The organism is Pseudogemmobacter bohemicus (genome assembly GCF_003290025.1).
Lineage (GTDB): Bacteria > Pseudomonadota > Alphaproteobacteria > Rhodobacterales > Rhodobacteraceae > Pseudogemmobacter > Pseudogemmobacter bohemicus.
The window spans coordinates 966,067-1,021,784 of the sequence record NZ_QNHG01000001.1; the positions used below are offsets into that span (position 1 = coordinate 966,067).

The following is a 55,718-nucleotide window of genomic DNA, read 5'->3' on the forward strand; positions in this document are numbered from 1 at the left end:
AGGCTGATCATCGCCTACGATCATAGCCGGTGGGGACGCTTCCAGCGCCCTTATGAGTCCGCATACTACGCCTTCAAATGCCTGAATGCCGGCGTGGAGATTCACTTCTGTGCCGGTGGTTTCTCCAACGATATGGGGCCGCTGGCCGAGCTTGCCTGGACCTTTAGCAGCATGGAAGCCGGGAACTACAGCCGCATCCTGTCCGTGAAAGTCTGGGCGGGGCAGTGTCGGCTCATCCGCCTTGGCTATCGCCAGGGAGGGCCGCCGGGCTACGGCTTGCGGCGCGTCTTGCTGGATGAAAGCGGGGCGATGAAGTTCGTGCTGAAACGGGGCGAGCGCAAAAGCCTGCAAACGGATCGGGTCATCCTCAGGCCTGGTCCCGCAGCGGAAGTGCGACGGGTCAGGTGGATATACGATCAGTTCACCACGCGCGGCCAATCCGAGGCGGCAATCGCCCGAGATCTTAACGCAAAGGGCATACTGACCGATCTGGAGCGGCCCTGGACACGTGGCACTGTCCATCAGATTCTGACGAACGAAAAATATATCGGGATCATATTTTAGCCGGATCCCGCCGCGGGATCCGGCCAAAGCGCGTTGGAGATTGATAATGGCCGCGCGGACTGGAGTGGACCGGCGCCATCATCGAAATCTGTCGCCTTCCGCCTCGCAGCTCAGCCGCACCTGATCTATCCATCGGTCGAACCAGACCCAGTTGCCGTAATCACCGACACATCCGAAGCCCTTGCCCGGATTTTTCGCGTCGAGCCGCTTCCATAGCTGCGTATGGTCATGCGTGCGGAATTTCGGGAAGTCTGCGGCCTGGATTTTCTCTACGACCTTTTTGGGCGGATACCGATCCTTGTTAACCTCTTTGAGGATGATCTTGCTGATCTCGCCGGCCTCATCGCTGCCACTGGAAACGATATGAACCGCGGTGTCGGCCGCGCCGGGTTTCTTCGCCACCATTGGCACGAAGCCATAGGAGATGCGGTAAGCTGGGTCCTTCATCTCCTCCTCAGTCAGGCCATGCTCGAACGCGTCGATTGCCGCCTCGACATGCTTTGGAAGGCCGAATGCTTTCTTCAGGGCGGCCCGCTGTTCTGCACCGAAGGAGACGAACTGCAGTGCGAGCGGCAGGCGTTTCTCCAGCCCATACTGCGCCCCGAACTCTTTCTTCAGCATGTCGTTGAAATTCAGAGCGCAGGACTGCAGCTTCGCACCAAGCGCATCGTCAATCCGATTGGTCGAGCGGTGTTCGATCTCATGGCGGATCTCGATCAGAAACTCGAGGTTCTTGGCCGCCCCGCCCTTCACGGGGCACTTCGGCTGCTTGAGGCAGTGGCCAAGCTCCCAGAATTTTTCGGCACCCTCCTTGGTCGTCTGCCCCGTATACCGGTAGTCAATCCCCTCCCGACGGAACCAGGCGTGGAGAAGATATGTCCAGGCGATAACGGCGGTGACGATGAACAACTCGGCCCGGAAAGTCAGACCGGCGGAATTGAAGGTCTGGACCCCGGCGATCATCGCTTCCCGCGCCTTGATAAGCAGTTCATCGCCGCGAATGCTCAGGCCGGTCGTATGATCGATGTCCGGCCATGTAGACAGAAATGCGTCCAGGTCGTCGTCGGTCGCGGGCTTTGTGGCTTTGTGCTTCGCCTCGGTCCGGATTTCTCCGATCAGCCGATGGTTCACGGTGCGGGTCGGTCGCGTGAAATAGGCCAGGATGTCCTGGTCGTTCGTGAATGCCCCGCCCCGAGCGATCATCGCCTTGATCAGCGCGACCTCCCAGTGTTCCAGGGTGTTACCCCGTCGGCGCCTGACCTTCTTCGCGCCGTTTTCCTGATCCGCCATCCCTAGAACCCCCCGAGTGTGAACGGCAGGCAAATCAACTGCATGCCTAGAGCACTATCCAGGGAGCCCGGCGAGCAGGCAAGCCGGGACATCGCCACGGTTTTCAAGGGATAAGAATCAAAGCCCGGCGCTTTGCGTGCCAGAGCCTAGTTTTCTCAGACCGAACGCTAGAAATAATTCTGCACGGTATCACCCTATAGGGCCGATACACAGCTTACCGTGTTTCCACGATCTATGATCTGGCTGGTCGCTTGAACCTCGATCGCAGCTTTGCCGAGGATCTGGTCAAGCGCGGCGTCAGCGTCGACGAATCCCGTCGCCTGATCCTCGACCAGGTCGCCGCCAAATCGGATGAGACCCGGACCTTCCCGCATGTCTCGATCCCTCTCGGCGGTCGGGACGAGCGCATCACCCGCCGCGATGCCGTGGCCAATGCCCTGCTGCACCGCTACAGCCCGACACTGTTCCAGCTGGACGACTCTGCGCGCCAATACCGCGGCATGTCGCTCCTGGAACTGGCCCGCGAAAGCCTGACCAATGCCGGGGTCAACACGCGCGGCCTGTCGCGCGATGAGGTGGCGACGCGCTCGCTGCATTCCACCTCCGACTTCCCTGAAATCCTGTCGGCCGTCACCAACAAGACCCTGCGCCAAGCTTACGAGACCTATCCCCGCACCTACATGCTGTTCTGCCGCCAGGTGCTGGCCACCGACTTCAAGGCCATGCACCGGGTCCAGCTCGGCGAAGCGCCGCAGCTGCTCGAGGTCGGCGAGAGCGGCGAGTTCAAGCGTGGCACGCTCGGCGAGTCGAAGGAGAGCTACCGCGTGAAGACCTATGGTCGGGTGGTCGCGATCACCCGCCAGACCTTGATCAACGACGATCTCGACGCCTTCACCCGGATCCCGGCGATGTACGGCAACTCGATTGCGCAGCTGGAAAGCGACGTGGTCTGGGGCGTGATCACTTCGAACCCCGCCATGGCCGACGGCAACGCGCTGTTCCACACCAATCACAAGAATCTCGCGGGCACCGGCGCGGCGCTGGCGGTCGAGGCGGTTGGCGCGGCCCGCGCCGCGATGGCCAAGCAGACCGGTCTCGACAAGAAGACGGTGCAGAACGTCCGCCCCGCCTTCCTGATCGTGCCCGCCTCGCTGGAACTGAAGGCCGAGCAGCTGGTGGCACAGAACCTGATCCCCGCCGCAACCGCCAACGTCGTGCCGCAGTCGATCCGCACCCTCGCGCCGATCAGCGAGCCCCGCCTTGATGCCGCCAGCGAGACCGCCTGGTATCTGGCGGCGAGCCCCAACCAGATTGACACCATCGAGTACGCCTATCTCGAGGGCCAGCAGGGCGCCTACATCGAGACGCGCAACGGTTTCGACGTCGACGGCGTCGAGATCAAGTGTCGCCTCGACTTCGGCGCCAAGGCCATCGACTGGCGCGGCCTCTACAAGAACCCGGGCGCGTAAGGTCAGAACAACCCGTAGAGGTCGCGCCGTCCGTGCACGGCGCGGACGATCTTGATGCCGTCATCCGTGATCCGATAGAGCAGCAGGTAGGAGCCGCTGACCAGATAGCTCAGCCCGGGGCGGATATCGTCCCGCGCCGGGCCCATCTGCGGGTTTTGGGCCAGATGGCTGGCGGCCTCGTCCAGACGGTCGAGCACGCGGTCGGCGGCGGCAGGGTCGTCGGCTGCGATATGCGTCCAGATCGCAATCAGATCCTCGCGGGCGGCCCGCGCGAAGAACACCCGCGGCATAGGCGTCAGGAAACGCTTCTACGGCGACGCGCCTCGCGCTTGATGTCCGCCATCGTCGTGCCGGGGTCGCAGCGCCCGCTGGCCAGCCCCTCGTCCCACAACTGCCCGACGACGCGCCGCGCCCGCCATTCGCGCAACGCCTCGCGAACCACCTCGCTCGAGGAGGCGTAGGCCCCGCTGCCCACGGCTTCCTGAAGCACTGCGGCATGCTCGTCGGTAATGGAAATGCTGATCTTGCCGGCCATGTCCGATCCTCCTGCCGCAAAGGTAGGAAAAATTCGCACTCCTTGCAACAGGCACCAGAAGGAACACCCCCATGAAAAACTACGTCCAGCCCGGCAACACCATCACCCTGACGGCGCCCTATGCCGTCGCCTCGGGCGATGGCCTGCTCGTCGGCTCCATCTTCGGCGTGGCCGCTGGCACCGCCGCCCTTGGCGAAGCGGTCGAGGCCGCGCTCGTCGGCGTCTGCGACCTGAAGAAGGTCGCCTCGCAGGCATGGGCCGCCGGCGACAAGATCTACTGGGACAACACGGCGAAGAATACGACCAAGACCCTGACCTCGAACACGCTGATCGGTGAGGCGACCTAGGCAGTCGCGGGCGGCGCCACCGACCTGATCGGCCGGGTGCGGCTGAACGGCGCGTTCTGATGGGCGCCTTTGCCGCCGCCGTCGGCGCGCTCTTCGCCGATCCGAACATGGGGCGGGATGCGATCTACACCGCCGGCGGCGCGCCCGTTCTGGTGCGTGTCGTCGCCCGGCGTGCCGATGCCGTTACCGACTTCGCCGATGCGCGACTGTGGTCTGAAACCACCCGCGTCGATTTGCGCGTGGCCGAGGTGCCAAACCCGCGTCCCGGCGACCGGATCGAGATCGACGGCGACGCTTTCCTCACCCCCGGCGAATGGGAACGCCGCACGGGGTTGCGCCTGCGGTTCATCTATCGCCGAAGGGGGCCGAGCCTGCTGGTGGCCGAAGGGCGGCTGAACACAAAGGGCCGGGCGGTGGCGTCAAAGTCGAAAACCGGAAGGGGCGTCGTCACCGCGCCGATCTTCCTGCTGGTGCCGCAGGTCAAGCTGCCGAAGCGGCTGGATCTCGCGCGGGATGCCGAGCGGGCGCACGACGCTGTGCCGGGGCTGATCGTGGCGAAGTGGGCTAAGGGCAGGTTCTGAACGATCATGGTCGACATGGAAGGGGTATTGGCATATATTGCCAATGATCTGCATGGAGACACACATGGCCACGCGAAACGTTGTTTTGACCGATACGCAATCCGACTTGGTCGACCGGCTGGTTGCCTCGGGCCGCTATCAGAATGCGTCCGAAGCGCTGCGGGCGGGGTTGCGTCTGCTGGAACGCGAGGAAAGTGAACTGGGTGACCTGCGCGCGCGGCTGAGCGCAGGCCTGGAACAGGCGCGTCGTGGCGATCTGGCAGAGGGAAGTGGCGAGGATGCGGTTCGCCGCGCATTCGCCGCCGCGCGCACCGGGTCCTGATGCCAAAACCCTGGCGCCTGACGCGCGCGGCCGAAGCCGCGCTGATCGACATTGCAAACTGGACGCTGGAAACCTTCGGACCACGGCAGGCGGCGGCCTATGAAGAAGACCTGATTGCCCGCTGTCAGGAAATCGCGTCGGGCACCGCCTTGTCACAGGAATGCCGCCGCCTGATAGACCCCGATCTGCCGGAAAACCTGCGTTTCGTGCGCGCCGGGCAGCATTTCGTGATCTTCATCGAGGATGCGGCGCAGGTGATCATCATCGATTTCCTGCATGGCCGGTCCGACCTGCCGCGCCGTCTGGCGAACTTGCCAACCGAGAGACGTGACAAGGATCACTGAAGCCGGGCCGGGCCCGGAGAACCGGGACAACAATGACCACTCCTCGCGAAACCATCCTCGCCGCGCTGCACGCGCGGCTCTCGACGCTGTATGTGGAGACGGATTACTAAGTCCGCGTGGAGCACCTAGGCGCATCCGCCAGGGTAAACATGGCGAGTGTGACATTGCTCTAACCAGCGTGAGGGGAGAGGCTTCTGATTCAATATCTACATACTGTGTCAAAGCCCAAGAAGTACCCGAAGCCTTCGTTCTATGCTTGCGGAATCAATGCCGTTCTCTTCAGTGGTGGTCACAAGTATTCCTTCGTCGCCTTTGCCATCTTCTTCAAGCAACACCCCTTGGGCGCGATACCAGTCCACCTTCGCCAACCATCGGCGTCGATAGGCCGGTTCAGATAGCATCCCAAGGTGTTCCAAAATGATGCGCATAACCGAACGGAGCCATGAATGCTCCGCGTTCTGCTGCGCACGCCGGAAGCCGCGCACCATCAGCATCCCAATCAATTCCAGCTAGACTTGACTCGAAATCGTCGTCCTTAGTTTCCGACACTCTCGGCAAGACCAAACAGGACGTGTTTCCCCGCGGATTCCAGCCGCCTGCGGCGGTATTCCGCTTCCAGCAGGGCAACGGCTTCTTCGTCAGACAGTTCGGCATAATCGGGAACGGGTTGAGATTCCCGTTGCAGGATCAGTTCACGCGGGACCAGCGCCGCGACCATACGCAGATAATTCGCCGGATCGTCTGCACGAAGCCGAGCTATGGCATCGGCCCCATGCGTGGCAAAGTCATCGGCAATCGCCGTCATCAACAGTTCGGTCAGCCGGTTTCGCGATCCCTTCGGCCTGCCGCCGCCGGTATTGCCCGTTAGGAAACGGCCATCGGAACCGCGAACGACAGCCGGGCGGTCGGGCATGTTGTCGAAAGTGCCGGGGGGTGGAACAGATCGCTGCATGTCATCACTCGCAGATTGGCGCATGGCGGTGGCAGGTCGAAGCCGCACTACCAGCCCCGCCTTCTTCCAGATCGGCGACGTGGACCCACCGCTGCCACATTCTCGAGACCGGGAACGACAGCGTCCGATTCAAGGCCAGCTCAGCCATGGCAACCCGAAAAAGAAAGGAGATCGCCCAGCCCTTGACCCAAGCCTGAACTCCGGAACATAATCCTCAGGTAGCTCAGCTCGCGACGGAAAACCCGGGTCAGTTCTGCGTGGAAATCAACAGATGAAGCTTTAATTTGGCGACGATAGTTCGCGTATGTCGCTGATCCAATGCGGTGAAGCGGGCGAAGCCTTCGGCATCGGCAAGCGTCCTGAAGATCGCGATTGTTCCGATACTTCCGAAAATGGTAAAGCGGCCTATGGCGGCGTTGGGGCATGGACGTTCAGATCGATGCCGGCATACGTGTTCAGGGGAAGCTCAAGGAGGCGCTGACACCATTGGACACTGAGGCGATCTTACTATCGGCGGCTTTCCTGGTGATTGCGCTGGTCTATGCAGCGGTCGGACAGGCTGGAGCGTCAGGCTATATCGCCGCGATGGCGCTGTTCGGATTCGCGCCTATGGCGATGAAAACGACCGCTCTCACCCTGAACCTTCTTGTCGCAGCCATCGGCACAGTCCACTTCCTAAAGGCCGGGCGGTTATCGTGGCGCAACGTCTATCCCTTCGCATTGCTCGGCTTCCCGTTCTCCATTCTTGGCGGGGCAATCCATCTTCCTGAAGACATATACTATCCGGTCGTCGGGATCGTGCTCGTGCTTTCGGCCCTCCAGATGGGCCGCTCAGCCCTCCGAAAAGGAACGACCGTTTATGCCGAGCCGGTTGCGCCGCCGTTCCTCGCGGCGCTGGCAACAGGCGCTGTCATCGGATTCGTTTCGGGAACCACGGGCACCGGAGGCGGTGTGTTCCTCGCGCCGGTTATCCTCGCGATGAACTGGGCAACGGCACACCAGACAGCGGCCACAACGGCCCTATACAACCTGATGAACTCTGCCGCCGCGCTTCTCGGTGCCTACGCTTTCTGGGATCAGCTTCCGACGACGACCTTACCGTGGTGGCTGATAGCGGTTGCGGTGGGCGGATCGCTGGGGGCATTTGTCGGAAGCAGATACCTCTCCGACCGCTGGCTGCGTGGCATCCTCGCAGTTCTTCTGCTGGTGTCGGGGGTCAAGCTCCTTTGGTAGTGGTTGGAAATTCAGCAAATCACTCTTTCCCCTCCCTGCGTCCTCGTCATGCGCCAAGCCTTGGCGAGCCCCCGATCTGTCGCCATGAACCGATCCCGCATTGGCATGATCAGCGTCATGGGATCGGCGGCGGGCCGGCCGCTTTCGCGGGCCAGCATCTCGGCACAGGCGATCAGATCGCGGTTGAGGGTTGCGGGCAGCTCCAGCGTGATCTTCACGGGCTTAGCGCCGGAAGGCGGGCCGGGGTTCAGTTTCGTCATGCTCAACCTCCTGTACCTTGATCGGTCAACCAAGATTTGAGAGGAGCAGGTGTCAGGCGACGAAATCGAAACACCTTATTAATGTACCTCGCCATGCCCGATCTGTTCCTTTAAAAACGAGAGGACCGGGGGTGCCTTCGACGGGATGGCCCCTTCATCAGAATCACGAATGCCTGGATCACTTCCCAGCACCTCTCCTGCGGGGTTACTGATTCGATACGCACGGGCTTCCTTCCATCATGCCTCGGTGGGGAGCGGGTCAGTGCCTTCGCTCAGGATTGCGAGATTACCCCGGTAACTGAAAACGCGGCCCCGTCTGCGGCCGGTAACTTCTTCGACGATACCGAACCGCTCCAGATCGGCGAGCACCGCATTGACCGTGGGGCCGACAGGCCCGTTTGGTGAACGAGTTGGTTCGCCGTCAGATACCGGCAGGCGCCCGTAGTGGTCACCGATGAGGGAGAGCATTGGCCAGGATACCAGCCGGGGAAGATCGCAGCTCTCAGGTGAGGTTGTGATCACCCCATCAGCGTGGCATCCTGTGCTACGGTGATGATCGCGGCGCCTTCCTTGTATCGGATGCCGAACCGGCGCTTCGGATAGGGCGCGATCATTCCCATGCTCTCTGAGGTCGCTGACACGCCAAGCGCCAGAAGCACCTCGATCACCTCCAGATGGAACTCCGGTGTGCCGCCGAGGAAGCGCACTCGCGCCTGCTTTATCCGATCACGTCGAAAGGACTGTGAAAATACGAAACTATGCCTCCGAGGCGCGGATATCTCGTTTAAATGCGCTCGTGGTTGAGGCGAAACGGCGCGAAGTCGTTGCGTTGCCGAAATCTTCGGTCGAAAGCTGGCTTGGCCTCCTGGCAACGACCGAACCGGTCATGGCCAAGCGAGTTCTCGCTTTCGTCGGAGATCTTTTGTCGTCGGGATCCCGCTACCAGATACATAGTGTCCCGCAAGCCCGCCTGATCCCGACGACGGCTGGCTGGCATTGTTTGCTACGCCCACAACGCTGAACGACAAGAGCCGCGATGCTCTCATAAGCTGTTGTCGATCGCCCGACCTCGCGGCTAGTCTGTTCTTCGTGGAGAGGGCGTTCTGGGACAGCTAACGCGGATGTTTCCATTTGATTTTTTGAGGCGTGCATGGATGTTCGCAACCACGAAACCGAACTGAAGCAGCTCGCCGAGTTCGTTCACGACGAGTGCCAGAAGCGCCTCAAGGCCTACGAGGCGCAGCCGCGAGACGCGTCCGAGCATTTCGAAACCGAGAACGAAGTGCTGTCTGGCGGATACGCGTACCGTCAGTTGTACGAATTGGTGCAGAATGCAGCCGACGCGATCCTCGAGGCCGCGGAGCCGCAAGGACGAATTCATGTATTCCTCTCCCCTCGTCGGCTTGAGGCAGCCAACACCGGGGCCGCCTTGGACGAACCAGGGATTGTGGCGCTTCGGGGCCCAGCCAATGGCGGCACCACGCACTGTGAAATCATGACAGTGGAAGACAACATACTCAATTTCCGAGATCGTCTTGCATACCACTTCTGCAGGCGCTTTTTTGATACTTAAGGCAGTGCGCGCTGCCCTGCAGGAAGGAATGCCAATGATCGCCGGAGCAAGACGATTGCCCACCATGCACGTTTCTGTCCGTGTTCCATGGCACGACAGTCGCTGGGCAGGGAAAACTTGCGCCAATCCGCGGGGGAACACGTCCTGCCTGATCCTGCCGAGGGTGGCGGAAAGCAAGGACGACGATTTCGAGACGAGCATCGCTGGTGCCGCCTGGGATCCCGACGGCGCTCGGCTACCGGCATGCGCCGCAGAACGTGGAGCATTCATGGCACCCTTCGGATATGCCCGGAGGGTTCGTCACCCCTACAGTCACGACCCCAGATACAAGCATTTCCAAGAAGGCTACTTCCATCATCCGGCTTATTCGGCTGCGGCTGTTCCTTTCGCCTGGATGATGAAGAATTCGGATGACGGGATCCCTGATCGTGCCAAGGCCTACAAGATCGACTTCCGACCCGAACTCGAGCCCGACCTCGAATTCGATAAGCTCTGGGTTCAGGAACGCCGGAACCAGCTTGCGATGCTCGACACGTTCTTCGGCGCAATCACACCCGAGGAATCTCTTGTATTCTTCTATGCCAAGAGAACGCCGCTGACGGATGACGGGCGGCGAGTCATTGTCGGCATAGGTCGCGTTCTCAAGGTCGACCCTTCTGTCGAGTACATCTACGAGAAGGGCGCGCCATCGGACGCGATGCGCTGTGTCCTGTGGGAGCGCAATCTGCATCATTCGATACGGCCAGACATCAAGGACGGCTTTCTTCTTCCCTATCACGAACTGATTGATCTGGCTGAAAAAGACCCCAGCATCGATCTGTCGAGCCTTGTGCTTCATGCGCCCGAGGAACAATGGGACGCATTCTCAATGGGCACCGAGCATGTGACGCATGATCAAGCGATCACGGTTCTGCTCGCCTGCGCGTCGCTGCTTGAGCGGCTTGAAAGGGTAGTTCCTGGCAATTGGTCCGCCGCTCGGGGCTGGGTCGACACTCAGCTGAACAGAATCTGGCGGCTTCGGGGTGCCTTTCCCGGCCTTGGCTCAGCACTGACAGCTTTCGGATTGACTCACGGTACTCTTGTCGCACACGCCGTTGGTCAGCAGCTGCACGCCGACGGATCTCAGGAGGTGCGCGATCCTTGGCCGCTCGTTGAAAAAGTGCTTCACGAGCCGACCCTGCTCGCTCCCGATTTGGCAGCGACAATTGGTTCTACTGCGGCAAAACTCTGGGGCAGCCTGAAGCCAGAGCGGCGGGCGCTGCTCAAGCTGCTTGCCAGATCCGAGATCACTGCCGATCAGGCGACCCGATGGTTTGTAGCGGAAGAGCGCACGCGGGTTGGCATCACAGCTACCGACGCAGAAATCTTAGCCAACCCGTATATTTGCTTCGAAGACGATCGAGGGCGCATCGACCCAATTTCGGCAGCAGTGATTGATCGTGGACTGTTCCCCGACGCGACGGTTGCGGCAGCGACGCCCGTACCTGATCCCTCCCGCTGTGCGGAGGCGATTGATCCCCGTCGCGGCCGCGCCTTGATGATCGCCACGCTCGATCGAGCAGCAGGCGAAGGGCATACCTTGCTTCCCCAATCTTGGCTCGTGCAACGCGTCCGCGACCTCGACATCTCACCCCCATGCGCAATCGGCGCCGATTGGATCGAGGCGTTTGGCACATTCTTGAAGGAAAGGATCGCTGTTGGCCGTATGGCGGATGGCACCCCCGCATGGCAGCTCCAGGAGTATGCAGAGTCACGCGACCTCATCTCGGCTCGTGTGAAACGGCGCCTTGCGGGCAAACGGCATGCCGACGAGCACGATTGGCGGGCCCTTATCGACCGACAGCTTCCGCCGTTTGCTGCGGCGAGTGAACCCGAGACGGAGGAGCTAGCGCGCACCGAAAAAGCCAGAGCCCTGGAGGAAATTTATCGGTCTCGGTTTTCGGTTTTGATCGGGCCTGCCGGTACGGGCAAGACGAGCCTTTTGACCGCCCTGCTGTCGTTACCGTCTGTCACCGCCGGGGGTGTCCTCCTGCTCGCCCCGACCGGCAAAGCGAGGGTTCAGATGCAGAAGCGGGCCAACAATGCGAAAGCTTACACACTTGCGCAGTTCTTGTTGGCACTCGGACGTTATGACCCACTGACCGGGGCCTATCGCGTTACGGATGATACTAACCGCGAACGCGGCTTCAAGACTGTCGTCATCGACGAGTGCTCGATGCTGACCGAGGACCAATTGGCGGCCACCCTTGATGCCATTGAGACAACAACCGTCGAACGATTGATCTTGGTGGGCGATCCGAGGCAGCTCCCGCCGATTGGCGCGGGTCGCCCCTTTGTCGACATCGTCCGCTATTTGAACGACGGCTCTGCCACCGCAGCCAGCAAGGCACCACTCGGTTATGCGGAACTCAAGATCGTGCGCCGGCAGACCGAGCAATCAGTTGCGGCGGGACAGCCGCCAGCAGCGCGGGACGACATCATCTTGTCGAGATGGTTCGGGGGAGAGGCTCCCGATCCCGGTGCCGATGAAGCTTGGGATCGTCTAGCTAGCGGCAAGTCGATCGGCATTCGAGCTGTTCGCTGGGAAGGCGACACCGAACTCCAGACAAAGCTTCTTGCCGAGATCAAGGCGACGACCCGAGCCATTTCGCGCAAGCAAGGCTTCGACGACGAGCGGGAGGACGCCACCTTCGAAATTAGCCTCGGCGGTCGTCCATATAATAAGGCGGTCTACTTCAACCTGTCGCGTTCGGAAAAGGACGCCAAGGGCGTCGAAAGCGGTCGTGGTGGAGGCGCCGACGCTGAAGCATGGCAGATCCTCTCGCCGGTGCGCGCCGGGGAGACTGGTGTGGACGGACTGAATCGATGGCTCCAGAAGTCCTTCCGGCGGCAAGCGCGCCTGTGGGCCGAGCCCGAAAAGTACTGGGAACGGAAGACCTGTAAGCCGTTGGGAGCCCAAGGGATCTTGTATGGCGACAAGGTAATCAATGTCGCCAATGGGAGACGGTACGACGTCTATCCTAAAATGGACAAAGGTTATCTCGCGAACGGAGAGATCGGAATTGTCGTTGGGCAGTTCAAAGGGAGCAGCTGGAAGCCGAAGGGACTCCCGTGGAAGATCGAGGTCGAATTCTCTACGCAGCTTGGATTCAAGTTTGGCTTTGGAGGCAACGATTTCGGCGATGAAGGTGAATCGCCTCTGGAACTTGCGTATGCTTTGACTATTCACAAAGCCCAAGGCAGCGAATTCGGAACTACGTTTATCGTGATCCCGAATCCCTGCCGCCTGCTTTCGCGCGAACTGCTCTACACTGCATTGACTCGTCAACGCGAAGAAGTGGTCCTATTTCACCAAGGCGACCTTCGGGCCCTCCTAAAGCAGTCTTTATCCGAGCATTCCGAGACCGCCCGTCGTCTGACAAATCTGTTCTCCGATCCCAAGCCTGTCGAGCATGTTGGGGCATTCCTTGAAGAAGGTCTCATTCACCGCACCACCCGCGGCGAGCTAGTCCGCTCAAAATCGGAGGTGATCATTGCCAATCTGCTTCACGCCCTTGGCATTACCTACGCCTACGAACAACCCTTCACCGGGAGGGACGGCAGCGTTCGATATCCTGACTTCACGATTGAAGATGCTGAGACTGGTCGGCGCGTCTTTCTTGAGCATCTTGGGATGATGTCTGAACCGGCTTATAGGCGCCGCTGGCTTGCGAAGCTCGACTGGTACCGCTCTCAGGGAGTGTTGCCGGAAGACGAAGGCGAGGGTGATTTAGGGATTCTTGTGACAACGAGCGAGGAGAACGGGATCGACTCTGTTAAAATAAAAGAGAAGCTGCGCGCTATCCTTGCGATTTGAATAGTGCGCTGGAAAAATCTGCAGAACTCGGAAGGCGCACTTAATTCTGCTCATTCCTTGATCCTCGGATGTTGCGGTCGTCTGCGACGATCATCCGAAGGTCGACTTCGGGCTGATCCCACTTTCCCGCAACCGACATCCATTTCTCGATCTCGGCCTGCAAGGCCGGATTTCCGGCATGAAGTTGGAAAGTGTAGAGGCGATTTACGACATCCCGCATGAGTGACCGCATCTCTTCGTCGTCGATCCGGGAGACGTCGCGCCATGGGATACGGTTGCCGTCGGCGTCGAGGACAATGACGTCGGACCAATCGCCGGTCTTTGTAGCGGGCACAATCCCGGCGTGCAGATCTTCCAAGCGGGAGTTCCGGACACACAGCATCGCCATCGCCTTGGGTTGCGTAAACTGCAACTCCAGTAAGGGCGATCAGCCAGTGTCGGTGCCGGACTTCCTCTGGCCGGACCTCGACAATACGCTTCGTGCTTTCGACTACGGTCCAGGTGGTTTGGTCAAATCGAATGCCACATTGGACCCGGCTATCAGGGCTAAGGCCGACGCACTTATCACGCTCAACGCCTACTATCCCCAAGGGCACTCACGCGCTTCGGGATACGCTTCTGAAGTCGGGCGTCCTTCGCGTTGACGCCAGCATGTTGGTCTTCGCCAGCGATTACAGTTTCACATCAGCTTCGGCAGCCGCAGCAACGGTAATTGGAGCCAGCGCGAACGGACGCATACTGTGGAAGCTTGCAGACGGGAGGTGCTACGCAGACTGGGAGGCAGAGGGCACGCTGACTCAAGCCGAGCCTGGGGCGAACGGATGAAGAGAGGTTGGATCCCGGTCCGCTCTGCATGCGCATGGAACCCGACAACAGTTGCCGCAGGGATCACACATTAAGCTACCAAAATCAGCGGGTTAACTCACTGAACCATACAGGCTTGGTTGACAGGTCCAGAGAGTATCTGCCGTGAGAGACCGACTTCGGCCCTGCTGGCACTTGAGCCGGTTGACAGCCCCTCCCGCATAACCCCCGAAAACAACGGAAAAATCCGGCCGCAGCCGGACCCTGAGAACGCTTTCGCTAGGGCAAGTGGCGGAGAGGGTGGGATTCGAACCCACGGTGGGCGCAAACCCACAACGGTTTTCGAGACCGCCCCGATCGACCACTCCGGCACCTCTCCGCGCTTAGGGGGTCGTCTATAGCGGCGGGGTTTAGCTGCGTGTTTCGTCAAGCGCAAGCCCGTTTCGGGACGATTTTTTCTCCGACGCGCATTTTTCGGGGTGGCACGCGCTGGTCCTGGGATCCGGGTGTGCTCGTGAACCTGCGCACGCAGGTTTGAGCACCTGGCCACTTGGACTTCGCGACAGGTCTGCATAGGCTGCGGATGCTGAGGGCAGGCAGGAGTGACGGGATGCGGCGCGGGGATATCGGGCAGGTGCCAGCGAAAGAGCTTCGCGATATGCGGGGGCGGGGCTGGCTGCTTTCGGCGGGGCTGGCGGTTCTTATGGCTGGGCTGCCGCCTCAGATGATGACGGCGGCGCATGCCGAAACCAATGCCGGGACCAGCGCCGCCACGACAGCAGATGCTGCCGCGATGGCAGCGCTGGAGGAGAGCCTCGGGCTGGACGCGCTTTTCCCCGTTCTCGCGCGCGAGGGACAGAATTACGGTGACGATCTTGACCAGAGCATGTTCGCGGGCAAAGGCGGTGTGCGCTGGCAGGCCATTGTCGCCCGGATCTATGAGCCTGGCCGGCTGCGGGCGCGGTTCTCGGCAAACCTTGCCGGGGCGCTCTCCGGCAAGCCGCAGGTGGTTGCGGATGCGCAGGCGTTTTTCTCCTCCGGAACCGGCCAGGCGATCGTCGCCCGGGAGGTCGAGGCGCGGGAAAGCCTGCTGAACCCGGATAAGAAAGAAGCGGCCGAGGTTGCGGCCGAAAAGCTGCGCGATACCCGCTCGCCCCGGCTGAGACTGATCCGCAGCCTGATCGAGGCGGGCGATCTGGTCGAGGGCAATGTCGCCAGCGGGCTGACCGGCTCGGCAGCCTTCAGCGAGGCGGTCATCGCCACACAACCGCCGGAACAAAGGCTCCCCGAGGCCGACCGCATGGCGCAGGTCTGGGCGCAGGAGGGCGATATCCGCGCCAGCACCACCGCCTGGCTCCTGACCTTCATGGTCGAGGCTTATGCGCCGCTGAGCGATGCCGACCTGGAACGCTTTGTCGCCTTCGCCAAAAGCGACAGCGGCCGGGCGCTGAACCAGGCGCTGTTTGCCGCCTATGGCGAGACTTTCCGCGTGGTGATGCAGGAACTGGGCCATGAGGCCGGGCAGGTTCTGCTGGGGTCACGGATCTGAGCGACAAAAGGCGGGCAGGGCGGGAACCACACAGGCCCTGCTCATATCCTGCCCATATCCTGAATGACTTGACGGGGCCGGCAATGCAGACCATAAGCGCGCATCTTCCCCGGGATGCGAATCCCGGGGCGGATTCTTTTTGAACATCATCCGGTGACGGATGCGCTGTCCGAAGGCGGGGAAACCCGAAACGCCAGAGGCCGTATCGGCCAAAGGGGCCGCAGGACGCGGGCAATGAAGGAAGACAGACTATGACCTTTGCGGTCCTGAAAACAGGCGGCAAGCAATACAAGGTGCAGGCGGGTGACGTTCTGCGCGTGGAAAAGCTTGATGCCGTCGCTGGTGAAAAAGTCCAGTTCAATGAAATCCTGATGGTGGACAGCACCGTCGGCGCTCCGCTGGTGGCGGGCGCTGCTGTGCAGGCCGAAGTGATCGACCAGATCAAAGGCCCGAAAACCATCCACTTCGTCAAGCGCCGCCGCAAGCACTCCTCGCAGCGCACCAAAGGCCACCGTCAGCACCTGACGCTGGTTCGCGTGACCGAAGTTCTAGCAGCAGGCGCCGACAAGTCGGGCGTCAAAGCTGCAACCGGCACCGCTGATGCGCGCCGTACCGCCCATGAAGCCCCGGGCGCTGCCAAAGCCGCTCCGGAAGCTGCCGAGAAACCGAAGCGCGCCCGCAAGGCCGCTGCTGCAGAGGAGTAATCCCCCATGGCAACGAAAAAGGCAGGCGGCTCATCCCGCAACGGTCGCGACTCCGCTGGTCGTCGTCTTGGTGTGAAACTCTATGGCGGCCAGGCTGTCATTCCGGGCAACATCATCGTGCGCCAGCGCGGCACCACCTTCTTCCCGGGTGAGGGCGTCGGCATGGGCCGCGACCACACGATCTATGCGGTCACCGAAGGCGCTGTCACGTTCCGTAAGGGCCTCAAGGGTCGCACTTTTATTTCGGTCCTCCCGGTCGCGGAGGCGGCCGAGTAAGCCGAACCTTTACATTTGGAATGTATCGGAGGGATCGGCATAAAAGCCGGTCCCTTTTCTCATTTCCGCCGCGGAAAAACCCGGATGGGCATGGGAAAAGGGGAGAACGATACCCACATGAGCTTCGAGCAGGAGGGAAGCCATGGAATTCGAGACGATTCGTGGCCCCGGGCCTTATGGCGCCGGGAAGGGAATCGCCGCAAGGCAGGCGCTGCCGGCGGATGTCAGCGACACCCGTATCGCGGCGGGGCGCTTTGTGCTGCGGCCGGTCAGGGCGGCGGATGCCGGGCTGATCGCCCATTATGCCAGCGACAAACGCGTGGCCGAGGCGACGCAGAACATTCCGCATCCGTTTCCGCCCGGCGCGGCCGAGGCTTTCGTGAACCGCGCGATGAACCATGACCGGCCGGGCTCGGTCTGGGTGATGGACGGGTCAGAACATGGGCTGTCAGAGCTTTTGGGCGTGATCAGCCTGAAACCGATGGAGGTGAAGGCTGGGCGCTCGGGCCAGTCCGAGGTCGCCTATTGGGTCGCGCCGGTTTTCTGGAATACCGGCATCGCCTCCGAGGCGGTGCGTGCGCTGGTGGGAGCGAATCCGCTGGAGGATTGCACCTATTTCGCCGAGGTGTTCCAGGACAATCCCGGCTCGGCCCGGGTGCTGACCAATGCCGGGTTTGAATATCTCGGCGATGCCGAGGCGTTTTCGGTTGCGCGCAATGCGATCGTGCCGACCTGGACCTATATCCGCAAGATGGTGAAATGATGCAGATCCGCGATGCCATTGATCAGGATGCTGCCGGAATCGCGGATATCTACAATCACGCGGTGCTGCACACGACCGCGATCTGGAACGAGGCCACGGTCGATGCGGCGAACCGCATCGACTGGATGGCGGCGCGGCGGGAGGCGGGCTATCCGGTTCTGGTCGCGGTGGAACCCGATGGTGACGTTACCGGCTATGCCTCTTACGGCGCCTGGCGGGCCTTTGACGGCTATCGGCTGACGGTAGAACATTCGGTCTATGTCGGCACTGCTTATCGGGGGCTTGGCCTTGCCAATGCGCTGATGGAGGCGCTGATCGCACGGGCGCGCGACCAGGGGCTGCATGTGATGATCGCCGGGATCGAGGCAGAGAACACCGCCTCGCTGGCGCTGCATCGCAAGCTGGGTTTCAGCGAAGGCGCGGTGCTGCCCCAGGTCGGGCAGAAATTCGGCCGCTGGCTGGATCTGCATTTTATGAGTCTGCAACTCGATGAGCGTGACACGCCCTCGGCCGGGTAAGGCGCGCAGGTCCCGGCGGCCAGCGCTCAGTCCGACGAATGCACCAGCCGCAGTTTCGGCCGCGCGGGCGCATCGGTCAAACCGGGCGCCTGTGCCTCACCCTGATCTGCGCCAGCCTGTTGGGGGCCAGTCTGTTGAGGGTCGGTCTTTAGCGGGGCGGTCTTTAGCGGAGGGGCCAGATAATCGGCGGGCTTTTCGGCAAAGGCGTAATCCGGAACCGCAGCACCGCCAGCTTCGCCGAAACTTCCCTCGCGCGCCTTTCCCTGACCAAAACATGGCTGGGCGAAACCTGACTGGCCAAAACCTGACCGGGCGAAATCGGGCAGGGTGACCGGATGGGTCGGGGCGCCGGAGGCCGCTTTGATCCGCTGGCCGAGACGCTCTTCCACCACACTGCCAACCATAAACCGGCGCGGCGCGCGGCCGATCTCACCGACCGTTGACAGGCAGCCCAGCACCGCCGGTTGCCCGCGCAGCGGCGCAGCCAGCGGCAAGAGCAAGAGCCGCGCCGTCAGCGCCGGGCGGCCGAAACCGCCCTCGGCCTGCAATTCCATCGTCACCAGCGAATTATGATTGCAGACGCGTTCAACCGTATGGGCCAAAGCCGGCCGCGCTTCGGCCAGGAACATCGCCGACAGCGGCAGGCCTTGCATATCCACCCCGGACGGCGCCGAGACCCGACGCCCGGCGATTCTCAGCCGCAGCAGCCCGTCACCGATCCGCTCGGCCAGAAAGACATCCTCAAGGGCCGGCAGCAATCCGCGTGGATCCAGCGCCGCAGGGGCGGGCAGGGCGCCCCCGGGCCCGATCAGCCCTTCCCAATAGCCCCGCACCCTTTGCAGGCTGAGAAAGCGGGCCTCATCAGCCGGGTCGCGGCGTGCCGGTCCGAGATTGAAATAATCCTGTGTCAAACACGCCTCCTGCACCTTGCCGGATGGCTCCGGAGCCAAATGTGCCTGTACCCGAAACTTGTAACGCCCCCGCGCCCAGGTTTTTGCCCGTTGCCGCACTTCTGCCCGTTCTCACGGGGCCTGTCCATCACCGCCCCGGTAACCACCCGCGAAACAGTGATTTTCTACCCCGTTGCCCGGCATGCAACCAAGGCAGGCAGAGAAAGAGACTGTCGCATCGGTGTCGTCGCCATCATGTATAGAATAGACCAAAATCTGACAGGTTTGCATGGAAATCTCTTAAAATGGTAAAGACCATCCATAGGAGTCAGAACAGGCCGGGGCATCCGGGCTGACGGGAGTTTAATTTGACCATTTCAATGACGGGATTTGCGGCCGGGCGCGGCCAGGGGGCAGGGTTCACCTGGACCTGGGATCTGCGCTCGGTCAATGGCAAGGGGCTGGATCTGCGGCTCCGGGTGCCGGACTGGGTCGACGGGCTTGAGGCGGGGCTGCGGGCAGAGCTGCAAAAGGCGCTCGGGCGCGGCAATGTCAGCCTGTCCTTGCGGCTGAGCCGGGACGAAGGCGCCCAGACCGGGCCAAGGCTGAATGGAGAGGCGCTCGACGCGGTGCTGCGGCTGGCCGCAGAGGTGGCCGCGCGGGCGGAGGCCTCGGGGCTGGCGCTTGCCCCGGTGACGGCGGCCGATCTGATGGCGATGCGTGGCGTGGTCGAGACCACGGCGGCAGAGGAGGATACCGCGCCGCTGGCAGGCGCCATTCTCGCCGATCTGCCGGCGCTGATCCAGGCCTTCAACGCTTCGCGCGCGGCCGAGGGGCTGGCGCTGAACGGGGTGATCTCGGGTCAGGTGCAGAGCGTCACCGATCTGGTCGGCGCCGCAAAGACCGCCGCCGAGGCACGCCGCCCGAAAGCGCGCGAGGCTCTGGGCGAGGCGCTGACCCGGATCGGCCAGAATGCCGAGGGCTTTGACGAGACCCGCGTGGCCCAGGAACTGGCGCTGATGGCGGTCAAGGCCGATGTCACCGAAGAGATTGACCGCCTGACCGCCCATCTGGCCGCCGCGCGCGCGCTGCTGGCAGATCAGGCGCCGGTCGGGCGGAAATTCGACTTCCTGATGCAGGAATTCCTGCGCGAGGCGAATACGCTTTTGTCGAAGTCGCAGGATATCGGGCTGACCCGGATCGGTCTTGACCTGAAGACCGTGATCGACCAGATGCGCGAGCAGGTGCAGAATGTCGAATAGGCTGAGGGAGGCGTAATTTGGCGCGGCGCGGGCTTTTGCTTATCCTTTCCTCGCCTTCGGGCGCGGGCAAATCCACCATGGCGCGGCGGTTGATGGACTGGGATCCGACGCTGAGATTCTCGGTCTCTGCCACGACGCGCAAGCCGCGCCCGGGCGAGGAGCACGGCGTCCATTACTGGTTTCACGACCATGACGGCTTTCGCGCCATTGTGGACCAGGGCGGCATGCTGGAACATGCCGAGGTCTTCGGCAATTTCTACGGCAGCCCGCGCGCGCCGGTGGATGCCGCGATGAGCGAGGGCCGCGATACGCTTTTCGACGTCGACTGGCAGGGCGGCCAGCAGATCCGCAATTCTGCGCTTGGCCGCGATGCGGTCTCGGTCTTCATCCTGCCGCCCTCGATCGCGGCGCTGGACAGCCGGCTGCGCGGGCGCGGCCAGGATTCGGATGAGGTGATCCGGGGCCGGATGGAGAAAAGCCGCGATGAGATCAGCCATTGGGCCGAATATGATTATGTCCTGGTCAATGACGACCAGGATGCGTGTTTCGAGCGGCTGCGCGCCATCATCACCGCCGAGCGTCTGAAACGCGAAAGACAGCCCGATCTGGCCGGATTCGTGCGCGGTCTCAATGAGGAGTTTCTTGCAAGATGATCTGGGACCTTGATGGAAACGCTCCGGAAATCGACCCGGAGGCCTGGGTGGCACCCTCGGCCGATCTGATGGGCAAGGTGCGGCTGGGCCCTGGCGCCAGTGTCTGGTTCGGGGCGGTGCTGCGCGGTGATAACGAGCTGATTGATGTGGGTGCGGGCTCGAACATCCAGGAGAATTCGGTGCTGCACACAGATATGGGCTATCCGCTGGTGATCGGCGCCAATTGCACCATCGGCCATAAGGCCATGCTGCATGGCTGCGAGATCGGCGAGGGCTCGCTGATCGGCATGGGGGCGACGGTGCTGAACGGGGCAAAGATCGGCAAGGGCTGCCTGATCGGAGCCTGCGCGCTGATCACCGAGGGCAAAGTCATTCCGGATTACAGCCTTGTCATGGGCAGTCCGGGCAAGGTGGTGCGCGTGCTGGATGCCGGGGCCCAGGCCCTGCTGATCCGCTCGGCCGAGGGCTATATGGCCAATGCGCGCCGCTTTCGGGCCGGGCTGAAACCGGTATCCGGGGCCTGATCCGGATGACGGGCGGGGAAATAGAGGAAGACGGGCTGATCGTTCAGGTGCTGGACGGCATTCCGCTGCCGGCCTTCACGCTGGATGAGCGCGACACGGTTCGGGCCGCCAATGTACAGGCGCTGGCGATCCTTGGCGAAAAGGCGCGTGGCCGCAATCTGGCGCTGTCTTTGCGCGGGCCGGAATTGCTGGACGCGGTTGCCGGCGCCCGCTCGGACGGGGCGACGCGGCGGATCCTGGTGCGGCTGCCTGACGAGGCGCAGTTTCGGGTCAGGGTTTCGGCCTTGCCCGATGCCGATCCGCCACAGGTGATCTGCGTCATGCAGGATGTCACCTCGGAGGCCCAGAACGAGGCGATCCGCCGCGAATTCGTCGCCAATGTCAGCCATGAGCTGCGCACGCCGCTGACCGCGATGATGGGCTTTATCGAGACGTTGCAAAGCGCCGCAAAGGATGATCCGGTGGCGCGGGACCGGTTCCTTGGCATCATGTCGCGCGAGGCGGGGCGGATGAACCGGCTGGTGCGCGATTTGCTGCAACTGAGCCGGGTCGAGGCGGAAGAACGGGTTCGTCCGCGCGAAGCTATTGATCTGACAGGAATATTGCGCTCGGCCTCGTCTTCGGTGCGACAAGTGGCCGAGGATCACGGCTGCCCGATCCTGTTTCGGGGGCTGGAGGGGCGGGTGCCGGTGCCGGGTGATGCCGACCAGCTGACCCAGGTTTTCCTCAACCTTATGGAAAATGCGGTGAAATACGGCGCCCGCGACAAGCCGGTGACGGTGACCATCTCGCGTGAGACCACCTCGCGCGGGCCGGCGATCCGGGTCGATGTCGCCGATCAGGGCGAGGGGATCGACGCGATCCACCTGCCGCGCCTGACCGAGCGGTTCTACCGGGTCGATACCCACCGCTCACGCGCCGAGGGTGGCACCGGGCTGGGCCTTGCCATCGTGAAACACATCATCAACCGCCATCGCGGCCGGCTGAGGATCGAGAGCGAAAAGGGCAGGGGTTCGGTGTTTTCCGTGATCCTGCCCGAGGACTGATCAGAGCCGGGCAATCCGCTCGGTCAGCAGCGCATAAAAGCCGTCGCGGTCGACCGATCCGATGAACAGCGCATTGGGCGCGCGTTTCGTCACCCGCCACCAGTCGGCGACCGTCATGCCGAGGGTCAGCGCGGATTGCGTCTCGATTTCGACATTGATGAAACGGCCATCGAACAGATCCGGGCGCAGCATCCAGGCGATGACGCAGGGGTCATGCAGCGGGGCGCCTTCGGTGCCGTATTTCTGGGTGTCGTAGCGCTCGAAGAAATCGGTCCAGGCGGCCACCGCCGCGCCGGCGCGGGTGCCAAGGGCGCGCAGCCCTTCGATCCAGGCACGCGAGGTCAGCGCCTTATGGGTGACATCAAGCGGCAGCACCACCAGATCGACGCCCGAGCGGAAGACGATGTCGGCGGCTTCGGGATCGACATAGATGTTGAACTCGGCCGCCGGGGTGACATTGCCGCCCTCGAACAACGCGCCGCCCATCAGCACGATGCGCTTCACCCGCGCGATGATATCGGGGGCGCGGGTGAAGGCGGTGGCGATATTGGTCAGCGGCCCGAGGGTACAGAGCGTGACCGTACCCGTCTCTTCGCGGCGCAATGTGTCGATGATGAAATCGACGCCGTGGCCGGGGGCGGCGGTCAGCGCGGGCTCGCCAAGGTCGATCCCGTCAAGGCCGGTCGCGCCATGGACCTCTTCGGCGGTGACACTCTCGCGGTGCAGTGGCCGGTCGCAGCCGGCAAAGACAGGTACGTCCTGCCGCCCCGAAAGCCCGACCACATTCAGCGCGTTGCGGACCGTCAGCGGCAGCGGCACATTGCCGGCCACCACGGTCACGCCCAGCACCTGCAGTTCCCCGGGGCTGGCAAGCGCCAGCAGGATCGCCACCGCATCATCCTGGCCCGGATCGGTGTCGATGATAATCTTCTGTTGCTCTGCCATCTGTCCCTGCCTGCGCTCTGGCGCGATTGCCGCAGGGCCGAGCTTAGCCATTCCCGGACCCGGGTGCGAGAGGGGCGTCAGACGATATAGCCAGGCCGGCTCGTCTCGTCACCCGCTGCCCTGCCGGTTAAAGCCTGCCGGCATTCCTGATGCCGCCGCGCCAGCAGCCGTGCCACGCGACCGCTGAGCACATGGGTCGCAGGCATCACATCCTCGCCTCCGGGCAGTTCGGGCAGCAGCAACTCGAGCTCTGCCCTGGCGTCGGGGCTGAGCGATTTCATCGCCTCCTGCGCGGGAAGCAGGGTTTCACAGGCGGCGCCTTCGGCAAAGACGATCTCGTGCTGGTCGCAGAGGAAGTGGACATAGATCACGTCGCCCTGGGGGGTGCAGCGGGTGATGCCGGGCAGGCCAAGCAGATGGCAGGCAGGCACCAGCGCCTCGCTCGCGCCGCAAAGATCGCGCAGATGCTGCGAGGCGATGAGGATCCGGTGCTGCTGAGAAACGTAAAGATCGCGGGTCGGCAGCCCCTGGCCAAGCGCGCCGGTCCCGATCCGGATCGGGCGCAGGCGTTCATCCCCGATCTGCCGCGCCTGGCTGATCCGCTGCGCGCCCAGCCAGCGCAGCCGGGCGATACCCTCGCGGGTCATCACCTCATCCCCCGGGGACAGCCGCTCGACCCTGATCTCGCCCTGCGGGGTGGCGATACGGGTCCCGGCCAGAAAACAGACCGTGCCTCCGTCATGCAGGTCGGTATAGGGCACCTGACCGATGTAATCGCCATTGCTGAAGGTGAAGGAATCCCCCGGGCCCACCGGGATCGTGAACGCATAATAATAGGGGCCGACCTGGCTCATCCCGGAGCCGTAATCGCCCGGGGTGGTGCTGTCATAGATGCGCAGCATATAGGCCTTGCCGGTCTCACCCGTGGTGGTGTTGGTCACGTCGAAGACATAGACCGATTGCACCACATGGCCATCAACGCCGAGCGAATCGATATCTCCCTGGAGCAGCTGGCCAGAGCTGTCCCAGCTTTCATTGTCCCGGATGAAGCCGATCGTGCCATCATTCTCGATGCCGTTTTCATCATCGAGAACACCGTCATCATCGCTGACCGCCATGGTGCGGGGCGTGCCGCCATTGGTAAAGGAGCCCTCATTCCAGCTCTGGTCCTGCAGGCCGATATCTCGGTTGGATATAACAGTGAACTTGTGAATCATTCGGGGCACCGGAACTGGTCATGGGGCGCAGAGCGGGGGTTCTGTCCGGAACAGGATCAGGGAAATTCCCTGGGGAACTGTTTAAATCTTGCGGCCAGTCCGGGTATGGGATGGCTGGAAGGCCGATATTTCAGCGCAGATTTTTGAAAATTCCAGCCAATTTATAACCAGCCAGCGGGGGGATGAAGGACAGGCCGCCGACCTTTGGCCGAAGGGGGCGTCACGGTGCGCGGCGCTTTTCTTCGGCTTTCGCGCGGTTCCACAGCGCGTCCATTTCCGCCAGATCCGACTGTGCCGGGCTGCGGCCCTCTTCGGCCAGCCAGTCCTCGATCCGGTTGAAGCGGCGGGTGAATTTCTGATTGGCGGCCCTGAGCGCCGCCTCGGGATCGACCTTCAGATGCCGCGCCAGATTGGCCATGACAAAGAAGAGATCGCCCATTTCCTCGGCCAGCTCTGCCTCGCCCAGCCTGTCGCGCGCCTCGACCACTTCGGCGGCCTCCTCGGTGATCTTGGCCAGAACATCCGCCGCGCCGGGCCAGTCAAAGCCCACCCGCGCCGCGCGGTTTTGCAGCTTCACCGCCCTGGACAGCGCCGGCAGCGCCATGGCAACCCCGTCAAGCACCCGGGCCGGGCCGCGCTCTTTCGCCTTCAGCTCCTCCCAGTCGATGCGCTGCTGCGCCACCGATTTGTCGCGGCCCTCGCCCCCGAAAACATGCGGATGGCGCGAGACCATTTTGTCGGAAATGCCCCGGATCACGGCGCTCAGATCAAAACGCCCGGCCTCTTCCGCCATACGGGCATGGAAGACCACCTGCAAAAGCAGATCGCCCAGCTCGCCCCGCAATTCGTCCCAGGCCTCGCGTTCGATGGCATCGACCACCTCATGCGCCTCTTCGAGGCAATAGCGCGCGATTGAGGCGGAGGTCTGCTCCACATCCCAGGGGCAGCCGGTCTCCGGGTCGCGCAGCCGCGCCATGATTTCGCTCAGCCGTGCCAGGTCGCCCGAGCGCAGGCCGACATCATTTACCAAAGCATCGCTTTCAGCGCGGTCAAGGCGGGTTACGGACATTGCGAAGCTCCGGTTTGGGTCACATTATACGGGCGATGAATCGGCCCCTCCGGGTCGCAGTTTTATGAGGAAAGCCGTCGAGATGCCCGTTCTGAACCGTATCGCCTCTTATGCCGGGGAAATGAAGGGCTGGCGTCGGCATATCCACGCCCGGCCCGAGCTGGAATTCGACTGCCATGAGACGGCAGCCTATATCACCCAGCGGCTGCGCGAATTCGGCGTGGATGCGATCCATGAGGGAATTGCGAAATCCGGCGTGGTGGCGATCATCGAGGGCAAGGGTCCGGGTCCGGTGATCGGGCTGCGCGCCGATATGGATGCGCTGCCGATCACGGAACTGACCGGGGCAGACCATGCCTCGATGGTGCCGGGCAAGATGCATGCCTGCGGCCATGACGGCCATGTGGCGATGTTGCTGGGCGCGGCGAAATACCTGGCGGAGACGCGGAATTTCTCGGGCAGCGTGGCGCTGATGTTCCAGCCGGCCGAAGAAGATGGCGGCGGCGGCGAGGTGATGGTGAAAGAGGGGGTGATGGACCGTTTCAACATCTCCCGCGTCTTCGGCATCCATAATGCGCCGAACCTCGCGCTTGGCCATTTCCAGACCACGCCGGGGCCGATCATGGCCTCGGTCGATACGGCCTGGGTGACGGTGACCGGCCTTGGCGGCCATGCCGCGACGCCGCATGAATGCGTTGATCCGGTGGTGGCGATTGTCGCCATGGTGCAGGCGGTGCAGACCATTATCCCGAGGAATGTCTATGCGCTGGATGAGGCGGTGATCTCGGTTACCATGATCCATGTCGGCTCTGCCTCGAACATCATCCCCGAAAGCGGCACCTTCGCCGCCACGATCCGCGCCTTCCGTCCGGATGTGCGTGAACTGCTGAAAAAGCGCTTCCATGAGATCGTGGCCGGCACGGCGGCGGCTTTCAATGTCAAGGCCGAGGTCAATTACGAATGGGGCTACCCCGCCACCATCAATGACGAGAAAGAGACCGAATTCGCCGCCGGTGTGGCGCGCGAGATTTCCGGCACAGCGGCGGTGAATGACCATTCGCATCGCGAGATGGGGTCCGAGGATTTCTCTTATATGCTTGAGGCGCGGCCGGGGGCCTATCTCTTCCTTGGCATCGGGCCGGGGGCGGGGCTGCATCACCCGGCCTATGATTTCAACGACGAGGCTGCGCCGATCGGGGCCAGCTTCCTCGCCCGTCTTGTCGAGCGCGCGCAGCCGGTTGCCGGCGGCTGAGTCCGCTTTCCCGGCCGAACAAACCGGCGCAACAAAACGGCCCGACAGAGGAGTATGCGGATGAGACACTTCCTTTTGGCGATCCTTGTTGCCGGCGCTCCGGCGGGGCAGGCGATGGCTGTCGATCAGAGCGGTGGCTTTCGCAGCCCCTCGGATAATATCCACTGCTACTACGACGATTTCAGCGGCACGCTCTGGCTGCGCTGCGATATGTTGGAAGGGGTGCAGACCTATACCGCGCGGCCCGGGGGCTGCGATTTCGACTGGGGCCTGTCCTTCGTGATCGGCGAGACCGGGCCGGCAGAGCTGACCTGCCATGGCGATACCGTCCAGGATCCGGCGAATCCGATCCTGTCCTATGGGTCGGAACTGGTGATCGACGGCATCTCCTGCCGGTCCGAGAAAACCGGCATGACCTGCCGCAATTCCGATGGGCACGGCTTCAGCCTCGCGCGGGCCGGGCAAAAGATGTTCTGAAACCGGAACCCACCCGGGGGCGCCCCGGCAAGTCTGGCAATTTTCCGCTGACCAGCCTAGGGTTCCGCCCGGAACTGTCAGGATGGGACATCCGGAATGCGGGGGCCTATGGGATCGGGACAAAAGGGCAGTGCCGGCTGGCAGCTGGTGCTGGTGATCTGGGGCGAAAAATACGGCGCCAGCGATGTGAACGGCCTTGTCGCGGCGTTGCGCGACAGGGATACGGGGCCGGCGCGGATCTCGCTGGTTACCGACCGGCCGCGCCCGGGGCTGGCCGATGGAATCACCGAACTCGCCTTCCCGCCGGAATTCCTGCAACCGGCCTGGATGCGCGGCGGTTGCCAGGCCAAGCTGGCAATGTTTCGCGAGGGGCTGCTGCAAGGCGATCTGCCGGCGATCTACCTGGACCTCGACACCGTGGTGATGGGGGATCTCTCGCCGCTGATCACGCGCCGGCGCAGCGAAGGCGAAATCTCGATCCTGCAAAGCGCAGTGCTGCCCTTTGGCGCCTTCGCGCGGCTTTTGTACCGGCTGAGCGGCGGCAGACGCTATGCGCGCGGCAACAGCTCGGTCGTGGTCTGGCAACCGGGGCAATGCGACTACATCGCCCGGCGTTTTCTGGAGCTGGCCGCCGGCACCCCCGATTTCCACAACACGCCGATGCGGGCGGATGAGCGCTTTATCTCCTGGGTGGCCCAGCCGGTGATGCGGGCGGTGCCGCGCGATATGGTGGTGAAATTCCCGACCGAATTCATGTTCCCCTGGCTCTGGCTGGGGCGGGTCTATGGCGCCTTGCCCTGGGTGCGGCAAAGACGGGCAGGGCTTGCGGCGATCACGCTGCCCGGGGTCGAGGTCAAGGCCGAGGTGCTGGCAGAGCTGCCCGATGGCAGCGAGGTGCTCGACCGCAAGGGGCGCCGCATGATCTGGTCCGACGCCTGGATCGGGCCGGTCCGCCGCCGCCTGACCGAGGCGATCCGCATCGCCGCCGGCCGAAGCGATTCCGCTCACCGGGCCGGGGACGCGTCTTTGCCCGCGCCAGATGCCGCATCAGATGCACCCGCACCCCCTTGACCCGCGCCCGCGCGCGCGGCAGGGGTTAGACATGCTGCCTCCCATCCTGCCCGCCACCACCCTGCCTCAGGACAAACTCGCCCGCATCACCGAACGCTTCGGCTATGTCGAGGCGCGGCTGAATGCCGGCGCTGCGGCCGCCGAGATCGTTGCGCTAAGCCGGGAATATTCCGATCTGAAACCGGTCGTGGCCGGGATCGAGGCCTGGACCCGCGCCCGTGCCGATCTTGCCGATGCCGAACTGATGCTTGCTGACCCTGAGATGCGGGCGCTGGCCGAAGAGGAACTGCCCCGCCTGCGCGCGGCCTTGCCCGAGATGGAGCATCAGCTGCGCCTCGCTCTTTTGCCGAAAGACGCCGCCGATGCGCGCCCGGCGATCCTGGAGATCCGCCCCGGCACCGGCGGCGAGGAGGCGAGCCTTTTCGCCGGCGACCTTGCCCGCATGTATCAGCGCTATGCCGAGGGGCAGGGCTGGCGGTTCGAGGTGCTGGAAAGCCAGACATCGGACCTTGGCGGCGTGAAGGAATTCACCGCCCATATCCAGGGCGAGGGCGTCTATGCGAAACTGAAATACGAATCCGGCGTGCACCGGGTGCAGCGTGTGCCTGAGACCGAGGCCGGCGGGCGTATCCATACCTCGGCCGCCACCGTCGCCGTGCTGCCCGAGGCGGAAGAGGTCGATATCGACATCCCCACCTCGGCTATCCGGATTGACACCATGCGCGCCTCGGGCGCCGGCGGCCAGCATGTCAACACCACCGACTCGGCGGTCAGGATTACCCATTTGCCCACCGGAATCATCGTCACCTCTTCCGAGAAATCGCAGCACCAGAACCGCGCCAATGCGATGGCGGTGCTGCGCGCGCGACTCTTCGAGATCGAGCGCGACCGGCTGGCCCGCGAGCGCGCGGCAGAACGCAAATCGCAGGTCGGCTCCGGCGACCGCTCGGAACGCATCCGCACCTATAATTTCCCGCAAGGGCGGATGACCGATCACCGGATCAACCTGACCCTCTACGCGCTGAACCAGATCATGCAGGGCGATCTTGCCGAGGTGATCGAGGCGCTGAGCACCCATGACCAGGCCGCCAGGCTGGCCGAGGCCGGGACATGAACCCGCCAGAAGGTCCCTCCGAACGCCCATCCGGGGGGCGCAGCGCGAAACAGGCGCTGGTGGCCGCGCTTGCGCGGCTGCGCGAGGCCGGGATCGAGGATGCGCCCCGCGATGCGCGGCTTTTGCTGGCCTTTGCCATGGGAGTGCCGGCTGCGCGGCTGACGCTGCATATTTCCGATCCACTGGATGCGAGGGCCGAGGCCCGCTTTGCCGCCGCCATCGCGGCGCGGGCAGCCCGCCAGCCGGTTTCACAGATTATCGGTGAGCGGCTCTTTTATGGCCGCAGCTTCATCGTGACGAAAGACACGCTGGACCCGCGCCCCGAGACCGAGATCCTGATCACCCAGGCGCTGCGCCAGCCATATTCGCGGGTGCTGGATCTTGGCACCGGGACGGGGGCGATTCTGCTGACCCTGCTGGCCGAGAGGCCGGCGGCCTCCGGGATCGGGGCCGATCTCTCGGGCGCCGCGCTGGCGGTTGCCAAGGGCAATGCCGTGGCGATGGGCCTCGACGGCCGGGCGGCTTTTACGGAAACCAGCTGGTTCCAGGGGATCGCCGGGCCCTTCGATCTGATCGTCTCGAACCCGCCTTACATCACGCTTGAGGCCATGGCGGATCTGGCCCCCGAGGTCCGCGACCACGAGCCGCATCTGGCGCTGACCGATTTCGGCGACGGGCTCAGCGCCTACCGCGCCATCGCCGCAGGCGCGCCTGACGCGCTGGTCCCCGAGGGGCGCCTGATCGTCGAAACCGGCTGGGATCAGGGCAGGGCGGTCGCCGCGATCTTTGCCGCAGCTGGCCTTAAAAATATAGACATAATACAGGATTTTGACGGTCGCGACCGGGTGGTCAGCGCCATCCGCCCCGCCTGAACCGGGGTTCGCCGGACATCGTTCTGCCACGCCACGCAGGGGCCCGCACATGGCCCCAAGCCCATTGAACCCGACAAATGCGCAACTATATCCGAATTCGCTGCAAAAACCCTGTGGATGACCGCTTTTCCCGGCAGAATCAGCTTGCCAGACTGCGGCTCCCATGGTTTAGCAGATTCATGCGGTGGATCTGGCGCTGACAGTTCTCTTCTGACTGTGCCCTTCCCGCAAAACCGATCCCGCCCCTGCATTTCCCGTCGCATAAAGCGATACGATGGGGGCCATGGTGATCCCTGGATATTAGGCAAAGATGCGCTCTTCCAAGAAACGCTCGCGTTCCAATCAGAACCGCCCGCGCTCGCTCGGCAATATCGTCAACCGTGTGTTCGATTCGTCGGGACCAGAGGGCAAGGTGCGGGGAACGCCGCAACAGATTATCGAAAAATACCAGACGCTGGCACGGGATGCACAGCTGTCCAATGACCGCGTGGCGGCTGAGAATTTCCTCCAGCATGCCGAGCATTACACCCGCATGCTGGCCGAAGCGCAGCGTGAGCTTGCAGTCGAGCAAGAGACCCGCCAGCAGCACTATCAACAGAACGGCAATCAGAATTCCGGTGGCCAGAACGGAAACCAGAACGGCAACCAGAATGGGGGCCAGAACGGCAACCAGAATGGTGGCAATCGCGACTATCGCGAACGCGGCGAGCGGAATGAGCGCACTGACCGGGGCGACCGCTTTGAGCGCAATGACGGTCGGAACGAGAGCCGCGGCGAGGGTCGGAATGAGGGCCGGAATGAGGGTCGCAACGAGCCGCGCGGCGAGCGCGCCCCGCGCGAAGAGACGCGGCAACCCGAGGTCACCGATGTGATTGATTTCGGTTCCGATAGCAGCGGCCTTGTGGATCTGCCTGAAAGTGGCCGGTCTGCAGCGGTCGTCGGGGCTCCGGATATGGATGCCGGGCGCGATGCAGCCGACAGCGCCGATGAGACGCCGCTTTTCGCCTCGGCCCGTAAATCCGGCGAAGATCCCGCCGCCGCGCCCCGCACTGATGGCGAAGCCCGGCCGCCCCGCGCGCCGCGCAGCCCGCGCGGTGAAAAGAATGCCGGAAAATCCGAGCGCCCGGCCAATACCAGGACGCCGCGCGGCAATAGCCGTCGGGATGGCGGTGAGACTGCGGATGGCCCGAATCCGGCTGCAGCTTCTGAAGCACTGACCACCGAAACCCGGGCCACAGAAACCCCGGTCGAGGGCGCAAAGCCCCGCCGCGTCAGCCGTCCGCGCAAAGCCGCCGCCGGCCCGGATACGCCCGAAGCGGCTGAGTAAAACCAACTCGGTTACGGCTGCAAAAGACCGCTCCAGGGCGGTCTTTTTCTTTTGGGAGATGCCCTGTCGGTCAGAGAGGCCCGAGCCGGGTTTCAGCCCGCCGCGATAGTGCGGGCCAGGGCGCAAAACGCCTCCAGCCCGATCTCCTCGGCCCGCGCAGTCGGGGGGATTCCAACCGCCTGCAGCCGCGCCTCGATATCGGGCGCCAGCCCCTTCAGCGAGGAGCGCAACATCTTGCGGCGCTGGTTGAAGGCCATCGCGGTCACCCGGTTCAGCACCTTGCCATCGGCCGGAAATCGCGGCTCCTCCAGCCGGGTCAGATGCACCACTGCCGAATGCACCTTCGGCGCCGGAGTAAAGGCCTCGGGCGGCAGCGTCATCACGATCCGTGCATCCGTCCGCCAGCCCGCCAGCAACGCAAGCCGCCCGTAATGATCCGAGCCAGGCTTCGCCACGATCCGCTCGGCCACTTCCTTCTGGAACATCAGGGTCAGGCTCTGCCAGAAGGGCGGCCAGGCCGGCGGCGACAGCCAGCGGATCAGCAATTCCGTCCCGACATTATAGGGCAGGTTCGCCACGATCTTTATCGGTGGTGTCAGATGCGCGGCCACATCCAGCTCCAGCGCATCGCCATGCAACACCGTCAGCCGCCCGGGATAGGCCTCAGCGATTTCGGCCAGCGCCGGCAGGGCCCGCGCATCCTTTTCCACCGCGACCACATGGCGCGCGCCCTCGGCCAAAAGCCCGCGCGTCAGCCCGCCGGGGCCTGGTCCCACCTCCAGAATATCCGAGCCGCTCAGATCCCCGGCCGCGCGTGCAATCTTTGCGGTCAGGTTCAGATCCAGCAGAAAATTCTGCCCCAGCTGCTTTTTCGCAACCAGTTCATGCGCCCGGATCACATCGCGCAGCGGCGGCAGCCCGTCAATCGTCGCCAAAGCCCCGCTCCTGTCTTCACCTTGATCTAAATACTCCGGGGGTCCGGGGGCTGGCCCCCGGCTCCGCGCCGGCAGACACTCCGGTCAATGCCTCACGGCTGGCGGATCAGCGCCGCATGACGCAGCTCTTCGAGATAATTTTCCGACAGACCGTCCAGCTTCTGGTTCATCAGGATCTCTTTCACCCTCTCGCGATTGGGCGGGGTCTCGGAGACCGGCTCACGCTTGCACAGCATGATCACCCGGCGCCAGCCATCGCCGCGCGCATGCGAGACGAATTCCCCCTGATCCAGCTTTGCCAGCTCGATCGCGATTTCGGGCGAGATTTCCGAGGCATTCTGAGTGCGGATCGTCAGGTTATCGGCCGGCAGATCCTCGGCCAGCTTGTAGAGGTCATTGCAGACATCCGAGCCCGCGCTGACCCGCACCAGCTCTTCCATCGAATCCGGGATCAGCAGATCGGCCCATTCCACCCTGACGCTGATCGGCTCGGCCTTTTCATCCATCGCGATTGCCCGCAGCTGGAAGAGCACAATCGCCCCCGGCACGGTGATCGGGGTCGAGGTCTGGCCCGGCGCCAGCGCCAGCAGTTGTGAGGAAATCGTCGGCGGCAGGTTCGAAAGCTGCAACCAGTCCGGCACCCGCCCGCCACCCGGCGCGGTGGGCGCGGCAGAGTACTGGCGCGCCGCCGAGGCGAAGGCGCCCTCGGTCTTCACCTCACCCGAGAGACGCTCGGCCAGTGCCATCGCCTCGGCCTCACGCCCGGGTTCGGCGGGGATCACCAGTTCCGAGACCTGTACCTTCATCGCACGCGGCCGCGTCGCGGCTTCGAGGAATCTGTCGACCTCGGCTTCCGAAGCCGGCACACGGCCGGAGAAACGGTCCCGCACGATCTTGCGCCAGACCGCGCCGGCCTGGACGAAATCGCGATAGGTCTCGGACGAGACGCCGGCCTTGGCCAGTTCGGCGATCAGTTGTTCTGCCGTGAGATTGGCGCGGCCGGCGAATTCTTCCAGCCCCTGGGTCAGCTCTTCCGGCGTCAGCTTGACCCCAAGGCGCTTTGCCTCGCTCATCCGCAGCCGGTCGTCGATCAGCGATTTGACCGCCTCGGTCTCGGGATCGCCCGGCGCATTCAGGATCTGCATGAAGCGCGCGCGCTGCGTCACCTCATATTCGGTGATCACCTGTTCGTTCACATAGACCCTGGGCGCGAACAGGTTCTGCGCCAGCGCGGGCGGTGCGAAGACCATCGTTGCAGCCATTGGCACCAGCAGCGGCGCGGCCATCAGCCCGCCCATCAGCAGCGCCAGCACCGATTTATTGATCAGCGCTTTGCCGCGCGGGTTTTTCTCAGCTTTTGCCATCTGTCCGACCGCCTGCCCGTAGTCTCTTGTCTGCCTGGCACGGGGGGCGCGCCTGGCTCTGTGTCTGCTATGCCTGCCATCCCGCAGGCCCGCGCGCAAGCCCCGCCGGCCTGACCCACCCTGTCCCGGCGACGGTTTGCGTGGTTCCTAGTAGCAGCGCCGCGAAGGCCCCGCCGTCTTGCCGCTGCCAAAGCCGATCAGATCGACCGAAAGACCGAAGGAGGTGGTGGGCGTCACACTATCCGACGAGGTGAATCGGCGCGAGAGGGAAACATCCACCACCACACATTCATTGCGGTATTCAAAGCCAAGCCCGGCAATCGTGCCCCGGGTCTGGTCAAAATCGTAGCGCCCTTCGGCCTTGGCGGCGAGGGCAGGGTTCACCCGCCAGACCGCGTCAAAGGTCAGCTCGCGTGTCGGGTCGGGTCGGTTTTCCTCGGGATCCTCGACAGCCCAGAGCGCGGAAGAGGACAGAGTCAGCCACTCATTCGCGGCACTCAGCCGGATCTCGGCCTTGCTCAGTTCCAGATCATTGTCGAAAACGGTGCGGCCGGTGGCGGAAATTCCGTTGGGCAGCCCCAGGGTCGCCGCCAGCAGCCAGTCGGAATTCAGCCCGCCAAGGCCCGAGCCGGGGCTGAAGCTGTCGCTGTCATTGCGGCGGAACACCTTGCCCAGGGTGAAAGCGGCATTCCAGCCCGCCGGGTCATAGCGCGTCCAGGTCAGGCCGACATTGGCGCGGCTGGACTGCTCGATCGCATCGGCACCGGGAAAGCGGTCCAGCGCATAGATATTGCCCTCATCGAATTCGACCAGCACCGAATCCTCATTCGGCAGGCCAGAGCGGTCGCGGGTGGCACCGATCAGCTGGATCACCGGCTCGATCACATGGGTGGCGCCCGAGGCGGTGGCCTTGACCCAGGGCCAGCGCAATTCGACACCTGCCGCCGCATGGGAACGGGTATAGCGCCCGGCATAGGTCGCATCCTGGCGCAGGCGGTAAGCATCGACCTGGGCCTCGCCCAAAAGCGTGGTGACAAAGCCCGCATCGGCAACAAAGCTGCGCCGCCAGTCAAAGCGCGCTGACAGACGGCTCACATCGCGGCCATCTGCGATGCCATCCGCTTTGGCCGGATCAAGGCTGTCATAGGGGTTCGACGAGGTGCGGTAATGCGAATGCCATTGCAGCCGGAAACCGCCCATGCCCCCCAATGGCCCCAGCGAGAACCGCCGGTGGAAGGTCAGATCGGTGGCCAGCGCCGGCAGGGTGTCATTGTCCTCATCATCCCTGAGCGACTGGAAACTGACCATCCTCGCGGAAAAGAAGCCGTTCCGGCGCACCCGGCTGATCTCGGCCCGGCTGTCCAGCCGGTCGGCATTGGAATAGCCGTAATCCAGCAGGTAGGCATTGTCCGAGGTGGTCTGGATGTCGAAGGTCAGACGGAAATCCTCGGGCAGCAGAAAGCCGCCCCGGGCGCGGAACCAGCCGCGTGTCGGATCATCTGTCAGCTTGTCGCGGGTGATTGCGCCTTCCAGCTGGATCGCGCCGGTGCGGAAGGACTGGCGGTAGCGCAGTTCCAGCGTCTTGCTGTCGCGGGTGGTGACATAGGGCGTCACCGTGAGGTCGCGGGATTCCCCCAGTGTGATGAAATACGGGAGTTTCAGCCCGGTCCCGAGGCTGGAGGTGGTGCGCAGCCTTGGCGCCAGAAAGCCGCTGGCGCGTTCGCGGGTCGGGTCGGGCAACCGCAGGCGCGGGATATAGGCCACCGGCATGCCGGCGATGCGGAACTGCGCGTTCTCGAAAAAGATCATCCGCGCTTCATTGTCATGGATGACCCGTTTCGCCCGGATCTCCCACAAGGGCGTCGGATGGCGGGCGCAGACCTTGCAGCTTGAGGCCACCACATTCGACATCGCCGAATAGCGCCCGCCGATCCGGGCGATATTGCCGGCGGCCAGCTGCAGCTGGCGGTCCAGCACCACGCGGGCACTTTTCAACAGCCCCTCGGTCATATCGGCGGAAAGCTCGGCCTGCGAGGCAAGGATCAGCACGCGGCCCTCGGCATCGGTCAGGCTCAGCGGCCCTTCGATCAGCAGCTGATCGGTCGATTTGTCATAGGTCACGCGGGTGGCGGAAAGCCGGTAGCCGTTTTGCAGCACCTCGACCTTGCCCGAGGCGACGAGACGATTCTCGTCCAGGATCTCCAGCCGGTCGGAAATCAGCGTGGCGCGGCTGTCTGTCGCCTGCGCAAAAACCGGTGCGGTCAGCAGGGGCGCGGTCGAGCATAACAACGAGACGGCAAGCGTTGCGATCAGGCGGCGTAACCGCATATCAGCCGTCCTCCAGATGCAACAAAAGACCAAGTGCCAGCATCACCGCCGCAAGCGGTGGGCTCCACGCTGCCAGAGATACCGGAATCTGGCCACTGTCGCCAAGGGCCTGCGCGAAATTCCGCAGGAAGAACAGCGCGAAACCCGCAAGGATGGCGTAAAGCACACGGATACCGGTCTTGCCGGCCCGGGTATGGCGCATGGTGAAACCGGCCGCGACCAGCACCATCGCGGTCAGCAGCAGCGGCTGCGCCAGCTCCATCTGGAACCAGAGCCGATAGGCGCGGGCGGAAAAACCCGCCTGTTCCAGCCCGCCGATATAAGAGGGCAATTGCCAGATCGGCACCGCTGACGGGGTGCCGAAACTGTCGCGGATGCGTTCCGGTGTGAGGTCAGAGGGCAGGCGGGTGCCGTCGGGCCAGGACTGCACCGACAGCTCGGGGTTGCCCGCGTTCAGGTTCCAGACCTTCGCCCCCGACAGGATCCAGGCGCCCTGGACCAGCCTGGCGCCGGTGGCCTCGATCCGCGTGACCGGGATGCCCTCTTCGCCAAAGGTCAGAAAGGTCACCAGCGTCAGCTCGGTGCCGTCGAAATTGGCGCGGCCGGCCTGGATCACCGTCTGGCCATAGCTGCCGCCCTGGCGCAGCCAGAGCCCGGCATCGGACACTGACAGGACCGAACTGCCATCGGCGGCATAGCGGGCCGAGAGGTCGTCATAGGCGCGCGACGTCGCCGCAACCAGCGGATTCAGCACCGCCACCGCCAGCAAGCCGATCAGCGTTGCCACCACCACCGGCGTTGCCAGAAACCGCATCCCCGAGCGCCCTGCGGCGCGCACCACCACCAGCTCGGACGAGCGCGCCAGCGACAGGAACAGCGCGATCGAGCCCATTACGAAGATCAGCGGCAGGATGCGGTAAAGCGTCTCGGGCACGTTCAGAAGCGAGAGGTGGAAAGCATCCCCAAGCCCGGCGCCCTTGCCCGAGAATTTGCGCAGCTGCTCGATCATGTCGATCAGCATGAGAATGCCGAAAAACACCAGGAAGACCTGGCCCACGGTCATCGCGAAACGCCGCGCAATATAGAAAGACAGCGTCATGCCGCACCTCCGGCTTCGGCTTTCGGCCTGCGGATGCGGCGCGGGCGGCCCGCGATCCACAACATTACCATCGACAGCGCCACGCCAAGCGCCGGCGCGGCATAGACCAGCGGCCAACGGTTTTCCGAGCGCAATGCCGCGCCCGATCCGGCGGTATTGACCAGTTGCAACAGGATGATCAGCAGCACCGCAAGCCCGATCTGGCGCCAGAGGCCAAAGCGCGAATAGCCCCCCAGCATCAGCGCGGCAAAGCCCAGAAGCGGCGCGGCCAGGCCCAGCAGGGCGGTGGCGATACGGCCATGGCCTTCCTCCAGCAGCTTTGCCCGGCTCTCGCCGGTTTCGGCCTGGATTTCCGGGCCGGCGATCAGAAGATCCGGCGTCGGCACCTCGCGCAGATTGCGCAGGCTGGCGGCTTTGGCCCCGACGATTCCCGCCATGTCGAGGGTGAAATCGGAAAACCGCGTCACCGAAAGCCGCGCCTGACCATCGCGCGTCACATTCTGCGCCATCCCGTCCAGCATCACGAGCCGCGGCCCATCCTCGCCCCGCACGATCAGCGCCTGGCGGGCGGTATAGGTGACGCGCTCATACGGGTCGCGGTCATCGGCGAGGAAGATATCGTTCAACTCGCCCAGCTGGCTGATCTCGCGGATATAGAGCGTGATTCCGGCGGCGGGATGCATGAAGCGCCCCTCATTGAGAAAGCGGGCGGTGACGTTTTCCGAAATCTCGGCCGAGCGTTCCGCCAGCCGGGCCTGGCTTTTCGGCACGAGAAAATTCGTCAGCACCATCTGCATCGCGAAAACACAGATGCCGAAAAAAAGTACCGGCCGTGCAAGGCGAAAGGCCGAGAAGCCCGTCGCCTGCATCACCACCAGTTCCGATTCCTGCATCAGCCGGTTCACCGCATAAAGGCAGGCGGCAAAGGCCGAGACCGGCAGCACGAGGCGGATCACATTGGGCAGCGTCAGCAGCGAGAATTCGACAAAGACCAGCGCCGTCTGACCATCTCCGATCAACTGGTCAAACAGGCCCACCGCCCGGTTGACCCAATAGACAGCCACCAGCACCAAGCTGAAAAAGCCGAACAGGGCCAGAAGCTGGGACAGCAGATAGCGGTCGAATTTCGACAGGTTCGGCAAGGGAGATCCCGGGGCTCGCAATCTGCTGGCGCCTGGGCCGGCAGGGGTACGGATGTTTCGGCGCCGACCCTAGCCGATAACACCGGCAGGGAAAACTCATATCTGGTCAAGTGCTGCCACGGGGGATAGCCTTGCGCGAAAGCAGGGTACGGCCGGGTTCGGGCCGCGCGCCTTTGCTTTGGATAAACTCGTTTTCTCAGGGAAATCATCACGATGTCGCATCCTGTTCAGATCCGGTTTGAAGATGCAGAAAAAGGCGATCTGACCGGGTTTGCCGGTCGCATCGCCATTTTCGCCGATGCCGCCGGCGCTTTGTCGCCGCTGGCGCGCAAACTGGACCGCGCGGCGCGGGGCGCTTTGTCGCGGGCGGTGGGGTCGGAGGCATTCGCCAAACTGAAACCGGGTGAGGGGCTGGACCTGGCTTTCCCGGCCGGCCTTGCGGCGGATGCGGTGCAGATCCTGCGGCTTCCGAAGCGGACCGATGCGGACTCGGCGCGCAAGGCCGGCGCGCTGATCGGCGCCGCCCATCGCGACAAGCCCCTGACCGTGCTGGCCGAGACGCATCCGCGCGCGGCCGAGATCGCCTTTGGCCTCGCGCTCAGGGCTTATGAATTCGAGGTCTACCGTTCGGGCGAGAAGAAAGAGCCCGGCCCGGTTTCCTTCCTGGTGGCAAAGCCGGAAGAGATCGCGACCCAGGCCGCACCCTTTGCCGCGCTGGCCGAGGGGGTGTTCTTCACCCGCGATCTGATCAATGAACCGGCCAATGTGCTGACCACCTACGAATTCGCGGCGCGCCTTGCGGCGATGGGCGAGCTGGGCCTTGAGGTCGAGATCCTTGAGGAAGAGGAACTGGAAAAGCTGGGGATGCGGGCGCTGCTGGGGGTTGGGCAGGGTTCGGAAAGCCCGTCGAAAGTCGTCGTCATGCAGTGGAAGGGCGGCGCGAAGGATGAGGCGCCGCTGGCCCTGGTCGGCAAGGGCGTCTGTTTCGACACCGGCGGCATCAGCCTGAAACCGGCGGCCGGCATGGAAGATATGGTGATGGATATGGGCGGCGCCGCTACGGTTGCCGGCGTGATGCGGACGCTTGCGCTGCGGAAGGCGCGCACCAATGTCGTGGGGCTTGTGGGGCTGGTCGAAAATATGCCCGACGGGCGGGCGCAGCGCCCGGGCGATGTCGTCAAATCCATGAAGGGCGATACGATCGAGGTGATCAATACCGATGCCGAGGGCCGGCTCGTGCTGGCTGATGTGCTCTGGTATACCCAGGAACGGTTCGCCCCGCGCGGTATGATTGATCTGGCGACGCTGACCGGCGCGGTGATCGTGGCTTTGGGCAATGAGAATACCGGTGTCTTCTCGAATGATGATACGCTTTGCAATGCATTCCTGAAAGCGGCGGCGGCGGAGAATGAGGGCGCCTGGCGGCTGCCTTTGGGCGCCGCCTATGACCGGATGCTGAAAAGCCGGGTTGCCGATATGCGCAATTCCTGCGGGCGCGAGGCGGGCTCGATCACGGCGGCGCAGTTCCTGCAGCGCTTTGTCAAAGCCGATATGCCCTGGATCCATCTGGATATTGCCGGCACCGCTTGGGCGAAATCGGGCACCGATTTCAGCCCGAAGGGCGCGACCGGCTGGGGGGTCCGGGCGCTGAACCGGCTGATCCAGGACCGGTTCGAGGGCTGATACGCCGATGGGCGCGGTCAAGTTCTACCATCTGACAGGCCGCAGCCTTGCCGAGGCTGCGCGCCCGATCCTGAGCCAGGCTCTGGGTCAGGGCTGGCGGGTGATGCTGCGCGGCCCTGACCGGACCATGCTGGAGCGGCTGGATATGCAGCTCTGGGAGCCGAGGGAGAGTTTCCTGCCGCATGGGCTGGAAGGGGGCGAGCATGACCGGGGGCAGCCGGTGCTCCTGGGCAGCGGCGCGGCGGTCAATGGAGCGAAAGCGGTGATGCTGCTTGCCGGTTCGCCGGTCGATCCGGACGAGGCCGCGGCCATGGAGCGGGTCTGGCTTTTGTTCGAGGGCGCCGATGAGCGGCAGATGCAGGCAGCGCGGGCCGAATGGAAAGCGGTCGTCGCGGCAGGGCTGGTGGCGGAATACTGGTCGGATGCCTCGGGGCGGTGGGAGATGAAGACCGCGACCGGCGGCGCTGCCGGCTGAGGCGGACGCGCTTCGCGCAGCAGTATTTGGGCCAGGATGAGCGGGTGTCTGCCTGCCGCCCCCATGACGCGCGATCCGGGCTTTGGCGGAGGGCGGATGCCTCCGGCGGGAGTATTTAAGTCAAGAGGAAGCCACCGGGTACTTTAGCGGGTGAGGATCATGCGGTCACCTTCGATCCGGATCGAGAAGCGGCGCAGGTAATCCATGCCAAGAAGCGAGCCATCCATCTCGCCCTCATTCACCCATGCATCCATCGCGCGGTCGGTGAAGGGGCCGAAGCTGATCTCGTTCAGCGTGATGCGGGCGGTGCGGACCACGCCATTGGCGGTAGAGGCCTCGCCGAAATAGCGCAGATCATCGGGGCGGAAGCCGAGGCGTTCGGCGTCGCGCTGCGAGATCACCATATTGGTGGCGCCGGTATCGACCATGAAGAAGACCTCGGTGCCGTTGAGATCGAGGGCGGCGTAGAAATGGCCATCTGCGGCGCGGCGCAGCACCATTTCACCGGATTCGCTGGCCATCTGGCGCGGGCGGCTGTCGCCACGGATGTCCTTCCAAAGCCCGTAGCCCGCAGCGATGCCGATGAAGATCAGCCCCCAGGCCGCAACTGTGCGCAGCGCGATGCCGATGCGGCCGCGATATTCCACCAGGATCCAGCCGCCAAGTGCCGCCAGCAACAGGCTGAGATACATAACACGCGGCCAGATTTCGGAATCCATCACGCTCTCCTTTCGGCAGATTATGGGGGAAACCGGTGGCGCGGGGAAGAGCGCTCACATCCCGATCAATCCGGTCTGACGGATGCCGTCGATCACAAACTGGACAGAAAGCGCGGCGAGGAGCATGCCGAGAAGCCGGGTGATCACCACGGTGCCGGTGCGGCCCAGGAGGCGCTCGATCGGGGGCGAGGCGAGGAGGAAGAGGAAGGTGACCAGCATGATCGCGACCAGCAGGCCGATGACCGCGAGTTTCGCGCTCCAGGCCTCGCCGGCCTGACCCATCAGAAGGATCATGGTGGCGATGGCGCCGGGGCCGGCGATCAGCGGCGTGGCGAGGGGGAAGACGGAAGGGTCGTGATGCGGGTCGGGCTGCTGGCCCTCGCGCCGCTGGGTCCGGCGTTCGAACAGCATATCCAGCGCGGTGAGGAACAGAAGGATGCCCCCCGCAATGCGGAAGGCCGGCATCGAGATGCCGATGAAATTCAGGATCGTTTCGCCAAAGAGGCCAAAGATCAGCAAAAGCACCGAGGCGATCAGGCAGGCGCGGCGTGCCATGGCGCGGCGGTGGCCGGGGTCCATGCCTTGCGTCAGCGCGATGAACAAGGGCACCAGCCCGGGCGGGTCGATCACCACGAAAAGCGTGGCAAAGGCGGTGATCAGGAAAGCACTGTCCATTTGCCGACTGTCAGCGGGGGCGGGCGGTGCGTCAACCGGCTTTCGCGGGACGCAGGGGCAGCAGATGCGAAAAGGGGAAGGCGCTGTGGCCTTCCCCTTTCACAAGGCGGATATGGGGGGCTTATTTGCCCAGCGTCACGAAACGGCCTTCGTCTTCGATGAAAGCCTTGTCGAGGAAGGGCGCCTCATTCGAGCCGAAGGGCATTTGCGCCTGAAGTTTCCAGCTGGCCGGCAGGCTGAAGGCCGAAGCGAGGGCCGCATCGGCGATGGGGGAGTAATGTTGCAGGCTGGCGCCGATGCCTTCTTCGGCAAGCGCGGTCCAGACTGCGAGTTGCGCCATACCGGCCGAATGCATCGAGAAGCCCGGGAAAGCGTCGGCATAAAGCGGGAAATTCTCTTGCAGGCCTTTGATCGTGTCCTGGTCTTCGTAGAAGAGAACGGTGCCGACACCGGCGGCAAAGCTTTTCAGCTTGGCCTCGGTGGGGGCGAAGGCGTCAGCCGGAACGATCTTGCGCAGTTCCGCGTCGATCAGCGACCAGACTTTATCGCTTTCCGCGCCGAACAGGATCACCGCGCGCGAGCTTTGCGAGTTGAACGACGAGGGCGCGAGGCGGATCGCCTGTTTGATCAGTGTCTCGATCTGGTCTTTCGGCAGCGAGACATTGCGGCCAAGGGCGTATTGGGTGCGGCGCTTGGTCAGGGCTTCGATGGTCTTCGACATTTTCAGGTGCCTATCTGGATGCCGCAGCGCGGCGTTTTCGTTGACACCTATCAACTCCTGCACAGGGAGAATTTCAAGCCGGGTTGACTGTGCAGGGATGAACAGCCCGGGTTCATCCCTGCGCCGCTTATGGATTGGTTTTCTCCAGCGCCTCCTGGGCGTTGATCCAGAGAGATTCGGCGCGGTCCAGCGCCTCCATCACTTCGGCATATTTGCGGTTCCAGACGCCGAGGTCGCCCTTGCGGTCATCCTCATAAAGCGCCGGATCGGCGAGTTTGACCGCGAGTTTTGCGCGCATGTCCTCGATCTTTGCGACCCGCTCTTCGCATTTCCTCAGCTCGGCTTTGAGCGCAAGCACCTCTTCACGGCTGGCCTTTTTTACCACCGGTGCCGCTTTGGCGGGTCTGGTCGCCTCGTCCGGGGTCAGAAGCAGCCGGCGGTAATCCTCAAGATCGCCATTATAGGGCTCGACCGCGCCGCCTTTGACCAGCCAGAGCCGGTCGGCCACGAGGGAAAGCAGGTGCATGTCATGGCTGACAAGGATCACCGCGCCGGAATATTCGGTCAGCGCCTCGACCAGCGCCTCGCGGCTTTCGATGTCGAGATGGTTGGTCGGCTCGTCGAGGATCAGCATATGCGGCGCATCAATGGTCGCCAGCAGCAGCGAAAGCCGCGCCTTTTGCCCGCCCGAAAGCCGCCCTACTGCCGTTTCCGCCTGATCGGCGCCAAGGCCGAAACCGGCGAGACGGGCGCGCAGCTTCGCCTGATGCTCGGACGGGCGCAGGCGCTGGATATGCTGCAGCGGCGTCTCGTCGATATAAAGCTCATCGACCTGGTGTTGCGCGAAATAGCCGATCCTGAGTTTCGAGGATCGCGTGACGGTGCCGCCTGCCTCTTTCAGCTTGCCGGCAAGCAGTTTGGATAGCGTCGATTTGCCTTCGCCATTGCGGCCAAGGAGCGCGATGCGGTCATCCTGGTCGATCCGCAGCGACAGGCGTTTCAGGACCGGCGGCCCGTCATAGCCGACGGAAGCACCGTCGAGTGTCAGGATCGGCGGCGAGAGTTCTTCCGGCTCGGGGAAGGTGAAGACGACCCGCGCCGCATCTTCCGGCGCGGTGATGGTGGTCATCTTTTCCAGCATCTTGACGCGGCTTTGCGCCTGGGTGGCTTTCGACGCCTTGGCCTTGAAGCGGTCGACGAAGCTTTGCAGATGGGCGCGGCGGGCTTCCTGCTTCTTGGCCTCGGCGGCCTGTAGGGCGCGGCGCTCTGCCATCTGGCGGGCGAACTGGTCATAGCCACCCTGCCAGTAGGTCAGTTTCCGGTTGTCGAGATGCAGGATGCCCTGGACCGCGCGGTTGAGAAGGCCTCGGTCATGCGAGATGATGATGACGGTATGAGGGTATTTCTGAAGGTAAGCCTCCAGCCAGAGCGCGCCTTCGAGGTCGAGATAGTTGGTCGGCTCGTCGAGGAGCAAAAGGTCGGGCTGTGCAAAGAGGACGCCCGCGAGGGCCACGCGCATCCGCCAGCCGCCCGAAAAGGCCGAGCAGGGCATAAGCTGCTGATCTGCATCAAAGCCGAGGCCTTTCAGGATCGACGAGGCGCGCCCTTCGGCAGACCAGGCGTCGATATCGCTGAGCCGCGACTGGATTTCGGCGATGCGGGCCGGGTCGGTGGCGGTCTCGGATTCCGCGATCAGGCTGGCGCGTTCGGTATCGGCCTCCAGCACGGTATCGAGAAGCGAGGTTTCCGAGGAGGGAACCTCTTGCGCGACGCCGCCGATTTTGGCGCGGCTGGGCAGGCTGATCTCGCCGCCCTCCAGAGCGAGCTGCCCCCTGATCAGGCGGAAGAGGGTGGTCTTGCCGGCGCCGTTCCTGCCGACAAGGCCGACCTTATGGCCGGTGGGAATGGTGGCGGAAGCGCCCTCAAAGAGGGGGCGGCCTTCGACGGAATAGGTGATGTCAGAGATGCGCAGCATGGGGCACGCCTTGCCAGTGCCGGCGCCTCAGGTCAACGGGGATCATGCGCAAGACCGGGGAGGAAGCCCGCGCTTTTGGCCCATAGCCGCGTTGCGGCTCCGGTCCAAAAGGCGCGGGCGGGGGCGGGCCTGCTGCGCAGGCCCGCGGTTGCTTTGTATGGCCGCCGGGCCGAGCCGCAGCAGCCAGGGTCAGAAGCCGCGCGACAGGGCTGCGACGCCGGTGCGGGCGATTTCCTTCAGTCCTAGTGGGCGCATCAGATCAGCGAAAGCGTCGATCTTGTCGGGGGTGCCGGTGAGTTCAAAAATGAAGCTCTCAAGGCTGGTATCGACCACTTTGGCGCGGAAGATCTCGCACAGCCGCAATGCCTCGATCCGCTGATCGCCCTTGCCGACGACTTTGAACAGCGCGAGTTCGCGTTGCACGCTCGGTCCTTCGGCGGTCAGGTCATGCACGGCATGAACCGGCACCATGCGCGAGAGCTGCGCCTCGATCTGGTCGATCACCGCCGGTGTCCCGCGCGTTACCACAGTGATTCTGGAACGGTGGCCGGTATGATCGACCTCGGCCACAGTCAGGCTGTCGATATTATAGCCGCGACCGGAAAACAGCCCAATGACGCGCGCCAGCACACCAGGCTCGTTCTCGACGATCACCGCCAGCGTATGGCTGGCCTCCACCTCGGAATGATGGTCACGAAGGTCATAGGCGGAATGGCTCGTCGAGCCCTTTTTGATCTTAAGCGCAGACATTGGCTGCCCTTTCATCTGTCTCTAAATATCCCGGGGGTCCGGGGGCAGGGCCCCCGGCACGGTGTCACACCAAAACAGCGCCCGATTTGAACGCATCCGCATCGGCCGAAAGCAGCATCTCATTATGCGGCTTTCCGCTCGGGATCATCGGGAAGCAGTTCTCATGCTTCTCGATCAGGCAATCAAAGATCACCGGCCCGTCATAGCGGATCATCTCCATGATCGCATCATCGAGATCCCCGGGATCCGAGACCTTCAGACCCTTGCAGCCAAAGGCCTCGGCCAGTTTCACGAAATCGGGCAGGCTTTCGGACCAGCTGTGCGAATAGCGTTCGCCATGCAGCAGCTCCTGCCACTGGCGCACCATGCCAAGCCGTTCATTGTTCATAATGAACTGCTTGACAGGCGCGCGGAACTGCATCGCCGTCCCCATCTCCTGCATGTTCATCAGCCAGGAGGCCTCACCGGCAACGTTGATCACCAGCGCTTCGGGATGGGCCACCTGCACACCGATACTGGCCGGGATGCCATATCCCATCGTTCCAAGGCCGCCAGAGGTCATCCAGCGGTTCGGCTCTTCAAATCCAAGGAACTGCGCCGCCCACATCTGGTGCTGGCCGACCTCGGTGGTGATATAGCGATCCATGCCTTTGGTCAGCGCTTCGAGACGCTGCAAGGCATATTGCGGTTTGATGGTCTTTTCCGACGGCGTGTAAGAGAGGCAGTTCACCGCCCGCCATTCATTGATCTGTTTCCACCACTTCGCGAGGCCGTCCTTATTGACCTTGCGCCCGCGCGCCTTCCAGATCTTCAGCGCATCTTCCAGAATATGGCCGACATCACCCAGGATCGGCACATCGACCCGGATCACCTTGTTGATCGAGGAGGGGTCAATATCAATATGCACCTTCTTCGATTTCGGCGAGAAATCGGCGACACGGCCGGTGATCCGGTCATCGAAACGGGCACCGACATTGATCATCAGATCGCAGCCATGCATCGCCAGATTGGCCTCATAAAGACCATGCATCCCCAGCATCCCGAGCCAGGCCTTGCCACTGGCCGGGTAGGCGCCCAGCCCCATCAGGGTCGAGGTGATCGGGAAGCCGGTGGCCTCGACAAACTCACGCAGCAACTGGCTGGCGCCCTTGCCGGAATTGATCACGCCGCCGCCGGTGTAGAACAAGGGCCGCTCGGCGGTTTCCATGAGTTCCACCATCCGGGTGATGGCCTCGGTATCCCCCTTCACCCGCGGCTGGTAATGCGAGCCCCTGGCCTTTTCAGGCGCGGTATAGGGGCCGGTGGCAAACTGCACATCCTTGGGGATGTCCACGAGCACCGGGCCGGGGCGGCCGGATTTCGCGACATGAAACGCCTGGTGAATGGTGTCCGAGAGCTTTTCGGTCTCTTTCACCAGCCAGTTCATCTTGGTGCAGGGCCGGGTGATGCCGACGGTATCGGCCTCCTGGAAGCCATCGGTCCCGATCATAAAGGTCGGCACCTGTCCCGAAAGCACGATGATCGGGATCGAATCCATCAGCGCATCGGTCAGGCCCGTCACCGCATTGGTCGCGCCCGGGCCGGATGTCACCAGCGCCACGCCCACCTTCCCGGTCGAGCGCGCATAGCCCTCGGCCATATGGACCGCGCCCTGTTCGTGACGGACAAGGATGTGGCGGATGTCGTTTTGCTGGAAGATCTCGTCATAGATCGGAAGCACCGCGCCGCCCGGATAGCCGAACACCACCTCGACGCCCTGATCCTTCAGCGCCTGCACCACCATCTTCGCGCCGGTCATCACCTTTGCCGTCATCGCTTCACCGTCTTCCTCTCGCCGGACCATTACCGGCCATTCAAAAATCAAAAAGCCCCCGAGGGTCGATCCGGGGGCGCATGGGAGACCATTATGGCAACCGTTACCGGCCCATGCGCCTGTCCCCAATGACTACAAGAAGCTTGTCCATCTGCGTCTCCTGCTGCGCGAAACCCTGGCTCCGCGCGATCTGGCGGGAAACTAGGCAAGCGGTGAAGGAGCGTCAACCGTAAATCGGCACGGAATCTGTCCGGAATGGCATGAAAATCGTAATTTTCTTTCAATGGGTGGTGGGTTCTCGCAATTATCCGGATTCCCGGCTGCGAATCTGAGGCCGCAGCGCGGGTTCCGGGCGTCGGATGCCTCCGGCGGGAGTATTTTCGTCAAGAGGAAATACCTGTCATTTGCCAGATCGCCGGCGGTTCTGTTTCAGAACGCGGCACGCTGTTCCCCTGACAGAAATACTCCCGCCGGAGGCATCCTGCGCTGGCGGCAGGAGCAAGATCGGATCAGGAGCCCCGCGCTTCCGGCAGGCTGATCTTTGCCACCTGTTCGGCGATCGGATCGACCGAGAGCGGATGCAGCTCGGCCCGGTGATCCGCCGGGTTTCCCAGCGGCACCCATTCTCCGCCCTTGAAGATCTCCAGCGCGTCATAACCGGCTTTATAGCCCATCTTGCGGCTGCCCGGCACCCAATAGCCGAGATAGACATAGGGCAAACCCGCCTCGCGGGCGATCTCGACATGGTCGAGGATGATATAACTGCCCAGCGAGCGGGCGGTCATATCGGGGTCATAGAAAGAATAGACCATCGAGAGACCGTCATCGAAGACATCGGTCAGGCAAACGGCGGTCAGCCGGCCTTCTCGATCCGGTCTGTCACCGGTGAGGTCATCGCCGGGGCGGGTATATTCGATCACGCGCGAACGGATGGGGGTCTCCTCGATCATCGCGGCGAATTCGAAAATATCCATATCCGCCATACCGCCATCGGCGTGACGGGTATCGAGATAGCGGCGGAACAGCTGGAACTGGTCTTCGGTTGCCCAGGGGCTGGTCGCGCTGCGGGTCAGGTCCTCGTTCTTTTTCAGGATCCGTTTCTGCGTGCGCGACGGCGTGAAATCCGCAACCCGGATCCGCGCCGAGAGGCAGGCCGAACATTCCGCGCAGGAGGGCCGGTACAGCACATTCTGGCTGCGGCGAAATCCCTGTTTCGACAGCGCGTCATTCAGCCTTTGCGCATGTTCACCCTGCAAGGCCGTGAAGAGCTTACGCTCCATCCGCCCGTCCAGATAGGGGCAGGGCTGGGGCGCGGTCACATAGAATTGCGGGGCGATGGGAAGGGTGTGGCGCATCGGGACTGTCGGAAGGGCTTTTCGGTCGGCGGAACTCTGTCTCGGTTTTTTCGGTCTCGGCTGTTTGGCGCATGGCTGCCCGTCGGCTTTTGCGGCCAGACAGGGCCGGCATTGGTCAGGCGGGGCTGGCATCGGTCAGGAAAGACCCTAGCAAGGGCAAATCCATCCGACAACTGCGCAAATGTCACAAAAATGCGCCCCGGCTGCGGACCGGGGCGCTGATATTTCCGCAAGTTTATCCAAATGGCCGGGGCCAGAGATCTGGGGGCGGGGGCCTGGGGCCAGAGACCCGAGGCCAGAAGCCTGGGGGCGGGGTGCCGGGGCGGCACTCGTCCCGCCCCGGCGAAATGCGGGTCAGTATTCGCCGCGCCGCGACTGGTCGCCGGGCTCGGTGCCGGTTGCGGTTTCGGTGGCCGCGGTGGGCTCGGTTACAACCCGGGCGCGCTCGTCCATGAACCGGTCGAATTCCTGCTTGTCGCGCGCATCGCGCAGCCGCTGAAGGAAGGATTCGAAGGCGCCCTGTTCCTCTTCCAGCCGACGGAGCGTCTCGTTGCGATAGCTGTCGAAGGCGGTATTGCCGGTGGCGCGAAAGCCTCTGTGATGGCCGCCGTGACGGCCAAAATCGTGGCGGGCGCCGCGCTCATGGCCGCGATTGCTGCAAGCGAAACCAAACATCTGTTTTCCCCATATCATCCAGGCCAGCAAAGCGAGGCCGAGCGGAAAGAAAATCACGAATCCCGCCACCATGGCGGCAATCCAGGCCCATTTCCCACGGGCGTCAAGCCAGGCGTCAGCCTGACGAAGCCGGTCGGTAAATCCGCGAAAGGCCATGCTGCCTGTGCGGGAACCAGCTGTGCTGTTCATCTCGAGATCACTCCCTGTTGCTATGTAAATACCGTTTACATGACGCAATGTGCGGTGGGGCGGGCGCTGTTTCAAGTGGATATGTGAATGATATTTACATGCCCGGGCGCAGACGGATTCGGGTTCAGCGGGTTTCCGCCTGGGCAAAAGCCGCAAAGCCCCCGGTGAAACCGGGAAAACGGTGTTCAGGGCGCCGCCCGGCTGTCACAGGGAATTGACCCCCCCGACGCCGCGCCGCATTTTGCGCCCATGTCCGATCTTGCATTCGCCGCCCGCATCACCCGCCAGCCCATCGCCTTTGATCCTGCCGCCGGGGCCGAAGCCCGGGCGGAATTTGCCGATCTTGGCCCCGGTGTCGCGGCGCTGATCGGCGGCGCGGCGGGGTGCTCGCCCTATCTCACCGGCCTTTTGTCCCGGGAGGCGGAGTGGATCCGTCAGGCGCTTTCGGGCGCCCCCGAGGCGGCGCTGGCCTCGCTGCTGGCAGAGCCGCGCGAGGCGGGGCTTGATACTCTGGGGGCCGCGCTGCGCCAGGCCAAGCGCCGGGCCGCGCTGCTGGCGGGGCTGTGCGACCTGGGCGGTGTGTGGCAGCTCAATGAGGTGACGGGAGCGCTGACCGCGCTCGCGGATCTCGCGGTCGATCTCAGCGTCAAATGGCTGGTGGCCGAAGAGATCCGGCGCGGCAAACTCCCCGGTGCCACGCCGCAGGATGCCGGGACCGCCGGCGGCATGACCGTGCTGGCCATGGGCAAGATGGGCGCGGGCGAGCTGAACTACTCCTCTGATATCGACCTGATCTGCCTGTTCGACCAGGAGCGCTATGGCGAGGATTGGGCCGAGGCCCGCGCCAGTTTCATCCGCGTGACGAAGAAGATGACCGCGATCCTCTCGGATGTCACCGATGAGGGCTATGTCTTCCGCACCGATCTGCGGCTGCGCCCGGATGCCAGCGTGATGCCGGTCTGCCTTTCGATGGGGGCCGCCTATAATTATTACGAGGCCGAGGGCCGCACCTGGGAACGCGCGGCCTATATCAAGGCGCGGCCCTGTGGTGGCGATATCGAGGCCGGGAACCGCTTTCTGGCCTCGCTGACGCCTTTTGTCTGGCGCAAGCATCTCGATTACGCGGCGATTCAGGACGCGCATGACATGCGGCTGAGGATCCGCGAACATCGCGGGCTGAACGGGCCGCTGACGGTTGAGAACCACAATATCAAGCTGGGCCTCGGCGGTATCCGCGAGATTGAGTTCTTCACCCAGACCCGCCAGCTGATCGCCGGCGGCCGCGACCCGGATCTGCGCGATTCCACCACCGAGGGCGGCCTCGCGGCGCTGGCGGCCAAGGGCTGGATCCCGGGCGAGGTCGCGCAGGAACTGACCACGCTTTACCGCGCGCATCGCGAACTGGAGCACCGGCTGCAAATGGTCGGCGATGCCCAGACCCAGACCATGCCGCCGACTGCCGAAGGCGTGGCGCGCATCGCGGCGTTCATGGGCGAGGGCGAGGCGGGTTTCCGCGACGGGTTGATCACCCGCCTGAAACGCACCGATGAGCTGACCGAAGGCTTCTTCGCCCCCGAGGACCCGGTCGAAGAGGGGCCGGCACTGTCGGATCATGCGCGCTCGATCGTCGATGGCTGGAAACATTACCCCTGCCTGCGCTCGGACCGGGCGCAGACGATCTTCCGGCGGCTCCGTCCGCAATTCCTGAAATCGCTGGCAGCGGCGGCCAGCCCGGATGAGGCGCTGGTGGCGCTGGACGGGTTTCTGGCCGGGCTGCCCTCGGGCGTGCAGGTGTTTTCCCTGTTCGAGGCCAATCCGCAACTGGTCGATCTGATCATCGACATTGCCGGCACCGCGCCGGAACTTGCGCGCTATCTGTCGCGCAATGCAGCCGTGCTGGATGCGGTGATCGGCGGCTCGTTCTTCGCGCCCTGGCCCGGCGCGCGCGGGCTGACGGCAGCACTGGCGCAGCGGCTGGGCGATCTCGCGGATTATGAGCGCCGGCTTGATGAGGCCAGGCGCTGGATGAAGGAATGGCATTTCCGCACCGGCGTGCATCACCTGCGCGGGCTGATCGACAGTTTCGAGGCCGGCAAGCAATATTCCGACCTCGCCGAGGCGATGGTGGCGGCGCTCTGGCCGGTGGTGCTGGCGGAATTTGCGGCAAAGCATGGCCCCGCGCCGGGGCGGGGTGCGGTGCTTCTTGGGATGGGGAGCCTCGGGGCAGGGCGGCTTAATGCCTGTTCCGATCTCGATCTGATTCTGATCTATGACGCCGGGGATTCCGAGCAATCCGAAGGCCGCCGCCCCTTGCCGGTGCGCACCTATTACGCGCGCCTGACCCAGGCGATGGTGACGGCGCTTTCGGCGCAGACGGCGGGTGGCAGGCTTTACGAGGTCGATGTCCGCCTGCGCCCTTCAGGGCGGCAGGGGCCGGTCGCGACCTCGCTGACCAGCTGGCGCGACTATCAGATGACCGAGGCCTGGACCTGGGAACATCTGGCACTCACGCGGGCGCGGGTGCTGGCGGGAGATCCCGGCCTCGCGGTTGCGGTCGAAGAGGCGCGCCGCGCGGTGATCGCGCTGAAGGGGGCGGGCGAGACGGTGAGCGCCGATGTGGCCTCGATGCGGCTCAGGCTGCAGGAGGCAAAGCCGGCGCGCGGGGAATGGGAGACCAAGAATGGCCCCGGCCGCCTGATGGATATTGAGCTCCTGGCCGAGATGGCGGCGCTGATCACCGCCAATCCCGCCCGCCCGGTCGAACGCCAGATTGCCGGCGCGAAACAGGTGCTGGACAAGGCGGATCAGGAGGCGCTGGCAAAGGCCTGGCGCTTCCTGTGGTCGCTCCATTGCGCGGCGCGGCTCTTAAGCGAGGGGCCGCTTGATCCGGAGGCAATCGGCGAGGGCGGTCGCGCATTTCTTTTGCGCGAGACCGGGGAAAGCGACATGGAGACGCTTCTGGCACAGCTTCGGTCGGTGGTGGCGCTTGCAGCCGGCATCTGCGCGCGGCAATTTGCTGCGAAACAGAACGGGTAAAGCGATGGGGAGGCTGGCTGTGCGGTTGGAAGAGGCGGATCCGAAAGGGCTGGTCAGGGAAAGCTACCGGATCGAGGGGATCAGCCTCGCCGAATGCCGCTCGATCTTTATGGACTGGGCGCTGAGCATCGCGGATAACCGCAAGATCCCCGATGCGCTGCGCGCGCTGATAGCGGAATATAGCGGTACGGCGCCGGATCATCCGATGAACGACGTGCTGACCGCCGGCCTGATGCCCGCCCCCGAGCCGAAGCGCCGGGGCGGACGTCTAGGCCGCGCGATCTGACTTTCTGGTCCGGGCCCTCAGCCGCGGGGAGTCAGCTGCGGGGCAGGGCAGCCGCACCGGCGGCGAGGCGAGTGACCTCGGCCCAGTTACCGGCGGCAATGGCGTCTTTCGGTGCGACCCAGCTGCCGCCGACACAAAGAACGTTGGGCAGGCTCAGATAATCGCCGGCATTTTTCAGGCTGATGCCGCCGGTCGGGCAAAAGCGCACCTGCGGCAGCGGCGATGACAGCGCCTTCAGGAATGCGGCGCCACCTGCCTGTTCGGCCGGAAAGAATTTCTGCATCGTATAGCCGCGTTCCAGGAGTGCCATTGCTTCCGAGGCCGAAGACGCTCCGGGGAGCAGCGCCAGCCCCTCATCCTCGCAGGCCTCGATCAGGCCCTGGGTGGCGCCGGGCGACACCCCGAACTGCGCCCCCGCCGCTTTCGCCGCCTTCACATCGGCGCGGGTCAGAAGCGTGCCGGCGCCGACCACGCCGCCCTCGACTTCTGCCATGGCGCGGATCACCTCCAGTGCGGCTTTGGTGCGCAATGTCACCTCCAGCGCCGGCAGCCCGCCTGCGACCAGCGCTTTTGCCAGCGGCACCGCCGTTGCCACATCCTCGACGATCAGCACCGGCACCACCGGCGCCAGGCGACAGATCTGTTCTGCGGCGATGGATTGTTCTGCGGGGGTCATATTTTATCCTCGGACAGGTTTCTGCCAGCGGCAGCGTTTGGATTTGAGTATTTGCATCAAGAGGAAAACCAATCCTCTTCCTCTTGACTGAAATACTCCCGCCGGAGGCAACCGGCAGCAGCCAGGAGGGAAAGCGGACAGATCATACCACTACGGCAGCCCCATGTTCAGCATTGCCCACCGAGCGGCGGAACATCTCGAATAGCTCGCGCCCGGTGCCATGGCCATTGGCGGCCAGATCGGCAGTGACCGGCGGGCGGGTTTCAAAATCGGGCTCAAGGCAGGTCAACGCGCCGCCGACAGCGTCGAGCCGCAACAGATCGCCATCGCGCAGCCGCGCCAGCGGACCGCCACAGGCGGCTTCGGGCGAGACATGGATGGCCGCCGGAACCTTGCCGCTGGCACCGGACATGCGTCCATCGGTCACCAGCGCCACTTTCAGCCCGCGATCCTGCAAGACCGTCAGCACCGGGGTCAGCGAGTGCAGCTCTGGCATCCCATTCGCCTGCGGCCCCTGAAAGCGCAGCACCACGATCATGTCGCTGGTGAACTCTCCGCGCTTGAAGGCCGCTTTGACAGTGTCCTGGTCATGGAACACCCGCGCCGGCGCCTCGATCACATGCCGTTCGGGTGCGACGGCGGAAATCTTGATCACTGCCCGCCCCAGATTGCCCGAGAGCTGCTTCAGCCCGCCGGTCACCGCGAAGGGCTCCGCCGCCGGCCGCAGGATCTTGTCGTTCAGCGTAACCGCCGGCCCTTCACGGTAGCGGAACACGCCTTCGTGCAGTTCGGGCTCTTTCGTGTAATGCGTGAGCCCGTCGCCCGCGACAGTCTTCACATCCTCATGCAAGAGCCCTGCGCCCAGCAGGTCACGGATCATAAACTGCAGCCCCCCCGCCGCGTGGAAATGGTTCACATCGGCGAGCCCGTTCGGGTAGACGCGGGCCATCAGCGGCACCACGCCCGAGAGATCGTCGAAATCTTCCAGATCCAGCAGCACGCCCGAGGCCCTGGCCATTGCCGGAAGATGCAGGATCAGATTGGTCGAGCCCCCGGTCGCCATCAGCCCGACAATCCCGTTCACATAGGCCCGCTCGTCAAGGATCTCGCCCACCGGGCGGAAATCATTGCCCAAAGCGGTGATCGAGGCGGCCCGCGCCACGGCCGCCTCAGTCAGTGCCTCACGCAGGGGGGTGCCGGGGTTGACGAAGGTGGCGCCGGGCAGGTGGAGGCCCATCACCTCCATCAGCATCTGGTTGGTATTGGCGGTGCCGTAAAAGGTGCAGGTGCCGGGTCCGTGGTAAGAGGCCATCTCGGCCGCCATCAGCTCTTCGCGTGTGGCCTTACCCTCGGCGAAGGCGGCGCGGACCTTTGCTTTCTGATCATTTCCTATGCCGCTGGTCATCGGCCCGGCAGGGATGAAGACCGAGGGGATATGGCCAAATGTCGCCGCCGCCATGATCAGCCCCGGTACGATCTTGTCGCAAACCCCCAGCCAGAGCGCGGAATCGTAGCAGTCATGCGAGAGGGAGACCCCCGCTGCCAGCGCGATCACATCGCGCGAGAACAAGGACAGCTCCATCCCCGGCTGTCCCTGGGTGACGCCGTCGCACATCGCGGGCACACCGCCGGCAACCTGGGCGGTCGCGCCGAGGCGCCGAGCCGTCTCGCGGATGGTTTTCGGGTAATCCTCATAGGGCTGATGCGCCGAGAGCATGTCGTTATAGGCGGTGATCACCCCGATATTCGGGGCGCGGCCAAGCGCGAGATCGGCTTTGTCCTCGCCCATCGCCGCATAGGCATGGGCCTGGTTGGAGCAGCTCAGATGCGCGCGCACCGGGCCTTTGGCCACGGTCGCGGCCATGCGCGCCAGATAGGCCGAACGGTTTGCGGCGGATCTTGTCCGGATCCGGTCGGTCACGCGGGCGATGGTCGGGTGAAGATCTGGCCTCGATGTCATGGTGCTCTCACGGTCCTGGCTTTGCGGTCCTGGCTGGGCGGATCCCCGGTTCGCGGCATCGGCGCTGCGGCAAAGGGGAAGCTGGGGCAGATATCGGTCCGGGCAGGGGCTTTCCTGGCGCGGATCGTGCATGGCTGAATTTGTTAGCGCTAACAGTAGCGGTTTTCCGCAGCTTTCGCAAGAGGCTTGCGCTTTGGCGGCGG

Annotated in this window: 53 protein-coding genes, 1 tRNA gene and 4 pseudogenes; 30 read left to right on the forward strand and 28 right to left on the reverse strand. The window is 63.6% G+C overall.

All coding sequences use genetic code 11. The annotated features are described in order from the left end of the window. On the forward strand, positions 1-564 hold a 564-nt coding region (locus DRF71_RS04630), incomplete at its 5' end, for a recombinase family protein (RefSeq protein WP_198672063.1). A 78-nt stretch (positions 565-642) separates the two neighbouring features. Here DRF71_RS04630 and DRF71_RS04635 read toward each other — a convergent pair. Beyond that, entirely contained in the window at positions 643-1,854 is a 1,212-nt protein-coding gene (locus tag DRF71_RS04635) for a DUF3644 domain-containing protein (RefSeq protein ID WP_112309340.1), read from the reverse strand. A gap of 224 nt (positions 1,855-2,078) precedes the next feature. On the opposite strand from DRF71_RS04635, the pseudogene DRF71_RS04640 reads away from it, so the two are divergent. Continuing rightward, positions 2,079-3,323: pseudogene (locus DRF71_RS04640) on the forward strand (prohead protease/major capsid protein fusion protein); the annotation flags it as partial. Between the two features lie 2 nt (positions 3,324-3,325). Here DRF71_RS04640 and DRF71_RS04645 read toward each other — a convergent pair. Together DRF71_RS04645 and DRF71_RS04650 are read right to left on the reverse strand one after the other, a co-directional pair. Continuing rightward, positions 3,326-3,613, reverse strand: a complete 288-nt coding sequence (locus DRF71_RS04645) for a type II toxin-antitoxin system RelE/ParE family toxin (RefSeq protein WP_112309341.1) — start codon at positions 3,611-3,613, stop codon at positions 3,326-3,328. A gap of 5 nt (positions 3,614-3,618) precedes the next feature. Continuing rightward, complete coding sequence (locus DRF71_RS04650) at positions 3,619-3,858, reverse strand: ribbon-helix-helix domain-containing protein (protein WP_112309342.1); 240 nt, start codon at positions 3,856-3,858, stop codon at positions 3,619-3,621. Between the two features lie 71 nt (positions 3,859-3,929). On the opposite strand from DRF71_RS04650, the gene DRF71_RS04655 reads away from it, so the two are divergent. From DRF71_RS04655 to DRF71_RS04670, 4 genes are all read left to right on the forward strand, one after another. After that, the gene (locus tag DRF71_RS04655) at positions 3,930-4,205 is read left to right on the forward strand and encodes a DUF2190 family protein (protein WP_112309343.1); all 276 of its coding nucleotides are present in this window, start codon (positions 3,930-3,932) and stop codon (positions 4,203-4,205) included. Positions 4,206-4,264: 59 nt separating this feature from the next. Then, complete coding sequence (locus DRF71_RS28420) at positions 4,265-4,786, forward strand: head-tail joining protein (RefSeq protein WP_112309344.1); 522 nt, start codon at positions 4,265-4,267, stop codon at positions 4,784-4,786. A gap of 64 nt (positions 4,787-4,850) precedes the next feature. Then, positions 4,851-5,108, forward strand: coding sequence for a type II toxin-antitoxin system ParD family antitoxin (locus DRF71_RS04665; RefSeq protein ID WP_112309986.1), 258 nt, complete (start codon positions 4,851-4,853; stop codon positions 5,106-5,108). Next, complete coding sequence (locus DRF71_RS04670) at positions 5,108-5,452, forward strand: type II toxin-antitoxin system RelE/ParE family toxin (RefSeq protein WP_112309345.1); 345 nt, start codon at positions 5,108-5,110, stop codon at positions 5,450-5,452. Before DRF71_RS04665 ends, DRF71_RS04670 begins: the two co-directional genes overlap by 1 nt. Before the next feature lie 218 nt (positions 5,453-5,670). Here the strand turns inward: DRF71_RS04670 and DRF71_RS04675 are convergent, their stop codons facing one another. Further along, a complete protein-coding gene (locus tag DRF71_RS04675; protein ID WP_112309346.1) occupies positions 5,671-5,946 on the reverse strand; it encodes a hypothetical protein in 276 nt (91 codons plus the stop codon). Positions 5,947-5,987: 41 nt separating this feature from the next. Beyond that, positions 5,988-6,404: a hypothetical protein gene (locus DRF71_RS28425; protein WP_232831381.1), complete on the reverse strand. Its 417-nt coding sequence runs from the start codon at positions 6,402-6,404 to the stop codon at positions 5,988-5,990. A gap of 83 nt (positions 6,405-6,487) precedes the next feature. On the opposite strand from DRF71_RS28425, the pseudogene DRF71_RS04685 reads away from it, so the two are divergent. Both DRF71_RS04685 and DRF71_RS04690 read left to right on the forward strand, forming a co-directional pair. Beyond that, positions 6,488-6,601, forward strand: a pseudogene (locus DRF71_RS04685) (ATP-binding protein); the annotation flags it as partial. Between the two features lie 226 nt (positions 6,602-6,827). Next, positions 6,828-7,637: a sulfite exporter TauE/SafE family protein gene (locus DRF71_RS04690; RefSeq protein WP_232831303.1), complete on the forward strand. Its 810-nt coding sequence runs from the start codon at positions 6,828-6,830 to the stop codon at positions 7,635-7,637. A gap of 11 nt (positions 7,638-7,648) precedes the next feature. Here DRF71_RS04690 and DRF71_RS04695 read toward each other — a convergent pair whose 3' ends face one another. Both DRF71_RS04695 and DRF71_RS04705 read right to left on the reverse strand, forming a co-directional pair. Beyond that, positions 7,649-7,897, reverse strand: a complete 249-nt coding sequence (locus DRF71_RS04695) for a DUF2274 domain-containing protein (RefSeq protein WP_112309348.1) — start codon at positions 7,895-7,897, stop codon at positions 7,649-7,651. A gap of 518 nt (positions 7,898-8,415) precedes the next feature. Beyond that, positions 8,416-8,604, reverse strand: a complete 189-nt coding sequence (locus DRF71_RS04705) for a hypothetical protein (protein ID WP_112309349.1) — start codon at positions 8,602-8,604, stop codon at positions 8,416-8,418. Positions 8,605-9,047: 443 nt separating this feature from the next. Here DRF71_RS04705 and DRF71_RS04710 point away from each other — a divergent pair, with 443 nt between their 5' ends. Both DRF71_RS04710 and DRF71_RS04715 read left to right on the forward strand, forming a co-directional pair. Then, positions 9,048-9,470 (forward strand): hypothetical protein, encoded by a 423-nt coding sequence (locus tag DRF71_RS04710; RefSeq protein ID WP_198672064.1) that lies wholly within the window; start codon positions 9,048-9,050, stop codon positions 9,468-9,470. A 268-nt stretch (positions 9,471-9,738) separates the two neighbouring features. Then, on the forward strand, positions 9,739-13,326 hold the full coding sequence (locus DRF71_RS04715) for an ATP-dependent DNA helicase (protein ID WP_198672065.1): 3,588 nt from the start codon (positions 9,739-9,741) through the stop codon (positions 13,324-13,326). A 40-nt stretch (positions 13,327-13,366) separates the two neighbouring features. Here DRF71_RS04715 and DRF71_RS04720 read toward each other — a convergent pair whose 3' ends face one another. Continuing rightward, positions 13,367-13,684: a hypothetical protein gene (locus tag DRF71_RS04720; RefSeq protein ID WP_232831304.1), complete on the reverse strand. Its 318-nt coding sequence runs from the start codon at positions 13,682-13,684 to the stop codon at positions 13,367-13,369. Positions 13,685-13,845: 161 nt separating this feature from the next. Between DRF71_RS04720 and DRF71_RS29350 the strand changes: the two genes are divergently transcribed. After that, the gene (locus DRF71_RS29350) at positions 13,846-14,151 is read left to right on the forward strand and encodes a DUF4357 domain-containing protein (protein WP_112309351.1); all 306 of its coding nucleotides are present in this window, start codon (positions 13,846-13,848) and stop codon (positions 14,149-14,151) included. A gap of 268 nt (positions 14,152-14,419) precedes the next feature. Here DRF71_RS29350 and DRF71_RS04730 read toward each other — a convergent pair. Beyond that, positions 14,420-14,509 (reverse strand) — tRNA-Ser (locus DRF71_RS04730). Between the two features lie 231 nt (positions 14,510-14,740). Here DRF71_RS04730 and DRF71_RS04735 point away from each other — a divergent pair. The 5 genes and pseudogenes from DRF71_RS04735 (at position 14,741) to DRF71_RS04755 (ending at position 17,940) form a co-directional block, all read left to right on the forward strand. Then, complete coding sequence (locus DRF71_RS04735; RefSeq protein ID WP_112309352.1) at positions 14,741-15,679, forward strand: hypothetical protein; 939 nt, start codon at positions 14,741-14,743, stop codon at positions 15,677-15,679. 251 nt (positions 15,680-15,930) lie between these two features. Then, positions 15,931-16,305: pseudogene (rplU, locus tag DRF71_RS04740) on the forward strand (50S ribosomal protein L21); the annotation flags it as partial. 84 nt (positions 16,306-16,389) lie between these two features. Further along, on the forward strand, positions 16,390-16,659 hold the full coding sequence (gene rpmA, locus DRF71_RS04745; RefSeq protein ID WP_112309354.1) for a 50S ribosomal protein L27: 270 nt from the start codon (positions 16,390-16,392) through the stop codon (positions 16,657-16,659). A 142-nt stretch (positions 16,660-16,801) separates the two neighbouring features. Then, entirely contained in the window at positions 16,802-17,422 is a 621-nt protein-coding gene (locus DRF71_RS04750; RefSeq protein WP_112309355.1) for a GNAT family N-acetyltransferase, read from the forward strand. Then, positions 17,419-17,940 carry a GNAT family N-acetyltransferase gene (locus DRF71_RS04755; RefSeq protein ID WP_332872041.1) on the forward strand — a complete coding sequence of 174 codons (522 nt, stop codon included), beginning with the start codon at positions 17,419-17,421 and terminating at the stop codon, positions 17,938-17,940. Before DRF71_RS04750 ends, DRF71_RS04755 begins: the two co-directional genes overlap by 4 nt. A 26-nt stretch (positions 17,941-17,966) precedes the next feature. Here the strand turns inward: DRF71_RS04755 and DRF71_RS04760 are convergent, their stop codons facing one another. After that, positions 17,967-18,851 carry a PAS domain-containing protein gene (locus DRF71_RS04760; RefSeq protein WP_157970927.1) on the reverse strand — a complete coding sequence of 295 codons (885 nt, stop codon included), beginning with the start codon at positions 18,849-18,851 and terminating at the stop codon, positions 17,967-17,969. A 347-nt stretch (positions 18,852-19,198) separates the two neighbouring features. On the opposite strand from DRF71_RS04760, the gene DRF71_RS04765 reads away from it, so the two are divergent. From DRF71_RS04765 to DRF71_RS04780, 4 genes are read left to right on the forward strand one after another with little or no spacing between them, the layout of a single operon-like run. Then, positions 19,199-20,092 (forward strand): YicC/YloC family endoribonuclease, encoded by an 894-nt coding sequence (locus tag DRF71_RS04765; protein ID WP_112309357.1) that lies wholly within the window; start codon positions 19,199-19,201, stop codon positions 20,090-20,092. 17 nt (positions 20,093-20,109) lie between these two features. After that, positions 20,110-20,745, forward strand: coding sequence for a guanylate kinase (gene gmk / locus DRF71_RS04770; RefSeq protein WP_112309358.1), 636 nt, complete (start codon positions 20,110-20,112; stop codon positions 20,743-20,745). Further along, positions 20,742-21,269 carry a gamma carbonic anhydrase family protein gene (locus DRF71_RS04775; protein WP_112309359.1) on the forward strand — a complete coding sequence of 176 codons (528 nt, stop codon included), beginning with the start codon at positions 20,742-20,744 and terminating at the stop codon, positions 21,267-21,269. The genes gmk and DRF71_RS04775 overlap by 4 nt, the downstream gene beginning before the upstream one ends. Positions 21,270-21,274: 5 nt before the next feature. Beyond that, complete coding sequence (locus DRF71_RS04780) at positions 21,275-22,315, forward strand: sensor histidine kinase (protein WP_112309360.1); 1,041 nt, start codon at positions 21,275-21,277, stop codon at positions 22,313-22,315. Here the strand turns inward: DRF71_RS04780 and DRF71_RS04785 are convergent, their stop codons facing one another. The 3 genes from DRF71_RS04785 to mazG all read right to left on the reverse strand — a co-directional run bounded on the left by DRF71_RS04785 (position 22,316) and on the right by mazG (position 25,546). Further along, the gene (locus tag DRF71_RS04785; RefSeq protein ID WP_112309361.1) at positions 22,316-23,260 is read right to left on the reverse strand and encodes a nucleoside hydrolase; all 945 of its coding nucleotides are present in this window, start codon (positions 23,258-23,260) and stop codon (positions 22,316-22,318) included. 77 nt (positions 23,261-23,337) lie between these two features. After that, entirely contained in the window at positions 23,338-24,477 is a 1,140-nt protein-coding gene (locus tag DRF71_RS04790) for a Hint domain-containing protein (RefSeq protein WP_112309362.1), read from the reverse strand. Positions 24,478-24,697: 220 nt separating this feature from the next. Further along, positions 24,698-25,546: a nucleoside triphosphate pyrophosphohydrolase gene (gene mazG, locus DRF71_RS04795; protein WP_112309363.1), complete on the reverse strand. Its 849-nt coding sequence runs from the start codon at positions 25,544-25,546 to the stop codon at positions 24,698-24,700. A gap of 82 nt (positions 25,547-25,628) precedes the next feature. Between mazG and DRF71_RS04800 the strand changes: the two genes are divergently transcribed. The 6 genes and pseudogenes from DRF71_RS04800 to DRF71_RS29355 all read left to right on the forward strand — a co-directional run. Next, the gene (locus DRF71_RS04800; RefSeq protein WP_112309990.1) at positions 25,629-26,798 is read left to right on the forward strand and encodes a M20 aminoacylase family protein; all 1,170 of its coding nucleotides are present in this window, start codon (positions 25,629-25,631) and stop codon (positions 26,796-26,798) included. Positions 26,799-26,858: 60 nt separating this feature from the next. Next, a complete protein-coding gene (locus DRF71_RS04805) occupies positions 26,859-27,275 on the forward strand; it encodes a DUF6636 domain-containing protein (RefSeq protein WP_157970928.1) in 417 nt (138 codons plus the stop codon). Between the two features lie 108 nt (positions 27,276-27,383). Next, entirely contained in the window at positions 27,384-28,346 is a 963-nt protein-coding gene (locus DRF71_RS04810; protein ID WP_112309365.1) for a hypothetical protein, read from the forward strand. A 31-nt stretch (positions 28,347-28,377) separates the two neighbouring features. Then, positions 28,378-29,460 carry a peptide chain release factor 1 gene (gene prfA, locus DRF71_RS04815; protein WP_112309366.1) on the forward strand — a complete coding sequence of 361 codons (1,083 nt, stop codon included), beginning with the start codon at positions 28,378-28,380 and terminating at the stop codon, positions 29,458-29,460. Continuing rightward, positions 29,457-30,332: a peptide chain release factor N(5)-glutamine methyltransferase gene (prmC, locus tag DRF71_RS04820; RefSeq protein ID WP_112309367.1), complete on the forward strand. Its 876-nt coding sequence runs from the start codon at positions 29,457-29,459 to the stop codon at positions 30,330-30,332. Before prfA ends, prmC begins: the two co-directional genes overlap by 4 nt. A gap of 310 nt (positions 30,333-30,642) precedes the next feature. Continuing rightward, positions 30,643-30,895: pseudogene (locus DRF71_RS29355) on the forward strand (DUF4167 domain-containing protein); the annotation flags it as partial. An 856-nt stretch (positions 30,896-31,751) separates the two neighbouring features. Here DRF71_RS29355 and rsmA read toward each other — a convergent pair. The 5 genes from rsmA to lptF all read right to left on the reverse strand — a co-directional run bounded on the left by rsmA (position 31,752) and on the right by lptF (position 38,518). Continuing rightward, positions 31,752-32,594 (reverse strand): 16S rRNA (adenine(1518)-N(6)/adenine(1519)-N(6))-dimethyltransferase RsmA, encoded by an 843-nt coding sequence (rsmA, locus tag DRF71_RS04830; RefSeq protein ID WP_112309369.1) that lies wholly within the window; start codon positions 32,592-32,594, stop codon positions 31,752-31,754. Between the two features lie 92 nt (positions 32,595-32,686). Continuing rightward, the gene (locus DRF71_RS04835; protein WP_112309370.1) at positions 32,687-33,958 is read right to left on the reverse strand and encodes a peptidylprolyl isomerase; all 1,272 of its coding nucleotides are present in this window, start codon (positions 33,956-33,958) and stop codon (positions 32,687-32,689) included. 147 nt (positions 33,959-34,105) lie between these two features. Continuing rightward, a complete protein-coding gene (locus tag DRF71_RS04840; RefSeq protein WP_112309371.1) occupies positions 34,106-36,286 on the reverse strand; it encodes an LPS-assembly protein LptD in 2,181 nt (726 codons plus the stop codon). A 1-nt stretch (position 36,287) separates the two neighbouring features. Next, entirely contained in the window at positions 36,288-37,385 is a 1,098-nt protein-coding gene (gene lptG, locus DRF71_RS04845) for an LPS export ABC transporter permease LptG (RefSeq protein ID WP_112309372.1), read from the reverse strand. Then, complete coding sequence (gene lptF / locus DRF71_RS04850) at positions 37,382-38,518, reverse strand: LPS export ABC transporter permease LptF (protein WP_112309991.1); 1,137 nt, start codon at positions 38,516-38,518, stop codon at positions 37,382-37,384. Before lptF ends, lptG begins: the two co-directional genes overlap by 4 nt. A 222-nt stretch (positions 38,519-38,740) precedes the next feature. On the opposite strand from lptF, the gene DRF71_RS04855 reads away from it, so the two are divergent. Both DRF71_RS04855 and DRF71_RS04860 read left to right on the forward strand, forming a co-directional pair. Then, a complete protein-coding gene (locus tag DRF71_RS04855; protein WP_112309373.1) occupies positions 38,741-40,210 on the forward strand; it encodes a leucyl aminopeptidase in 1,470 nt (489 codons plus the stop codon). 7 nt (positions 40,211-40,217) lie between these two features. Further along, on the forward strand, positions 40,218-40,685 hold the full coding sequence (locus tag DRF71_RS04860) for a DNA polymerase III subunit chi (protein WP_112309374.1): 468 nt from the start codon (positions 40,218-40,220) through the stop codon (positions 40,683-40,685). Between the two features lie 143 nt (positions 40,686-40,828). Here DRF71_RS04860 and DRF71_RS04865 read toward each other — a convergent pair whose 3' ends face one another. The 8 genes from DRF71_RS04865 to DRF71_RS04900 form a co-directional block, all read right to left on the reverse strand. Further along, the gene (locus tag DRF71_RS04865; RefSeq protein ID WP_112309375.1) at positions 40,829-41,404 is read right to left on the reverse strand and encodes a retropepsin-like aspartic protease family protein; all 576 of its coding nucleotides are present in this window, start codon (positions 41,402-41,404) and stop codon (positions 40,829-40,831) included. 54 nt (positions 41,405-41,458) lie between these two features. Then, positions 41,459-42,079, reverse strand: a complete 621-nt coding sequence (locus DRF71_RS04870) for a MarC family protein (protein WP_112309376.1) — start codon at positions 42,077-42,079, stop codon at positions 41,459-41,461. A gap of 121 nt (positions 42,080-42,200) precedes the next feature. After that, a complete protein-coding gene (locus DRF71_RS04875; protein ID WP_112309377.1) occupies positions 42,201-42,800 on the reverse strand; it encodes a nitroreductase family protein in 600 nt (199 codons plus the stop codon). Between the two features lie 127 nt (positions 42,801-42,927). Next, positions 42,928-44,775, reverse strand: a complete 1,848-nt coding sequence (locus DRF71_RS04880; RefSeq protein WP_112309378.1) for an ABC-F family ATP-binding cassette domain-containing protein — start codon at positions 44,773-44,775, stop codon at positions 42,928-42,930. A gap of 189 nt (positions 44,776-44,964) precedes the next feature. Beyond that, a complete protein-coding gene (gene ilvN / locus DRF71_RS04885) occupies positions 44,965-45,525 on the reverse strand; it encodes an acetolactate synthase small subunit (protein WP_112309379.1) in 561 nt (186 codons plus the stop codon). Positions 45,526-45,589: 64 nt separating this feature from the next. Then, positions 45,590-47,338 (reverse strand): acetolactate synthase 3 large subunit, encoded by a 1,749-nt coding sequence (locus tag DRF71_RS04890; protein WP_112309992.1) that lies wholly within the window; start codon positions 47,336-47,338, stop codon positions 45,590-45,592. A gap of 509 nt (positions 47,339-47,847) precedes the next feature. Continuing rightward, positions 47,848-48,693, reverse strand: a complete 846-nt coding sequence (locus tag DRF71_RS04895; protein ID WP_112309380.1) for an arginyltransferase — start codon at positions 48,691-48,693, stop codon at positions 47,848-47,850. Positions 48,694-49,047: 354 nt separating this feature from the next. Further along, the gene (locus DRF71_RS04900; protein WP_112309381.1) at positions 49,048-49,524 is read right to left on the reverse strand and encodes a DUF2852 domain-containing protein; all 477 of its coding nucleotides are present in this window, start codon (positions 49,522-49,524) and stop codon (positions 49,048-49,050) included. 282 nt (positions 49,525-49,806) lie between these two features. Between DRF71_RS04900 and DRF71_RS04905 the strand changes: the two genes are divergently transcribed. Together DRF71_RS04905 and DRF71_RS04910 are read left to right on the forward strand one after the other, a co-directional pair. After that, positions 49,807-52,593 carry a [protein-PII] uridylyltransferase family protein gene (locus tag DRF71_RS04905; RefSeq protein ID WP_112309382.1) on the forward strand — a complete coding sequence of 929 codons (2,787 nt, stop codon included), beginning with the start codon at positions 49,807-49,809 and terminating at the stop codon, positions 52,591-52,593. A gap of 19 nt (positions 52,594-52,612) precedes the next feature. After that, positions 52,613-52,879 (forward strand): hypothetical protein, encoded by a 267-nt coding sequence (locus DRF71_RS04910; protein ID WP_112309993.1) that lies wholly within the window; start codon positions 52,613-52,615, stop codon positions 52,877-52,879. A 31-nt stretch (positions 52,880-52,910) separates the two neighbouring features. Here the strand turns inward: DRF71_RS04910 and eda are convergent, their stop codons facing one another. Together eda and edd are read right to left on the reverse strand one after the other, a co-directional pair. Further along, positions 52,911-53,555: a bifunctional 4-hydroxy-2-oxoglutarate aldolase/2-dehydro-3-deoxy-phosphogluconate aldolase gene (eda, locus tag DRF71_RS04915; protein WP_112309383.1), complete on the reverse strand. Its 645-nt coding sequence runs from the start codon at positions 53,553-53,555 to the stop codon at positions 52,911-52,913. A gap of 142 nt (positions 53,556-53,697) precedes the next feature. Further along, positions 53,698-55,515 (reverse strand): phosphogluconate dehydratase, encoded by a 1,818-nt coding sequence (gene edd, locus DRF71_RS04920; RefSeq protein ID WP_112309994.1) that lies wholly within the window; start codon positions 55,513-55,515, stop codon positions 53,698-53,700. Positions 55,516-55,718 lie beyond the last annotated feature (203 nt).

What these genes read in the sequence shown, in the direction of transcription:
- DRF71_RS04635 (WP_112309340.1), bottom strand. Translation starts at nt 1,854, where the DNA reads ATGGCGGATCAGGAAAACGGCGCGAAGAAGGTCAGGCGCCGACGGGGT.
- DRF71_RS04645 (WP_112309341.1), bottom strand. Translation starts at nt 3,613, where the DNA reads ATGCCGCGGGTGTTCTTCGCGCGGGCCGCCCGCGAGGATCTGATTGCG.
- DRF71_RS04650 (WP_112309342.1), bottom strand. Translation starts at nt 3,858, where the DNA reads ATGGCCGGCAAGATCAGCATTTCCATTACCGACGAGCATGCCGCAGTG.
- DRF71_RS04655 (WP_112309343.1), top strand. Translation starts at nt 3,930, where the DNA reads ATGAAAAACTACGTCCAGCCCGGCAACACCATCACCCTGACGGCGCCC.
- DRF71_RS28420 (WP_112309344.1), top strand. Translation starts at nt 4,265, where the DNA reads ATGGGCGCCTTTGCCGCCGCCGTCGGCGCGCTCTTCGCCGATCCGAAC.
- DRF71_RS04665 (WP_112309986.1), top strand. Translation starts at nt 4,851, where the DNA reads ATGGCCACGCGAAACGTTGTTTTGACCGATACGCAATCCGACTTGGTC.
- DRF71_RS04670 (WP_112309345.1), top strand. Translation starts at nt 5,108, where the DNA reads ATGCCAAAACCCTGGCGCCTGACGCGCGCGGCCGAAGCCGCGCTGATC.
- DRF71_RS04675 (WP_112309346.1), bottom strand. Translation starts at nt 5,946, where the DNA reads ATGCTGATGGTGCGCGGCTTCCGGCGTGCGCAGCAGAACGCGGAGCAT.
- DRF71_RS28425 (WP_232831381.1), bottom strand. Translation starts at nt 6,404, where the DNA reads ATGCAGCGATCTGTTCCACCCCCCGGCACTTTCGACAACATGCCCGAC.
- DRF71_RS04690 (WP_232831303.1), top strand. Translation starts at nt 6,828, where the DNA reads ATGGACGTTCAGATCGATGCCGGCATACGTGTTCAGGGGAAGCTCAAG.
- DRF71_RS04695 (WP_112309348.1), bottom strand. Translation starts at nt 7,897, where the DNA reads ATGACGAAACTGAACCCCGGCCCGCCTTCCGGCGCTAAGCCCGTGAAG.
- DRF71_RS04710 (WP_198672064.1), top strand. Translation starts at nt 9,048, where the DNA reads ATGGATGTTCGCAACCACGAAACCGAACTGAAGCAGCTCGCCGAGTTC.
- DRF71_RS04715 (WP_198672065.1), top strand. Translation starts at nt 9,739, where the DNA reads ATGGCACCCTTCGGATATGCCCGGAGGGTTCGTCACCCCTACAGTCAC.
- DRF71_RS29350 (WP_112309351.1), top strand. Translation starts at nt 13,846, where the DNA reads ATGCCACATTGGACCCGGCTATCAGGGCTAAGGCCGACGCACTTATCA.
- DRF71_RS04735 (WP_112309352.1), top strand. Translation starts at nt 14,741, where the DNA reads ATGCGGCGCGGGGATATCGGGCAGGTGCCAGCGAAAGAGCTTCGCGAT.
- rpmA (WP_112309354.1), top strand. Translation starts at nt 16,390, where the DNA reads ATGGCAACGAAAAAGGCAGGCGGCTCATCCCGCAACGGTCGCGACTCC.
- DRF71_RS04750 (WP_112309355.1), top strand. Translation starts at nt 16,802, where the DNA reads ATGGAATTCGAGACGATTCGTGGCCCCGGGCCTTATGGCGCCGGGAAG.
- DRF71_RS04755 (WP_332872041.1), top strand. Translation starts at nt 17,419, where the DNA reads ATGATGCAGATCCGCGATGCCATTGATCAGGATGCTGCCGGAATCGCG.
- DRF71_RS04775 (WP_112309359.1), top strand. Translation starts at nt 20,742, where the DNA reads ATGATCTGGGACCTTGATGGAAACGCTCCGGAAATCGACCCGGAGGCC.
- DRF71_RS04780 (WP_112309360.1), top strand. Translation starts at nt 21,275, where the DNA reads ATGACGGGCGGGGAAATAGAGGAAGACGGGCTGATCGTTCAGGTGCTG.
- DRF71_RS04785 (WP_112309361.1), bottom strand. Translation starts at nt 23,260, where the DNA reads ATGGCAGAGCAACAGAAGATTATCATCGACACCGATCCGGGCCAGGAT.
- DRF71_RS04790 (WP_112309362.1), bottom strand. Translation starts at nt 24,477, where the DNA reads ATGATTCACAAGTTCACTGTTATATCCAACCGAGATATCGGCCTGCAG.
- mazG (WP_112309363.1), bottom strand. Translation starts at nt 25,546, where the DNA reads ATGTCCGTAACCCGCCTTGACCGCGCTGAAAGCGATGCTTTGGTAAAT.
- DRF71_RS04800 (WP_112309990.1), top strand. Translation starts at nt 25,629, where the DNA reads ATGCCCGTTCTGAACCGTATCGCCTCTTATGCCGGGGAAATGAAGGGC.
- DRF71_RS04805 (WP_157970928.1), top strand. Translation starts at nt 26,859, where the DNA reads ATGAGACACTTCCTTTTGGCGATCCTTGTTGCCGGCGCTCCGGCGGGG.
- DRF71_RS04810 (WP_112309365.1), top strand. Translation starts at nt 27,384, where the DNA reads ATGGGATCGGGACAAAAGGGCAGTGCCGGCTGGCAGCTGGTGCTGGTG.
- prfA (WP_112309366.1), top strand. Translation starts at nt 28,378, where the DNA reads ATGCTGCCTCCCATCCTGCCCGCCACCACCCTGCCTCAGGACAAACTC.
- prmC (WP_112309367.1), top strand. Translation starts at nt 29,457, where the DNA reads ATGAACCCGCCAGAAGGTCCCTCCGAACGCCCATCCGGGGGGCGCAGC.
- DRF71_RS04835 (WP_112309370.1), bottom strand. Translation starts at nt 33,958, where the DNA reads ATGGCAAAAGCTGAGAAAAACCCGCGCGGCAAAGCGCTGATCAATAAA.
- DRF71_RS04840 (WP_112309371.1), bottom strand. Translation starts at nt 36,286, where the DNA reads ATGCGGTTACGCCGCCTGATCGCAACGCTTGCCGTCTCGTTGTTATGC.
- lptG (WP_112309372.1), bottom strand. Translation starts at nt 37,385, where the DNA reads ATGACGCTGTCTTTCTATATTGCGCGGCGTTTCGCGATGACCGTGGGC.
- DRF71_RS04855 (WP_112309373.1), top strand. Translation starts at nt 38,741, where the DNA reads ATGTCGCATCCTGTTCAGATCCGGTTTGAAGATGCAGAAAAAGGCGAT.
- DRF71_RS04860 (WP_112309374.1), top strand. Translation starts at nt 40,218, where the DNA reads ATGGGCGCGGTCAAGTTCTACCATCTGACAGGCCGCAGCCTTGCCGAG.
- DRF71_RS04865 (WP_112309375.1), bottom strand. Translation starts at nt 41,404, where the DNA reads ATGGATTCCGAAATCTGGCCGCGTGTTATGTATCTCAGCCTGTTGCTG.
- DRF71_RS04870 (WP_112309376.1), bottom strand. Translation starts at nt 42,079, where the DNA reads ATGGACAGTGCTTTCCTGATCACCGCCTTTGCCACGCTTTTCGTGGTG.
- DRF71_RS04875 (WP_112309377.1), bottom strand. Translation starts at nt 42,800, where the DNA reads ATGTCGAAGACCATCGAAGCCCTGACCAAGCGCCGCACCCAATACGCC.
- DRF71_RS04880 (WP_112309378.1), bottom strand. Translation starts at nt 44,775, where the DNA reads ATGCTGCGCATCTCTGACATCACCTATTCCGTCGAAGGCCGCCCCCTC.
- ilvN (WP_112309379.1), bottom strand. Translation starts at nt 45,525, where the DNA reads ATGTCTGCGCTTAAGATCAAAAAGGGCTCGACGAGCCATTCCGCCTAT.
- DRF71_RS04890 (WP_112309992.1), bottom strand. Translation starts at nt 47,338, where the DNA reads ATGACGGCAAAGGTGATGACCGGCGCGAAGATGGTGGTGCAGGCGCTG.
- DRF71_RS04895 (WP_112309380.1), bottom strand. Translation starts at nt 48,693, where the DNA reads ATGCGCCACACCCTTCCCATCGCCCCGCAATTCTATGTGACCGCGCCC.
- DRF71_RS04900 (WP_112309381.1), bottom strand. Translation starts at nt 49,524, where the DNA reads ATGGCCTTTCGCGGATTTACCGACCGGCTTCGTCAGGCTGACGCCTGG.
- DRF71_RS04905 (WP_112309382.1), top strand. Translation starts at nt 49,807, where the DNA reads ATGTCCGATCTTGCATTCGCCGCCCGCATCACCCGCCAGCCCATCGCC.
- eda (WP_112309383.1), bottom strand. Translation starts at nt 53,555, where the DNA reads ATGACCCCCGCAGAACAATCCATCGCCGCAGAACAGATCTGTCGCCTG.
- edd (WP_112309994.1), bottom strand. Translation starts at nt 55,515, where the DNA reads ATGACATCGAGGCCAGATCTTCACCCGACCATCGCCCGCGTGACCGAC.